Here is a 45612-nt window from a genome sequence, read left to right on the forward strand (position 1 = left end):
CCGCGTGCGCCGTGGTGAGCTGCACACCCAGGCCGGCCGAGCTGATACGCCGCCCGCTCGACCGTGTGCGGGATGTCGTGCAGTTTCAGGTCGAGAAAAATCTCGACGGGATGGGCCTGCCGAACGGCCTTGATGGCTGCCGGCCCTGCGGCATAAAAGAGTTCCATGCCAATTTTGACAGTCAGCGGTTCACCGCCTTCGAAGCGTTTCAAGAAGCCGGTGGTGTCTTCAAGGGTGGGAAAATCCAGTGCAATGATGGGTGCCATGTTTCCTCCTACAAAGGTTTGGTCGTGAAAGCGCGGGATTCCAGCACTTGCACGATGGCGCGGGCCGTATCAAGGCTGGTCATCAGCGGCACGCCATGCATGATTGCCGCCTGCCGGATCCGGTAGCCGTCACTGGTGGTGGCCTTGTCCTGACTGGTGGTGTTGATCACCAGCTGGAGTTTGCGGTCTGAGATGGCATCCAGAATTGCGTCCTCACCGCTTTCGCCGAGCTTGGCGATCACGTTGGTCCGCACCCCGGCTGCGCGCAGCGCCTGCGCGGTGCCGACAGTCGCGTCGATTTGGTAACCAACTTCGCGGAAACGCTTGGCCAGTGCCACGGCCTCGGGCTTGTCTGGGTCAGCCACCGTGAACAGCGCAATGCCATGGTCCGGCAGGTGCGTGTGGCTGGCTTCAAAGGCCTTGTACAGCGCTTTTTCCAGTGTGCTGTCCGAGCCCATGACCTCACCGGTCGACTTCATTTCCGGCCCCAGCGTGCTGTCCACGTTATTGAGCTTGGAGAAGCTGAACACAGGCGCCTTGACGTGCACGCCCGACCGCAGCGGCTGTAGGCCGTTCTTGAAGCCCAGCGTGGCCAGCTTGGTGCCCAAAATGGCCTGAGTGGCCAGCTGCGCCATGGAAATGTCGGTGACCTTGCTCAAAAATGGCACGGTGCGGCTCGCGCGCGGATTGACTTCAATCACGTAAACCTGGCCTTCGTGCACAATGAACTGAATGTTCATAATGCCGATGCAGTGCAGCTCGTGAGCCAGATCAATGGTGTAGCGCTCGATCTCGCCCTGAATCTCCTGGCTGAAGTCCTGCGGCGGGTAAACCGCCATGGAGTCGCCGCTGTGGACGCCGGCGCGCTCAATGTGTTCCATGATGCCTGGAATGACGACTGTGTCGCCGTCGCAGATGGCATCGACTTCACACTCTTTGCCGACTAGGTACTGGTCGATGAGAACCGGGTGGTCGTTAGAAACCGACACCGCGCGGTCAATGTAATCTGCCAGTTCCGCAGACGAGTGCACGATTTCCATCGCCCGGCCGCCCAGCACGTAGCTTGGGCGGACCAGGACTGGGTAGCCAATTTTTTTCGCCAATGGCGAGAGCCCCGGTCTTGTCGGTGGCCGTGTCCCCCACTGGCTGAGGAATGTTCAGCTTGGTGATGATCTCGTCGAACCGATCGCGGTCCTCGGCGGCGTCGAGGTCGTCCAGACTGGTGCCAAGAATCTTGACGCCATGCGCTGCCAGCGGCGCGCCAAGTTGATGGCGGTTTGCCCGCCGAACTGCACGATGACGCCCATCGGCTGTTCCAAATCGATCACGTTCAGGACGTCCTCGATGGTCAGCGGTTCAAAGTACAGCTTGTCGGAAATCGAGAAGTCGGTGGAGACCGTTTCGGGGTTGGAGTTCATGATGATGGCCTCGTACCCGGCTTTTTGAATTGCCTTGACGGAGTGGACCGTCGCGTAATCGAACTCGACGCCCTGACCGATGCGAATCGGGCCGGACCCGAGCACGAGGACACTCTTGCGTCCACTCTTGCTGCTTTCGTTCTCGGTTTCATAGGTGCTGTAAAAGTACGGTGTGGTGGAGGCAAACTCGCCGGCGCAGGTGTCGACCATTTTGTACACCGGCGTCAGGTCATTGGCCCGCCGCAGGTCCCGGACCTCATCCATGGTCTGGCCCCAGAGCTTGGCAACCTCCTGATCGGCAAACCCATTGCGCTTGGCCACGCGCAGTGTTTCCAAGTCGCCGGGGTGCGCCTTCAGCGCGTCTTCAATTTCGATAATGTGCTTGATCTTATCCAAGAAGAAGACGTTGATGTGCGACAGCTCGGCCAGCTCTTCCAGCGTGAAGTGCCGGCGAAAGGCTTCGGCCAGGTAGAACAGCCGCATATCCGTCGGCGTGACGATGAGGTCCGTCAGCTCCTGATCCGTTAGCTTCTTGGCTGCCGCAAGCTCCAAGTGAGTGGCGCCGACTTCCAGCCCGCGCACTGCCTTGAGCAGCGACTCCTCGATATTGCGACCAATCGCCATCACCTCGCCGGTGGCCTTCATTTGCGTCCCCAGGGTGCGGTCCCCGTGTTCAAACTTGTCAAACGGGAACCGCGGGATCTTGGCGACGACGTAATCCAGCATCGGCTCGAACTCGGCGTAAGTGGCGTCTGTAATAGGATTCTTGATTTCATCCAAGTGCAGGCCGACCGCGATCTTGGCGGCCATTTTGGCAATTGGGTAGCCAGTGGCTTTGGAAGCCAGCGCCGACGAACGCGACACCCGCGGATTGACTTCGATCACATAATATTTGAAGGAGTTCGGATCAAGCGCGAGCTGCACGTTGCAGCCGCCTTCGATCTTCAGCGCCCGGATGATTTTCAGCGACGCGTCACGCAGCATCTGCACTTCCTTGTCCGTCAGGGTCTGGACCGGGGCAAAGACGACCGAATCGCCTGTGTGCACGCCGACCGGGTCGAAGTTCTCCATGTTGCAGACGACAATTGCGTTGTCCGCGGCATCGCGCATGACTTCAAATTCGATTTCCTTGAAGCCGGCGATCGACCGCTCGACCAGCACCTGGGTCACTGGGCTGAGGTTGAGCCATTTTCCGTGATGGTACGCAGCTCGTCCTCGGTTTTGGCAATGCCGCCACCGGTACCGCCCATGGTGAAGGCCGGCCGGATGATGACCGGATAGCCGATTTTTTTTCGGCGAACGCCTTCGCCTCGTCAAAGTTGTGCGCAATGGCAGATTCGGGGATCGGCTGGTGCAGTTTTTGCATCAGATTCTTGAACAGCTCGCGGTCCTCGGCCTGATCGATAGCGCTGAGTTTCGTGCCCAGGAGTTCGATGTGCAGCTCATCCAGAATGCCTGAATTGGCGAGCTCCATGGCCAGGTTGAGGCCGATTTGCCCGCCGATGGTCGGCAGAATGGCGTCCGGCAGTTCCTTGCGCAGGATTTGGCTGACGAACTCGGTGGTCAGCGGCTCAATGTAAACTTTGTCGGCGATTTCCTTGTCGGTCATGATTGTCGCCGGGTTGGAATTGACCAGCACGACTTCGTAACCTTCCTCGCGCAGCGCCAGACATGCCTGGGTGCCCGAGTAATCGAATTCGGCAGCCTGGCCGATGATGATCGGGCCCGACCCGATGACTAGAATTTTGTGAATATCAGTACGTTTAGGCATGGCTCGCTCCTTTGTTGGCCGAAAAGGCGTCCATCATTTCCATGAATTCGTCGAATAAGTGGTCCGCGTCATGCGGACCAGGTGCGGCGTCCGGGTGAAATTGCACCGAAAAGGCTGGATACAGCCGGTGGCGCAGGCCTTCGACGGTGTGATCGTTGATTTCCTCATGCGTGATCAGCAGCTGATCCGGATCGATAGAATCCCGCGCGACCGCGTAGCCGTGGTTCTGGCTCGTGAAATCGATCCGGCCGGTGGCAATTTCGCGTACCGGGTGGTTGAAGCCGCGGTGGCCGTACTTCATCTTGAAGGTGTCGGCGCCGTTCGCCAAGGCGAAGAGCTGGTGACCCAGGCAGATGCCAAACATCGGAATGTGCCCTTCCACGCCGCGAATCATGTCCAAGGCGCCAGGCACGTCCTTGGGATCGCCAGGGCCGTTGGTCAGCATGACGCCGTCCGGGTTCAGCTCCAGAATCTCACCAGCAGTGATGGTCGGCGGCACCACAGTGACGTTGCACTCACGCTTGGACAGCTCCCGCAGGATGCTGTGTTTAAGGCCAAAATCCACTACCACAATGTTCTTGCCGGTGCCTGGCGCCGGGTAGGCCTGAGTCGTGGCGACCTGGCTGACCTGGTTCTTCGGCAGCACCAGTGCCCGCAGCTGATCGAATGCGTGCTCATCAGCTGCGTCGACGATGCTGGCCTTCATGGTCCCAGCTTCGCGCAGGCGCTTGGTCAAGGCTCGCGTGTCAATGCCGGAGATGCCGGGGATGTGCTTGCGGCGGAGGAATTCATCCAGCGTCATTTGCGCCCGCCAGTTTCCGGTCACCCGCGCGGTCTCGTGCACGACGACGCCCTTAGCGGTCGGTTGATGCTTTCGTAATCGTCTCGGTTAATGCCGGCGTTGCCGATCAGCGGGTACGTGAACGTGATGATCTGCCCGTTATAACTTTGGTCGGTGATGGTTTCCTGATAGCCGCTCATGCCTGTGTTAAACACGATTTCGCCGGTAGTGACGGTTTCGGCCCCAAACCCCTCACCGGGGAAAACCGAGCCGTCTTCAAGGATCAAATAGCGTTTCACTTGTTCTCCTCCTCGTATGCGATCTGCCCATCGGCCAGCGTGTAAAGGACCTGTCCAGACACTTCGCGGCCGATGAACGGACTGTTCTTCCCCTTCGACAGCCACGTGTTCGCATCGATCTTGTACTGCTTGTTCAAATCGATGATGGTCAGGTCGCCGGTTGGCCAATGCCAATGGTACCGGCCGGCAGGCCAAACGCTTTGGCCGGGTTGGTGCTCATCCACTGAATCAGCTGATCCAGCGTGAAGCGGCCGCTTTTGACCAGACTGGTGTAAAGCAGGGCAAAGGCAGTCTCGCTGCCAACGATACCAAACGCGGCAGTGCTGAAGTCTCCCGCCTTGTCCTCAGCCGTGTGCGGTGCGTGGTCGGTGGCAATCATGTCGATGGTGCCGTCTTCCAGCCCATCGAGCAGCGCCAGCCGGTCCATTTCCGCCCGCAGCGGCGGGTTCATTTTGTAATTCGGATCGTTTGCTGGGATGTGTTCGTAGTCCAGCAGCAGGTGGTGCGGCGTGGCCTCAGCGGTGACGTTGACGCCGCGGGCCTTGGCGTCGCGGATCAGCTCAACGCTTTGCTTGGTCGAGACGTGGCAGGCGTGGTAGTGCACACCGGTCGCTTCGGCCAGGGTCAGGTCGCGGGCCAACTGCGCGGATTCGCTGACGTGGTTAATGCCCGGCAGCCCAAAGGCTTGGGCCTTAGTGCCGGTGCTGATCACGCCGCCGGCCATCAGCCCGTCGTCCTGAATGTGGGCAACTATCGGCGCGTCAACGCGGGCGGCCGCCTGCATGGCCTGGTACATCGTGGCAGCGTCCTGAATACCGACCCCGTCGTTGGAAAAGCCCAGCGCGCCAGCGTCCTTTAGCGCCTGGTAGTCCGCGACGTCATTGGAGTGTAACCCCTTCGTGATGGCGGCAAACTGTTCAACGTGAATTTTCGCGTCGCTGTGATTTTTCTTGATCAGCTGGCGCAGGTCAATGACGTTGTCCGGCACCGGGTCCAGGTTGGGCATGGCCACCACGGTGGTGAAGCCGCCGTGTGCCGCCGCGGCAGCCCCAGTCTTGATGGTTTCCTTTTGATCGAAGCCAGGTTCGCGAAAATGCACGTGCACATCGACCAGGCCGGGCAGCACCGCGTTGTTTTTGGCGTCGATGATCGTGGCGTCGGCGGGCGCAAAAAGGTGCCGCCCAAGTGCGCTGATTTTGCCGTCTGCGATCAGGATGTCCCCGGTGAAGGACTGTGGGCCCATCACCTTGGCGTTTTTAATCAGTGTATGCATAATGCCCTCCTACTTGCCGCAAACCAGTTCCAGCATTGCCATCCGCATGAAGACGCCGTTGTGCATCTGCTTAAAGATCCGCGAGCGGTCAGCCAGGACCAAGTCGGAAGCCAGCTCAACACCGCGGTTGACCGGCGCCGGGTGCATGATAATGGCGCCCGGCTTCATGCGGTCGTAACGCGCCTGATTGATGCCGAAGCGTTCATGGTAAGACTCGGCGGAAAATTCGGTCTTCTCCGCCGCCGTCAGCCGCTCCAGCTGGACCCGCAGCAGCATCAAGACGTCGACCTGGGGGATCAGGTCGTCCAGCGGCACGTAGTCACCATACTGCTGGAAGTCCTTGGTGTACCAGCTCTTGGGCCCGGAAAAGCTGACCGTGGCGCCCAGCTGAGTGAGCATGGCCATATCGGAGCGTGCCACCCGCGAGTGCACCAGGTCACCGACGATGCGACGTGCAGGCCCTTGAAGTGCCCGAACTCCTCGCGAATCGTCATGAGGTCCAGCATCATTTGGCTGGGATGCTGCCCCGCGCCGTCGCCGGCGTTGACAATGTGCAGCGGCACATTGGCCTCGATCAGCGGCTGATAGTAGTTATCCTGAGAGTGGCGGATCACGGCGACCTGAATGCCGATCGCGGCCAGCGCCCGCAGCGTGTCCTCCAGGCTTTCGCCCTTGGTGACGGAGCTGTGAACCGGATCAAACGGGATCACGGTCATGCCCAGTTTGCGCTCGGCCATTTCAAAGCTGGTGTGCGTGCGCGTGCTGTTTTCAAAGAATAGATTGGCCGCATAGTACGGGGTCGCGACTTCCGGCTTGGCGCCTTGCTTGAAGGCCTCGGCCCGATCGATCAGGTCTTCGGCAATTTCGGGCGTCACTTGGGTTTCTGAGACAAAGTGCTCAAAGTTTTTTTTAGCATCGACTGGCTCCTCCTCGTTGGCTGCTTGTTGCGGCAGAATGAAATTTAACAAAATGCCGATCACGGTGGCGATAGCCAGGCCCGAGAAGGTGTAGCCGGCGAATTGCAGGCTGCGTTGCCGATCCCGATGACCAGGATAGTCGAGCCGATCATGAGGTTGCGTTTCTTATTAAAATCGACCTTGTTGTCGATCAGGACCTTGAGCCCGTTGCTGGCGATGACGCCGAACAGCAGGAAGGAGATCCCGCCGATAACCGGGCTGGGAATTGTGCGGATCAAGGCGCTCAGCTTGCCGATGAAGGCGAAGAGTACCGCGAACATCCCGGCGCCGGCCAGCACGTAGACACTGTGGACTTTGGTCATGGCCATAACCCCGATGTTTTCACCGTACGAGGTGACAGGCGGGCCGCCAACAAAACCGGCGATGATCGACGCCGTGCCGTCCCCGGCCAGCGTGTGGTTCAGGCCGGGATCCTTGAAGAAATTGCGGTGGGTCATTTCGTCCAGCACCATGATGTGCCCCATGTGCTCGGTCATCGTGACGAAGGCGATTGGCGCCATGGAGAGCACCGCGCCCCAGTAAAATTTCGGCTGGTAGTTGACAAACGGAATCTGGAACGCCGGCAGTGAGAACCACTTGGCCTGCATGACCGGCGTGAAGTCGACGATGCCGAACATCAGCGCAATGATGTAGCCCGTAATCAGGCCCAAGAGGATCGGCAGCAGGCTGATGAACTTTTTCAAGTACATGTTGTAGATGATCGTGAAGGCCAAAGTCAGCATGGCCACCGCAAAGTAGCGGATGTCGTACACACTCTTGGTAGCAGACACGGCGCGCATGGTCGCATCAGTGGCAGCGGTGCCGGCCAGACTCAGGCCGATGACCATGACGATTGGGCCAACCACGATCGGCGGCAGTGCCTTGTCGATCCACGCCGAGCCCGCGAAGTTGACGATCAACGCGACAATCAGGTACACGCACCCGACGGCGATGGTCCCTTGCGCGATGCCCGGATAGCCGGTGGTCTTCATCAGCGACTCCATCACGACGATAAAGGAAAAACTGGAACCCATGTAGGCCGGAATCTTGCCGCGCGTGATCAGGATGTAGATCAGCGTCCCGACCCCGCTGGAAAACAGCGCAATGCTGGGATCAAGGCCGACCAGGATCGGCACCAGCACGGTGGAGCCGAACATGGCGAATAAGTGCTGGATGGAAAGGCCCACCCACTGACCGAAGCCAGGTTTATCGTGAATGTCTAAAACCGCGTCATCATCATGAAATTCCTTCATGCTACGCCTCCAGCTGGGCGATGCTGATGCCATCTTGCCCGTCAATTTCCTTCACCTGCACGTTAATTTCCTCGTGCCGGGAAGTCGGAATGTTTTTACCGACAAAATCGGGCCGGATCGGCAGCTCGCGGTGGCCGCGATCGACTAGGACCGCCAGGCTGATCTGACGCGGCCGGCCCTGATCCATCAAGGCGTCCAGGGCAGCGCGAATCGTGCGGCCGGTGAAAATGACGTCGTCGACCAGGATGACGTGCTTGTTGGTGATCGAAACCGGCAGGTCTGAGCCCTTCACGTCGGGCTGCATCCGGTAGTCGGCGGTGTGCACATCATCGCGGTACAGGCGAATGTCGAGATCGCCGACCGGCACATCCAAGTTCTCCAGTTGATTCAGGCGCGCGGCGATCCGGTTCGCCAAGTACACGCCGCGGGTCTTGATCCCCACAATCACCAGGTCGGACAGATCCTTGTTCTGCTCAATGATCTCGTATGAGATACGCGTCAGTGCGCGCTGCATGGTCACTGCATCCACTACTTGTTTTGCCATAATGATCTCCTTTTCTGCACGAAAAAGCCGCCTGCCATATCCAGTTCGGGTATAGAAGGCGGCTTTCAGCCGAAAATTTCGTTTGCCGCAGCAAACACGTGCCCTTCCAAGCCTCTCTGGACTTAGTTAAAGGTGCTTTATCAAGTTGTTCTTAGTCTAGCGAACGCGTCTTGTCTTGTCAATGCCAGCCCGCAGATCCGCCAAAGTTTTTTTTGAAACAGCACCGGCGGCTCAACGGAAAATTCCATGAATTTGCCGGTCGTCGGATGGACGAAGCCCAGCGTGCGCGCGTGCAGGAACTGGCCCGCGCCAGGCAGTGTGACCCGCGGCCCGTACAGCGGATCGCCGGCCAGCGGGTGGTGGATCGAGGCCATGTGGACCCGGATCTGATGAGTGCGCCCGGTTTCGAGCACGCACTTAATCAGCGCGTAGTGGGGAAACTGCTCCAGCACCTGGTAATGGGTCACCGCGTGGCGGCCGCCTGGGACAATCGCCTGGCGCTTGCGGTCCTTGGGGTCGCGAGCCAGCGGCGCATCGATGGTGCCGCTGGTCTGGCGAAAGGCTCCATGTACGATGGCCCAGTACTCGCGTTTGGTGGTTTTGGCCTTTAGCTGTGCGGACAGGCTGACTTGCGCCTGGGCGGTTTTGGCGACCATCAAAAGGCCGCTAGTGTCCTTGTCGATGCGGTGCACGATCCCCGGCCGCAGTACGTCGTTAATGCCGGGAAAACTGGTGTGGTAAAGCAGGCCGTTGACCAGTGTGCCATCCGGATGGCCCGGTGCGGGGTGCACGACCATTCCCTGCGGCTTGTTGACGACTATGACCTGGTCATCTTCGTAGATGATGTCAAGGGGGATGTCCTGCGGCACAGCTTCCAGCGGCTTGGGCTTGGGCGGATCAAGCCGGATCACGTCCCTGGTGCGACCTTTTCCTTGCCTTTCACTGCCTTGCCGCCCAGGGTCACCAGCCCAGCAGCCAGCCATTTTTGGGCTTGCGACCGGGAGATATCCGGAAAATGATCGGCGATCACTTTGTCCAACCGCCCGGTTTCCGTCGTGATGGTCAATTCTAGCGTGATTGTTCCCCTTTTCCATCCATGAACAGCAGGTAGATGACGACCATGATGACCCCAACGGTCAGGCACGCATCGGCCACGTTGAAAATGGCGAAGTTCATGAACGTCGTCTCAAACATGTCCGTGACGGACCCAAACCGCACGCGGTCGATGAAGTTGCCAATGGTGCCAGCGAGGATCAGCGCCAGCGAAAGTTTGTAGAACCGGCTGGTGCCGGCGTCTCGCCACAGCCAGTAAACCACGATCAGCGACACCACCGTGATCAGGTAAAAGAACCACTGCTGACCGCGCAGGATCGAAAACGCGGCACCGTCATTTTGCAGGTGAGTCAGCGCAAGCCCTGGCAGAAACGCCACGGTTTCCCCCACAGCGATGTGGGCAACCACCCACGCCTTGACCAGTTGATCGACCACGACCAACCCGGCCGCCAGCAATAAATATAAACCCATATTTTCTCCTTGTTAGAACAATCCTGTGATCACGCCGTCGTCTGAGACGTCCATGTTGAGCGCCGCCGGCTGTTTCGGCAGTCCCGGCATGGTCAGCACGGTTCCGGTCATGACGACCAGGAACCCGGCGCCGAGCCGCGGGGTCACGTCGCGGACGTTGATGGTGAAGCCAGATGGCGCGCCCAGCGCCTTGGCGTTATCGGAAAAACTGTACTGGGTCTTGGCCATGCAGATCGGCAGGTCAGCCCAGCCGTTTTTGGCGATGGTCCGCAGCGCCAACTCCGCCTTGTGATCATAGTCGACACTGGCGCCGCCGTATATTTGGGTGACAATCGTGTTGATCTTATCTTTGACTGCATCGGTATTGGCGTAAAGCGGCTGGAAGTTAGCCGGCTGCTTGAGGGCCTCCAGCAGCGCATCGGCCAGCGCCAGGCCGCCCTGGCCGCCTTTGCCCCAAACGTCGGCCGGAATGGCAGTGGTGCCTTCCTGCTCACAAAGCTCGACCAGGAGTTTGATCTCGGCCGGCGTGTCAGACGTGAATTCATTGATGCCGACAATCACCGGCACCCCGTAGCGCTTCATGTTGTGAATGTGGCGCTTCAGATTGGCAAAACCGCTTTCCAGCGCGGCGAGATTTTCCGCCTTCAGGTCAGCAAGTTTCTGCCCGCCGTTGTACTTAAGGGCGCGGACGGTGGCAACGATGACGACCGCATCCGGGGTTTTGCCCAACGCCGGGGCGGTGATGTCCATAAACTTTTCACCGCCCAGTCTGCGCCAAAGCCGGCCTCGGTCAGTGCAATGTCGCCCATTTCAAGCGCCGCGCGGGTCGCGATGATCGAATTGCAACCGTGCGCGATGTTGGCAAACGGGCCGCCGTGAATCAGCGCCGGCGTGTGCGCCAGCGTTTGCACAAGGTTGGGCTTGACGGCGTCTTTCAGCAGCATGGCGATGGCGCCGGTCACGCCCAAGTCCGCCACGGTGACCGGCTTGCGGTCGTAGGTGTAGCCGATAACAATTTTCGCGATGCGGCGCTTCAAATCGCCCAGACTGTCCGCCAGACAAAGAATCGCCATCAGTTCGCTGGCCACGGTGATGTCAAACTCGGTTTCCCGCGGACCCCGGACGTGGTGCCGCCCAGCCCGATGGTGACGTGACGAAGCGCGCGGTCGTTGATGTCAAGCACCCGCCGCCACTGAATGCGGCGGGGGTCCAAGTTCAGCTGGTTGCCCTGCTGCAGGTGGTTGTCGATCAGTGCCGCCAGCGTGTCGACGGCGGTCGTCAGCGCGTGCATGTCCCCTGTGAAGTGCAAGTTGATGTCTTCCATCGGGACCACTTGGGAGTAGCCGCCGCCTGTCGCCCCGCCTTTCATGCCCATGACGGGGCCCAGCGATGGCTCACGCAGGGCGATCACCGCGTTTTGCTTGCGCAGCCGCAGCGCGTCCCCCAGACCGATGGTCACCGTCGACTTGCCTTCACCAGCCGGCGTGGGATTGATCGACGTCACAAGGACCAGCTTACCCAGCGGTTTGCTTTTGAGCCGCTTAATGGCCGCAAGCGTGAGTTTCGCCTTGCTGCGGCCGTATGGTTCCAGCTCGTCCGGCGAGAGCCCGACCATTGACCCGATTTCCTGAATCGGCTTCATTTCGCTTTGTTCGTTTGCCTGCGCAATATCGATATCTGACACGGCTAACCCCTTTCTGGCAGCACTGCTGCCAACGCCTGTTTGAGTGCACCACTCTTGCCAAGGTGAATAAACGTAATTTTACCGTAAGACCGGGTCGTCAGCGTGCAAGCGCGCTTGGTCCACGCCACATGGGTCACGTCTGCTGGTGAAATTTCCAGCGAGTTGCCGGGAATCAGGCGGCGCAGCGTGATGCGGCCCGATGAAATCGTCAAACGTGACCGCCGCACTTGCACGACCGCCAGTGCCAAAACAAGCACTAACAGCAGCGTGGCGGGCAGACTGACCGGTCCATAGCCGATGAGTTCCATTTGTAAAATCACCGCCAAGCTCACGCCAATCATAATGAACGCCCAAAACATGGTAAAATCGAGCCAGTCCGGTTGAACGTAAAATCGGTTTTTCACACACACACTTCCTTAAGGAGAACGATGAATAAACTATACACAGATGCAGCGACAAAAGGCAATATCGGTCTCGGCGGAATCGGGATCTTGATCATCGCGGAAGGCCATCAGGACCAGACCCACCTGCCACTTGCCGAAATGAGCAACCACCAGGCCGAGTTCGAGGCCGCCATTGCCGGCTTCAAGCGCCTGCTGGCTCTCGGGCTGACCGGCCCGGTGACTTTTTACAGCGATTCCAAGCTGGTGATCGAGGCGCTGGATAAGTCCTACGCCAAGCACTACGGTGATTATGTCACAGAATTGGTCACTTTGACCAAGCAATTCCCGCTGGTCTTGTGGCAGTGGCTTCCTGACCATAAAAACCGCGGCGCCCACATGCTGGCGCAGCAGGGCCTGCACGAGGCAGAGGCGGCAGCGCAATAAGCGTGCCGGCTGGGCGCTTTGACTGTGGCTTCTATATAATGAAACTAGGTGCCTTGTGCTAAGCCTCGGCGCGTGGCAAAATGCCTAGTGATAGCCGCCCCGGGATTATTGACGTGATTTGCCAGCGCTCTACGTTGTTACACCGGTCCAGCGACAAAAATTCGATGACAGGCGGTGTCTTATGTCTTTACTCACGATCATTATTTTACTGGTACTCCTACTCAACACCATTGCGGCGATTTTTACGGTGCTCCGGTCGGTGCGCGATATTTCCACGACCTGGGCCTGGCTGTTGGTGCTGATTTTTCTGCCGGTGATCGGGTTTGGGATATACCTGTTTGCCGGCCGCGGCCTGTCGACCAAAAAAAAGTGCACGCGATTCAAACCGAGTACCGGCGTGGGACCAAGGCGTTTGTCGCGATGCAAAAGCACGCGAACACCCATGGCCGCCTGCTGCCTGCTGCAGTGTCCTCCACGGCGGCCAAGGAGTTGACCACGCTGTTTCTCAACACGGCCAGCGCCCCGGTCCTCGGCGATAACTCGGTCGACCTGTTTTTCGACGGCCAAAAAAAATTCGCCCAGTTGTTTAAAGACATTGAGGCCGCCAAGGACCACGTGTTTGTCGAGTACTACACCTTCTATAACGACGAGCTGGGCAACCAGTTTCGAGATCTGCTGATCAAAAAGGCCAAGCAAGGCGTGGCGGTCAAGGTGCTGTACGACGCCTGGGGCTCGATTGGGGCGAACAAGAAATTTTGGGCGCCGCTTTTAGCCACCGGGGCCAAAGTTGAGGCCTACTTCTCCTCGCAGCACCTGATCACCGATTTTCGTCTGAACTATCGGCTGCACCGCAAAATCGTCGTGATCGACGATGCCATCGGCTACATCGGTGGGTTCAACGTCGGTGACCAGTACGTGTCGCGCAAGAAGAAGTTCGGGTTCTGGCGCGATACCCACCTGCGCATTCGCGGCAACACGGTTTACGCCCTGAAGGTCCAGTTCCTGATGGACTGGAACGCCACTGTCCCGGATGACCAGGCTGAGCCTTACGCCATCGATGTGGCCCCGCTATCGCCTGAGAACCTGGCCACGCGCCACATTCACCTGGGAGAAGCCCCCATGCAGATCGTGGCCAGCGGGCCGGATTCTTCGGCGCAGCAGATCAAGTACGGCTACGTGAAAATGATTGCCAGCGCGACCAAGTCGATCCGGCTGCAGACGCCTTACCTCATTCCGGACGATACCGCGATGGACGCTTTGATCACGGCAGCGCTAGCAGGCATCGACGTGCAGGTCATGGTCCCGGACATGCCGGATCACCCTTCATTTTCCGTGCCACGCAGTACTACGCCAATTACCTGAGCCGCTACGGGATCAAGATTTACCACTACCAAAACGGGTTCCTGCACGCCAAGACCTTGGTGATCGATGATGCGATCGCCAGTGTGGGCTCGGCCAACTTCGATATTCGGTCGTTCAAGCTGAATTTTGAAGTGAATGCGTTCATTTACGACGCCAAGATCGCCCAGCAACTGACGGCGGCGTTTGACGAGGATGTGACGCACAGTCAACTGCTGACGCCGGCACTGATCAAAGAGCAAGGGCACTGGCTGCGGTTCAAGCAGTACTTCTCGCGGCTGTTGTCGCCAATTCTATGAGTTAAAAAAAACAGTCCGCCGGATGCGAACTGTTTTTATTTGACCCATTTATCAAAGCTTTCGGGATGCTTGCGCAGGGTTTCCAAGGCTGCTTTGACCATGTCGTCATGGCGCGCCTTGAGCTCGTCGCCTTCCAGGTGATAACGATCGACCAAGTAGCCGGTGGCGAGGTCCTCAACGCTTTGCCGCTCCAGACCGCCATCCTTGAACAAGGCATCGACGCCGTCCAATCCGTTTTGCGTGGCGTCGATCAACGTCTTGGCCAAGTCGTCGCTTTTGACCCCGTGCTTGCTGGCGTAATCAATGAGGCCGTCGATCATGTCGACCGCCGCCGCTTGGTCCGCCTTCTTATCATCATTCATGTTTTCACCTCCGATGCCTTCATCTTCATTATAGGTCATTGGCTGAGCCTGAGGAAACTTACAAAAAAAAGCAGTGTCCAAGTATTGTTTTTACGTGGACAGCCGGGGTATACTAGACGTACAAAACCTTTAGCACCACACCTTGAGCCAACGATCGTCGTCGGCCACAAGATGTGGTGTTTTTGCTTGACCCCACCCCCAACATTGAGTATGATAGTCCCATAAGATAACAAGAAAGAGTGATCAGCATGAGTAACATTACTTTGTTTACCAAGAACGGCTGCCCGCAGTGCCGCATGACGAAAAATTACCTGCGGAGCCACAACATTCAGTTCACTGAACACAACATCAACGAAGAGCCCCAATACATCAGCTACTTGAAGGACCAAGGCTTCCAGGCAGTGCCGGTACTTGAGGCCGACGGCGTGAAATCCTTCTACGGCTTTCGGCCGGAAGCACTGAAGCAGCTGGCTGGCTAATCGGCCAGCTTTTTTCATCTCCCTAACTTTGTGAAAGTGGTGACATTATGGCATTAAGCACATTAAAACCAGAGGACGTTTCCTACTACGCCTTGAATAACGAGATCAACATTCCAGTTGACGGTCAGATCCCGTTGGCCAAGGACAAGCAGGCGCTCGCGGCATTTTTAAAAGAAAACGTTGACCCCAACACCAAGCACTTTGACTCGCTTCAGGCGCGGTTGGATTACCTCGTCAAGCACAACTATTACGAAAAGGCGATGCTCGATAAATACAGTCCCGCTTTCTTGGAAAAACTCAACACTTTTCTGAGCCACGCCGGGTTCCACTTCAAGTCTTTTATGGCGGCCTATAAGTTCTACGCGCAGTATGCGCTGAAGACTGACGACAACCAGTACTACCTGGAAGACTTCAAGGACCGGGTCTTTTCTAATGCCTTGTATTTCGCGGACGGCAACGAGGCCCTCGCCATGGCGATCGCCGACGAAATGATCCACCAGCGCTACCAGCCGGCGACGCCATCGTTTCTCAATGCCGGCCGTCAGCGCCGCGGTGAGCTGGTTTCCTGTTTTCTGCTTCAGATCAGCGATGACATGAACTCGATCGGTCGCGCCGTCAACTCCGCCTTGGAGCTGTCTCGCATCGGCGGCGGGGTCGGCTTGACGCTGTCGAACCTGCGTGAAGCCGGGGCCCGATCAAGGGCATCGAAGGCGCCGCCAGCGGCGTGTTGCCAGTCATGAAGCTGCTGGAAGACAGTTTTTCCTACTCCAACCAACTGGGCCAGCGCCAAGGGGCCGGGGTCGTTTACCTGAACGTCTTCCATCCGGACATCATCAGCTTCCTGGGCGCCAAGAAGGAAAATGCGGACGAAAAGTATCGCGTTAAGACCCTGAGCCTCGGCGTGATTGTGCCGGACAAGTACTACGAACTGGTCGCCGCGGATGCCGACATGTACCTGTTTTCCCCTTACTCTGTCGAGCGCGAGTACGGTCAGCCGTTCTCCTATGTCGACATCAGCAAGGAGTACGACAACATGGTCGCCAATCCCAAGATCAAGAAGTACAAGATCAAGGCGCGCGACCTTGAAAACGAAATCTCCAAGTTGCAGCAGGAATCCGGTTACCCGTACATTGTGAACATCGACACGGCGAACGATGCCAGCCCGATCGCCGGTAAAATCATCATGTCCAACCTGTGCTCCGAGATCATGCAGGTCCAAACCCCGAGCGTGATTAACAACAAGCAGGAATACGACGTGATGGGCACGGATGTTTCCTGCAACCTGGGCTCGACCAACATTCCCAACCTGATGAAGAGCAAGGACTTCGGCAAGAGCGTTGAGGCGATGGTGCGGGCGTTGACCTACGTCACCGACAGCAGCAACATCGATGTCGTGCCGTCGGTTCAGCACGGCAACCACTTGGCCCACTCCATCGGTCTGGGCGCGATGGGCCTGCACACTTACTTTGCCCTGAACCACATGCAGTACGGGGATGAGGAGTCGCTGGACTTCACCAACATTTACTTCCTGCTGCTCAACTACTACACCCTGAAGGCCTCAAACAAGATTGCCGCCGAGCGCGGCGAGACGTTCCACAACTTCAAGGCCAGCAAGTACGCCGATGGCTCCTACTTCGACAAATACATCGACCAGACCTGGGCCCCGAAAACCGAGAAGGTGCAGGCACTGTTTAAGGACGTCAAGATCCCGACTCAGCAGGATTGGGCTGATCTGAAAGCCGCAGTGATGAAGGACGGCTTGTACCACCAGAACCGCCTCGCCGTGGCCCCGAACGGCTCGATTTCTTACATCAACGACACCAGCGCCTCCCTGCAGCCGATCGTTAACCGCATTGAGGACCGCCAGGAAAAGAAGATCGGGACGATTTACTACCCGGCCCCCGGCCTCTCGAACGACACGATGCCCTACTACAAGAGCGCTTATGACATCGACATGCGCAAGGAAATCGATGTTTACGCCGAGGCTCAGCAGCACGTTGACCAAAGCATGTCCCTCACCCTGTTCATGCGCTCCACGATTCCAGAAGGCATGTACCCGTGGAAGAAAGGTCGCACCAACAAGATGACCACCCGCGACCTGAACATCCTGCGCAACTATGCGCACCACAAGGGGATTAAATCGATTTACTACATCCGCACTTACACGGATGACCAGGAAGAAATCGGCTCAAACGCTTGCGAATCTTGCTCGATCTAAACTGCAGCGGGCAGGGCTTGGCCCTGCCTTTTGCGGGTCTTGCGGCAAACAATTTTAAGGAGTGGCAAAATGGCTGAAAAGCAGTACATTGCGATCAATTGGAACGACATTGAAGACCAGATCGACAAGGCGACCTGGGAGAAGCTGACTGAACAGTTTTGGCTGGACACCCGGATTCCGGTTTCAAACGACTTGGATGATTGGCGCACGCTGGGTCATGACGAACAGTGGGTCGTCGGGCACGTCTTCGGCGGGCTGACCCTGCTGGACACCCTGCAGAGCCAGGACGGCATGCGCAGCCTGATGGATAACATCCGCACCCAGCAGGAACGGGCCGTGCTGAACAACATTCAGTTCATGGAGTCCGTGCACGCGAAGTCCTACTCGACGATTTTCTCCACGCTGAACACGCCGGCGGAAATTGACGAGATTTTTGAGTGGACCAACTCCAATAAGCACTTGCAGTACAAGGCGAACAAGATCAACGACATTTACCACAACGGTTCGCCGCTGGAGAAAAAAAGTGGCGTCGGTGTTCCTAGAAACCTTCCTGTTCTACTCCGGCTTCTTCACCCCGCTATACTACTTGGGCAACAACAAGTTGACCAACGTCGCCGAGATCATCAAGCTGATCATTCGCGATGAGTCCGTTCACGGGACCTACATCGGCTACAAGTTCCAGCTCGGCTTCAACGAGCTCTCAGAAGACGAGCAAGGCAAGATGAAGGATTGGATGTACGATTTGCTGTACGACCTTTACGCCAATGAGGAAGGTTACACGAACGACCTGTACGCCAAGACCGACTGGACTGACGAAGTCCTCACCTTCCTGCGCTACAACGCCAACAAGGCGCTGATGAACCTCGGTCAGGACCCCTTGTTCCCGGATACTGCTGAAGACGTCAACCCGATCGTCATGAACGGGATCTCAACGTCGACCTCAAACCACGACTTCTTCTCTCAGGTCGGCAACGGCTACCGGCTGGGCCAAGTGGAAGCCATGAGCGACGACGATTACAAGTTCTAGGCCAAACAAATAGCGCTGATCGCTTCGCGGCGATCAGCGCTATTTTTATGGGCTAAGCCAGACCAGGCGTCATGCTGGCTTGGTAAATGGCGGTGACTGCCGCTTCGTCCAGTGGCAGATAAGCATTACCCAACCGCTTGGCCGCGGCCTGAGCCATTGGAGCGAAGTTCTTGTCATCGGGGATGCCGACTTCTGGGAGCGTCATGCCAAAGCCCAGGCTGGTGATCCAGGCCAGCGTTTTGGCAATGGCGTGCCCTGCCAGGTCTTCGTCTTCGGCATCGGTCAGGTGCCAGACGTTGCGGCCGAACCGCGCAAACAGCGCGGTGGTCGTGGGATCGGTCGTCAGGACATAATGCATCCAGCGCGGCGTCAAAATGCCCAGCCCGACGCCGTGCGTGATGTCGTAGTAGGCGGAAAGCTCGTGCTCCATCGGGTGGCACGACCAGCCGTTGCGGTTGCCGGCGCCCATTTCCCCGTTCAGCGCGGCGGTCGCGGTCCACATCAGGTTCTGACGAGCGGGCAATGAATCGGGGTGCTTGATGGCGACCGGCGCCCACTTGATCACGCTGCGCAGCAGGCCTTCGATCATGCCTTTGGTGGCATCATTATCGGGCTCGCGGTCAAAGTACTGCTCGCACAGGTGCTGAAAATATCCATGGCGCCCGCCGCCGTTTGCCGCGCCGGAACCGTGAAGGTCAGGGTCGGATCCATGAAGGAAACGGCCGGCGTGCGACTGCTGCGAGCGCCCAGCTTCTGTTTGGTCTCAGGGTTTGAGATCACTGCGTTGATGTTCATTTCAGTGCCGGTCGCGGCCAGGGTCACGACATCGACAATCGGCAGCTGCGGGGTGTTTTTGCCCAACTCACTGTCGCGCACGATGTCCCACGGGTCACCGTCGTAGTTCGCAGCCTCGCCGATTACTTTGGACGCGTCAATGACCGAGCCGCCACCGACGGCCAGAATCACCTGAATATTGTTGGCCTTCGCCAGCTTCTGGCCGGCGCGCACGGAATCGATCTTAGGATTAGGTGCGATGCCTGGCAGTTCCGTCACGTGCAGGCCGGAGAGCGCCTTGATGACGCGGTCGTAGAGCCCGCTGGCCTTAATTGAATGGCCACCGTAAACGAAGAGCACACGGTCGCCGAACTGACTGACGGCCGCTTTCAGGTCCGCTTCCTTGAGCGGTCCAAAACGCAGATCTGTTTGATTATTTAAGCGAAAAGCTTGCATGATTGACCTCCAATACTTTCTTTGGCAGGCGAAGCTGTCATTTCTACTGTGAGCCAAGTGGCTGGAATTGGCAAGCCGTTATCGGTAGCGCACCCACCAGGTCTCCGCATCTTGGTGTGCGGAAAAGACCAGCCAGGCTAAGTGCAGCCCTAACCGCCGTGCGACACTGGCAGACTGCTGATTGGACTCATCGCAGCCGATCAGGACGGATTGCGCCTCGAGCGGGCCGAACGCCAGCTGCATCACGCGCGGGCCGCCTCAGTCGCAACCCCCTGCCCCCAGTACTTGGGCAGCAGCAAGTAGCCAATTTCCACCGCCTCGATATCTTGATGCAGGTGACACTCGACCGCACCCAGGAACACGCCGTCTTGTTCGATCACCCACTTGCCCGCCGGTTGGCCCAACCAGTAGCGGCGAATGTTGGCCTCGGCGGCGCTCAGGTCGGCGAACCGCAACGACCACTGATTGGCGCGTGGATCGCGACCATTCTCCAGCAGGGCCTCGGCATCAGACAGCAAAAACGGCCGCAGCGTCAGCCGGACCGTTTCCAGACGCGAATATTGCGCCAATATCTTTTCGGTTACCAAATGTGGACCCGCTTTTCCGGTGCGGTGTACATCCCGTCGCCTGGTTTAACATCGAAGGTCGTGTAAAATTCGTCGAGGTTTTGCGGTTGCACATTGGCGCGCAACTTGTTTGGGGCGTGCACATCAATCGACAGGATAAACTTGGCGTACTCCGGCCGAGACTTCTGACGCCAGACCCGGGCCCAGTTGGTGAAGAAGGCCTTGAGGTCAGCGTCCGGCTGATTCTGCGCGGTTTCCAGTGCGGCGGCCAAGCCACCCGCATCGGCGATGTTTTCGGAGACAATCTGCTTGCCGTTGACCTTGCCGGCCGGCGTTTCGATTCCATCGAACTCGTCGATCATCTGCTGGGTCAGTTCCTTGAAGTGCGCGTAGTCGGCTTCCTGCCACCAGTTCGTCATGTTGCCGTACTCGTCAAACTGGGCCCCGTTGTTATCAAACCCGTGTGAGATCTCGTGGGCGATGACCGCGCCGATCCCCCCGTAATTTTCGCTGGCGGTCTGCTTCAGGGAGTAGAACGGCGCCTGCAGGATCGCTGCCGGGAACGTGATGTCATTGCGCGACGGATCGTAACTGGCGTTGACCAGGTGGCCTGGCATGTTCCAGACGTTGCGGTCGACCGGCTTGGTCAGCTGCTCAACGTTGAAGGCATGCCGGGCCTCGGCAAGCTGGATCACGTTTTCCAGCAGGCCTTGGTCTTCCTGCACGTGCATGCGGTCGTACACTTCGTTCGGGCGCTCCGGGTAGCCCATTTTCAGGACCATTTTGTCGAGCTTGACGATGGCCTTGTCCTTGGTGGACTGACTGAGCCAGTCGGAGTGCGCCAGGCGGCGCTTGTAAGTCGCGATCATGTTTTTGACCAGCTGGGTCACGTCCTGCTTGGCTGCTTCGCCGAAGTACGTGCGGCCGTAGTAGATACCGACCGGTTCCGAGAAGACCCGGTTGGCCAGTCGGTAGGCGTGCTTGATTTGCTTAGGCGCTTCGGGATTGCCTGACAAAGCGCGGCCAAACTTACCCCCGAGCTGGCGCAGGTCTTCGCTCAGGTACCCGGTGTTGGAAACCAAGTCGGAGACATAGGCCCAGTGCTTGTAACGCTCAAAAGTCGCGGCGGAGAACAGCTGCGTGAACTCCTTCAAAAAGCGCGGATCGCCAACAATAATGGTTTCCGGCACTGCCGGCCACGCGTCCTTGGCAAAGCGCGCCAAATCAAAGTCTCCTAGCTGATCGGCCACTTCCTGGAAGGATTGCGGGTTGTAAGCTTTCGGGTAGTCCGCCCATTCCTCGCGCGTCTTGACGTGCTTGGCGAGTTCGCGGTCAAACGCCAACGCATCGTTCAGGTAAGTCTCTTGGTCGCCGGCAGAAAGGTCCGTTTGCGCCAAAATTTCCTTGACCATGTCGGCCCAGACCTTGAGCAGCGCCTGGCCCTGCTGGTTATCTTCAGCGTAGTAAGGCACGTCAGGCAAAATGGTCGAAGGACCAGTCAGCGTGATCTTATTCACGCTGGTATCCTTCAGGTCGGGTTCCGCATCCGTTTCAAACGGCATTGGGAACAACGACGCTGACAGGTCAGCGGCTTTGGCGTTGAACGCCGCAATATCAGAGGTGTCATTCAGTGGTACTAGGCGGTCCAGAGCCGGCTTAATCCCCGCCTTGTCGCGCGCAGTGAAGTCCTTCGCCTTGTCGTAAAGCTTAACGGCCTCCGCAAAGTAGGCATCCGGCGCCTTTTTACTGCCGTCACTGACCGCCGCAAAATCGGCCATTAACTTGGCCTCAACGTCGTCTGCGAGGTCATTAAAGCCCCCAGTCGCCGTTTTGTCTGGCGCGATTTCCGCCGTTTTTTCCCATTCGCCATTGACTGACTCGTACAAGTCGTCTTGGTATCGTGCTTCTGCCATGTTCCTGTCGCTCCCTTCGCTGGCTCTCACCAGCGTTTAATGTAATGCTAATTATAGCGCAAGCCGCAAGGGTTTTCACCCATACATTCCCCTTACCACCGTTCTGCACCAATAAGGCAAAAAAAAGGCACGACATTGAACGTCGTGCCGCAGGGCTCAGGCCCAGGCGATCTTGGTGATCGCGTATTCCTGTAGCCGTTTCGCCCCTTTGGTGGTTTCGATGATCACCGTGCTGCGTTCCTGATACGGCTTCACCGTGGCGGGGTGAATCTCCGAGATGATCCCCTTCAAGACCTTTTTGTCGATGGTGTGAATCGACACCTTGCGTTTGGTCAGTAATGCGTCCTCCAGTAAGCTAATAATCTCAGTGGTGCGTTGCGCCATGAGCAAGAACCTCCTTTTGGGTGCTTTTGATAACGCTTTCAGTATACGCGTTATCCGGTCAAAAATCAGTAGCCAGCGGTCAAGTCAACGCGATTTTTGACAATCTGACCCGTGGCGGCTAAGGCCTCGAGGTTCGGTTTAAAAATTTGGTAAACCGCCTCGCGCAAGTGCGGGACGGTGCCCGAAATATGTGGCGTGATCAGCACGCACGGCTCCTGCCAGAGCGAATCGGTGCCCGGTAGCGGCTCTTGCTCGAAGACGTCCAGCGCCGCCCCTGAGAGGCGGCCGGCGTGGAGCGCATTGCGCAGCGCCACGGTGTCCACAGTCTGACCGCGCCCGACGTTAACAAACAGCGGGGCCTGCTTGAGGCCGTTGAAGAAACCAGCGTTGAAAAAGTGCTGTGTGGCGCCAGTCAGCGGCATGACGTTGATCAGCACATCCGCATTTTCCGCAAACGAAGCAGCCTGCTCATCGGTACCGACCTTCGCGAACCCTTCGGCGGCGTTGCCGTGGCGGCTAATTCCCCAGACAGTCATTCCCTGCTGGTTGAGCCGGCGGGCGATGGCCCGGCCGATGTGGCCCGTGCCAAAAATCACCGCCGTTTTGCCGGCTGGTAGCCACATCGAAGGCCGCCTTGCTTCATTGTCCCACTGCCGCGCAGCAGGCACTAGTCCGCGCGCAAAGGCAAGAATCATCGCCAGCGTTGACTCGGCAATGGGCTCAGCATGAATGCCGCTGGTGTTGGCCAGCTGAATGCCTTGCTGCTGGAACTGCGTCAGTGGCAGGTAATCGACGCCAGCTGACATGGCCTGAACGAATTTAACGTGATTCGGCCCGGCAATCAGCTCAGCGCCGACCGCGTCCCAGCCCAGGATCACATCGATGCTTTCGGCCTGAGCAGAGGTAAAAGCAGCCTTGGAAATGACATGCCAGTCCGGGTGCTCAGCAAAGTCATCAGCCGCACTATCCGGCAGGCCGTACAAAGTTAAAATGTTCATGCTACCACTCCTTAGTGGCGCCGCTGCGCCCAGAACTGGAAGTAATCCGTGCGAATTGTCCCGTTGTATAGCTTGCGCCGCTTTGTGGCCTTGTGCCCGAACGCTTTTTCAAATTCGAGGTCCGCGGTCAGAATGTAGCGGCTCCAGTTAGTCAGGTCGCCGTAAACTTGCCCCATCTCGCGGTAAAGCGTGCGGGCGGCGTCAAGCTCACCCAGTCGTTTCCCATATGGCGGATTCGAGACCAGCACCCCGTGTTGGTCGTTGTCCAGCCGATTGTCTTTGACGGCGAGCTGCTTGAATCGAATTGTCTGGCCCAGCCCGGCTTGCTTGGCATTTTCCTGCGCGATCTCGATCATTTTCGGGTCCAAATCAAAGCCCTGAATGTCGAGCTCGCGGTCAAAGTCGGCTGCATCCAGCGCCTCGTCCTTCACATCCTGAAGCACCTGCGGAGCCATGAAGGCAAAATTCTCGAACGCAAAATGCCGCTGCAGCCCAGGGGCAATGTTTAAGCCCCACAGCGCGGTTTCAATCGGAATTGTGCCAGAACCAGTGGTCGGGTCAACAAAGGGCATGTCCGGGTGCCAATTCGTCAGCATCACCAGCGCGGCCGCGAAGTTCTCTTTTAGCGGCGCCTCCCCTTTGGCGATCCGGTAGCCGCGTTTGAACAAGCTGGGGCCGGTGGTGTCGATGGTCAGCGTCGCGACGTCACGGAGAATCGAGACCTCAAGCGGATACGTTTTGCCGGTTTCCGCCAGCCGTCCGCGCCGGTGATACACCGTGGCCAGCTTATCGACAATGGCCTTTTTCGTGATTGCCTGCACGTCAGGCTCGGAGTGCAACTTCGAGCGCACACTGCGGCCTTCGACTGGGAAGGCCGCGTCCAGTGGCAGGTACTGATCCCAAGGCAGTGCCTTGACGCCTTCGAACAACTCGTCAAAGGTCGTGGCCGTGAATTGGCCGACAATGATCTTCACGCGGTCGGCGGTACGCAGCCACACGTTGGCCTTCGCAATGGCTTTTTCGTCGCCTTGAAAATACACCTTGCCGTTGTCAGTCTGCTCGTCAAAGCCCAAGTCGCGAATCTCGCGGGCGGTCAATGCTTCCAGTCCGGAAGCCATGGTGGCCAGTAATTTATATTGCATAATAGTCTCCTTTTCTGTCGCTTCAATGTTACCCCAGAAAAGGGGCTGTGTCACCGGAAACGAACACGGCAATGCCTTGATCGTCTGGTCATCGGGCTAAACGGCGCCAGGCCTTCGCACCATTAATCGGGCTTCGGGTTCTCAACGATGGAGCATCCAGCCTAGCTAAGCGCGCGAACCCTTCGCACCATACAAAAAACAGCCCGGGGAAACCCCGAGCCGCGCCTGTTTGCAGTCCTCTATAAGCCATGTTTTGTTCCAGCACCAAGTCAGGCCAAGGTGCCTTCAGTAATCATCTATCTCAGCTTTCGCTGTTAGGGCCATCGGTTCAATTTCCTAGGCCTTGCGCCCCTACCAAAGTTTGGGTTACTCGCTCGCGGGGTTTACCCGTTCCAAGCTGACGGTTTCCCGTCAGCATCGTCTCTGTGGCACTTTTCAGACCGACTCACGCATAGCCGAAGCCTTAGCGCTTTGGGTCGCCGTTACCGTAAAACGGTACTCAGGCTTATTGGGCCTGACGCGAACACTCCAAGCATCGCAGCTTGGGCGGGCATGGACTTTCCTCACCAGACATCAGCCTGGCGCGATTACTCGAGAACTGCAAATGAATTCACAAATTTAGTACTGATCGATTCCAGATTGGTCGTCGTGGGTGCTTTGGCCGCCATCAGACAACTTGCTGCCAAAGACGTGACGCTCCAGGTTGGATAGCCGCTTCAAAATGTCGTAGTTCGTCGCAGTGGCATTCGGCTGCTGCGGGGTGGCCGCGGCCACGTTCTTCGAAACGGATAACTGCTTGGTCAGCTCGTCAACGCGACTGCGCAAACGGGCATTTTCCTCACTTTGGCGATCCAGCTCGGCGTTATAATTCTCGTAATCCTTGATGATTTGATCGAGAAATTCATCGACCTCGTCGGGATCGTCACCGCGCATGACCTTTTTAAAATTCTTATCCAAAATGGCCTTGGGGTCAAGTTGAACATTGAATGTTGTTTCCTTGCTATCCATATCCAGCACCTCATTCGAAGACTTACTGAAACTATTGTATCATACCACTAATCGCTTTAAAACTGCTCATTTGCATGGTTTTCGCCCCAATCGCGGGCGGCCTCTTCCAAATCCTCCATCGTGATCAGTGTCAGCGGATACGCACGGCGATTACTTTCCGCCTGCGCGCCTTGGTACGCAAAGCGCGGCTTGCCCTCAAAGTCCGGGTCGTAAACCAGCAGCGCCCCGTCTGTGTGGTGCAGCATGAACTGCGTGTAGCCCGAAAGTTGGCGTGGGTTTTGGTATGGGGCGCTAGAAGTGGGCTGGCTAAAATCCACCTGACTGATCAACGTCTGCAGGCGATTTTGATTATCTTCGTTCCACTGGTGACCGAAGTCCGCAAATGGCAGCATGACCGCCACTTTTAAATCCGGGTAATCAGGCTTCAAACTCATCGCAACTTGAGCACCCCACTGCTCGATGCCGAGCTCCCCGCCTGTGATCACCCACTTGAGGCCATCATCCAGAAGTGGAATCAAGGCATTTTTTTAAACTATACTTAATCACCGTGATTTTAGGGTCGTCTTCCCCGTGAGTGCTCAGTTCCCACGAGCGATACCCGGTCAGCCAAAGGCGTGTCAGCATAACGGTTCCCTTCTCATTAGGTCACAACCGGCCAAGATTGATATAATGGCGCTAGGAGCGTGGACATATGGCAATTCATTACCCCAATGGTAAAGCATACGAGAGCGGCAAGCAAACTGCCGAAGACGCCGTCAACTACGGCGGCCGGGGCATGACGCTGGAAGCCGAGCTCAATGCGAGTAATCAGTATTACCGGGCGGCCAAACGCGCGGTGATTTATAAAAAAACCGACCCCGATCCAGATCGTCAAGGTCGACTACCCTCAGCGCAGTCAGGCGGTCATTAAAGAGGCTTATTTCAAAACCCCTTCGACGACCGACTATAATGGCGTCTACCAGGGTTATTATGTTGACTTTGACGCCAAAGAGACCAAAAACAGGCAAAGCTTCCCGCTCAAGAACTTTCATCCGCATCAGGTCAGGCACCTGAACGCTTGTCTCGAACAAGGCGGGATCTGTTTTGCGTTGATTCGCTTTGTGACGTTGAATCGGCTGTTTGTGTACCCGGTCAGTGACTTGAACCGCTGGTGGGCCGAGAGCTTGAAAAACGGCCGCAAGTCGATTCCCCTTAAAGCAATTGAAACAGCCGGGTTCGAACTCCACCCCAAGCTGCAGCCACTGATTCCTTACCTGGACGGCGTGGACTGGTTAATCAAAACAAAGAGAGGCACTGAAAATGGCTAATACCCCATCACGAATGGCGCGTAAGCAAGCGCGGCACCCGAAGAAAAAGCGGCGGTGGCTCACCGTTCTAAAAACCTTGCTGGTTGTTTTTGTGGTCGCTGTGGTCGCCGGCATCGGACTGTTTGCGTATTACGCATCCAGTGCTCCCAAAGTGACCGAGGCCGCACTGAAATCAGGCGGCAGCTCCACGATTTACGATCGCTCAGGGAACGCTATCACGACCTTGGGCGTTGAAAGTCGTACCTACGTCGAGGCCGATCAGATCCCCCAGACGCTTAAGGACGCTGTGGTCTCAATCGAAGACCGCCGCTTTTATCAAGAGCGCTGGGGCATCGACCCCATTCGAATCGCCAGTGCGGCGATGAATAACGTCGTCGGCCGCGTGACCGGCCGCGGGTCAGGCCTGCAAGGCGGCTCGACGCTAACGCAGCAGCTGATCAAGCTGTCGGTCTTTTCGACCAAGGCTTCTGACCAGACCCTCAAGCGCAAGGCGCAAGAGGCTTGGCTGGCAATTAAACTGGAACAGCAGTACAGCAAGGAACAGATCCTGGAATTTTACATTAACAAGGTCTACATGGATAACGCCCAGCGCGGCATGGGCACTGCAGCCAAGTACTACTTCAACAAGGACCTAAAGCAGCTTGACCTTTCGCAGACCGCACTGCTGGCCGGGATGCCGCAGTCCCCTGCCGGGTATGACCCTTATGAGCACCCGCAGGCCGCCACGACGCGTCGCAACGAAGTCTTGCAGGCAATGGTGACGAACAAGAAGATCAGCCAAGCGCAAGCGGATGCCGCCAAGGCCAAACCGGTGACTGACGGTCTGGTCACGAAAAAGGCGCAGACCACGAACTCAGGCACGGACAAGGTCATCGATTCCTACCTCACTTCCGTCATCAAGGAAGTCAAGGCCAAAACCGGGGTCGATCCTTACAGCGAAAATCTCAAGATTTACACCAACATCGACATGAAGGCGCAGCAACGCCTGTACGATATTGTGAACACCGACCAGTATGTTCAGTTCCCCAACAATTCGCTGCAGACGGCGGTGACCATCACCAACCCGAACAACGGTCGTGTGATCGCCCAAATTGGCGGCCGCAAGACTGGTGATGTGCGCCTGGCGTACAACCGGGCCACTCAAAACGATCGCAGCAACGGGTCGACCATGAAGCCGCTGCTGGACTACGGCCCGGCAATCGAGTACCTCAACTACTCCACCTACCAGCAAATGGATGACGCGCCGTATACCTGGCCGAACAGCACCGCGACCCTTAACAACATTGACCATAATTACCTGGGCCGAATCTCTATTCGCGAGGCCTTAGTCAAATCACGCAACACCGTCGCTGCCCGGACACTGGAAGCGGTTGGCCTTTCCAGGGGGCTGAATTTCCTCAAGGGGCTTGGCATCACCCTGCCCAAAGACCAGCAGGTTTATCCGAGCGCGATTGGCGCTTCGGTGACCACAGAACAGGAAGCTGCCGCCTATTCCGCCTTTGCCAATGGCGGCACGTACTACAAGCCGACTTATGTCCGGAAAGTTGTTGACATGGAAGGCCGCACCACCAACTTCACCAGCAATGGCACCCGGGCAATGAAGGCCAGCACTGCTTACATGATCACAGACATGCTCAAGGGCGTTCTCACCGGCGGGACCGGCGTTTACGCTCGGATTCCCGGGCTACACGAAGCCGGCAAAACCGGGACTTCCGATTACGGTGATCCGGAACTTAAATCGAATCCCGCTCTCTCCGGGTTGGCCAAGGATATTTGGTTCACGGGTTACACGACCCAGCGCACAATGTCGATTTGGACGGGCTACGACAAGCCGCTGCAAAACGGCTTGGGCAATGACTCGAACTTGATTGCCCAGCAAATCTACAAGGCAATGATGAGTTACCTTGTCGAAAGTGAAAACCTGCCAAACAAGGATTGGCACAAGCCTAGCTCAGTCCTAGTCGAGCACATCCTCAAGGGGTCGAACCCGGGCACTGCCGTGACGGGCAATATGGCCAACACCACACGCGAGCTGTACGTCCGCGGCCATGGGCCATCCACCAAGACCGCTGTTGCCGACACGCCGACCAGCAGCTCAAGTACCAGTTCTTCGGTCAGCTCGACGTCGAGCAGTGAAACATCCTCGTCTTCGTCGTCAAGTTCAAGCGTGTCGAGTACTTCAAGCAGCGCAGTCAGCTCCAGTGAGCCGGCCACCAGCTCCTCCTCGGCGGAAAGCTCGTCCTCAGAGACCAGCGAGACATCGTCCTCGCATCAGCAATGATCCCCCACCAGAGATTTTGAACACAAAATCAAAGGCCTTGCCGTTTAATGAAAACGGCAAGGCCTTTTTCGTCATTTCGCTGTCACCGTGACTTGGGTCGTTTCAATGTGATGGTCCCGGAAAAGGTGGACCGCGTACGGGTCGTTATGGTAGTCATGCGCATAGTAGACACGCTTGACCCCGGCCTGGATCAAGGCTTTGGTGCAGTTTAGGCACGGATAATACGTCACGTACACAGCAGCGCCGCGCGTTGAGACCCCATTTTCGGCACACTGTAAGATCGCGTTCATCTCGGCGTGCAGCGTGCGAATGCAGTGCCCATCACGCATCAGATGGCCGGCGTCATCGCAGTGCGGATCGCCGGAAATACTGCCATTGTAGCCGGTGGCAATAATGCGATGATCGACGACCAGCAGCGCCCCCACCGTCGCGCGCTCGCAGGTCGAGCGCTGGGCGACAACGGTTGCGAGCTGCATGAAGTAGTGATCCCAGGATTCGCGGTGCTGATGCCGGGTCGAAGACACAATTTGATCTGTCATTTTGATTGACCTTCTTTCAGTGGCTTGTACTCATTCTTGAACGCCTGCCACGCAGGGTCAGGCGGCAGCTGCGGGTGCCGGGCGGTCAGCCATTCGCGGCCCAGGCGGATCAACCCCCGGTGCAGGCGGATCCACGTCTCCGGTTGCATAAGGTGTTCAAGCCGCGCTTGAATCTGGTCGGGCGTGGCTTTTTGCGGCGCAATGCCAAACCCCTTGATGATGCGGCTGACGTGCGTATCGACCGCGATGCCTGGGATGCCAAACGCATCGGTGCGCACCACGGTCGCGGTTTTGCGGCCGACGCCTGGCAGGCTTGTCAGGGCTGCGTAGGTTTGCGGGACCTGACCGTTAAAATGGTCAACTAAGGCTGCGGAAAGCGCCTTGAGGTATTTTGCCTTGTTGTGATAAAGTCCCAGCCGGTCAATTTTGGCCTCGATTTCGGCCAGCGGTGCGGCGGCCATGACCGCCGGGGTTGGATACGCGGCAAACAACGCCGGCGTGCAGGCATTGACTGCCACATCGGTGGTTTGTGCCGACAACATCACCGCGACAAGGATCTGATACGGACTGGTCGCATTCAGCGTCGGCTGCGGATCCGGGTAAAGGTCAAGCACGAGCCGCAGCAACTGCTGCGCCCGTGCATTCGTCATTTTGCTCATAGGCCCAAGTGCCTTTCCTGCTCGGCTTGGACCTGAGCCGGGGTCGTCAGGTGCTTTTTCTCCCAGTTGAGCAAGATCCGGTCCATGTACCGCAGCGAGTACGCCTGGTTCAAAACGGCCTCGCGCAGGGCCAGGTTGATCATGTCCGGTGCGTAGTGGTCAATGGTCAGCCAGTCGGTAATAGTCTGCTGCTCGATGGGCGACAGCGGCCGGCCAAACTCAGCCTCGATTTGGCTGAACACCTGCTGATTCGGCGCCTGCGCAGGTGAGACGGCTTGGCCTCCCGCGGGTTTAAGCACCTGGTCCAGCAGTGGTGTCACGTCGTACTGATCCAGCGTGCGGCCGCCTTTGCCAGGCCGCTGCACCAGCTGGATCGCCTTTTTTTGAATCAGTGTTTCGATCACGGTGTATAAATCCTGCTTTTTGAGCTTGGTCGCGGCGGCCAGGGCCCCCAGCTCCGGGGCCTCAGTGTGGTGCTGCCCCCAGTTCGCGAGAAACAGGTAAACGATAAATTCGCGGTGCGTCAACGTCGTCTCACTGAAATGCGCAAACAACGCCTGCGACAAACTGGTTTGGCCGGCGGCGAGGTAACTGCTTAGCTCTGCCATGACGGCACCCCCTTTCTTGACAAAAAAAGCCGGGCCTAAGCCCAGCCCTGATATCACGGCTTTAAACGGTTGATCATCCGTGGGAACGGAATCGATTCGCGCAGGTGGTCCAGGTGGCAGATCCACGTGATGGCGCGCTCGAAGCCCAGGCCAAAGCCCGAGTGTGGCACGCTGCCGTACTTGCGCAGATCCAAGTACCATTCGTACTCGGAAAGATCCAAGCCCTTGGCCTCAATGGCGGCCTTCAGCTTGTCATAGTCAGTCTCCCGCTCGGAGCCACCAATGATTTCGCCGTAGCCTTCCGGTGCCAGCAGGTCGGCGCAGACGTAAGTATCGTCGCGACCTTCTTCCGGCAGCATGTAAAATGGCTTGATTGCCTTCGGGTAGTTCAGGACGAAGACCGGCTGTTCAAACTGTTCGGACAAATAGGTTTCCTCAGGTGACCCGAGGTCGTCGCCCCACTTGGTGTCAAACCCGCCTTCCTGCAGCATCTCGATGGCTTTGTCATAGCGGATCTGAGGATACGGGGTCTTGGTGTAGCGCTTGAGGATCTCCGGATCGCGGTCGATCAGCTTCAGCTCGTACGCACAGTTATCAAGGACGGACTGGACCAGAAAGGCGATGTAGTTTTCCTGAACCTTCAGGCTCTCGGCCTGATGCGTGAACGCCATCTCGGGTTCGATCATCCAAAATTCGGTGAGGTGACGGCGCGTCTTGCTTTTTTCGGCGCGGAAGACCGGGCCGAACGTGAAGACCTTGCCGTACGCCATCGCCCCGGCCTCGGCGTACAACTGGCCGGACTGGCTCAGGTAGGCCTTTTGGTCAAAGTAGTCGGTTTCAAACAGCTCCGTCGTCCCTTCTGGCGCACTGCCAGTCAGAATCGGCGGGTCCATTTTGATGAAGCCTTCCTTGTTGAAGAATTCATAAGTGGCCCGCACCATTTCGTTGCGGATCTGCTGGATCGCGAACTGGCGCTTGCTGCGCAGCCACAGGTGCCGGTGGTCGAGTAAGAACTCGATGCCGTGTTCCTTGGGCGTGATTGGGTAGTCTTCGCTTTCTCCGACCACTTCGATGTCGTGGACTTCGATCTCGTAGCCAAAGTGGCTGCGTGAATCTTCATGAATTTCGCCGGTCAGCCACATGCTGGTTTCCTGCCGCATTTCCTTGGCCGTCTGGAAAACTTCCTCGCTGACCTTATTTTTCAGCACGACCCCTTGGAAAAAGGCCGAACCGTCGCGCAACTGCAGAAAAGCGATTTTCCCGCTTGAGCGCTTGTCGGTCAGCCAGGCCCCGATACGAACTTCTTCATTTACGTGATCCTTTGCGTCTTTGATGCGGATCTCTTGCGTCATTGGTTATTTCCCCTTACTAGTTATTTCCAACAAAATTTTCGATGCGGCCCACTGCATCAAGCAGCGATGCCTTGTCTGTGGCGTAACTCAGGCGGGCATAGTCCGGCATGCCGAACGCCCGGCCGGGCACCAGGCCACGCCGGTTTCCTGCAGCAGCGCAGCCACGAAGTCGTCGACACTGGTGTAGTGCGTGAGCGCGGCGGCGCGCTTGACCTGCGGAAACAGGTAAAACGCCCCTTGCGGCTTTTCAGGCAGGTCGAAGCCCGGCAGCTTTTGCACCAGCGGAAAAATCGTATTCAGCCGGTCCTCAAACGCCTGACGCATGGTTTCCACCGCTGTGCCGTCGCTGGTAAAGGCGGCCACCGCCGCGTACTGACTGGCCGCAGTCGGATTGCCAGTCGCGTGGCCCAACAACTTACCCAAGGCGTCAATCAGCTTCTCGGGTCCGGCCGCAAAGCCGATGCGCCAGCCGGTCATCGCGTATGATTTCGACACCCCGGAGATCAGCACCGTATTGGCAGTGATAGCCGGATCAATCTCGATCATCGAGGTGTAACTCGCCCCGTTGTAAATAAGGTCGCGATAAATGTCGTCGGCCACGACTAAAATCCCGTGCTGCAGTGCCCAGTTGCCGATCAGGGTCAGCTCTTGGCGGGCGTATACCGCGCCGCTAGGATTTTGCGGTGAATTGATGATCACGGCGCGGGTCTTCCGCGTCCGCTGGGCCTCCAGCTCATCCACAGTCACCTTGAAGTGGGCAGCCGCCACGACTGCGCGTGGCACCCCACCAGCCAGGCGAATCTGTTCAACATAGGACACCCAGCCCGGCGTCGGGACAAGGACCTCATCACCGGGGTCGAGCAGCACCTGAAACAGCCCGTACAGGGCCAGCTTGGCACCGGTCGTCACGGCAATTTGCGATTTGGCGTAAGTCACGCCTGTTTGCTTGGCCACGTGAGCGGCGATGGCGTCCTTCAGCTCTGCGATCCCGGTCGCCGGCGTGTAGAAGCTGGCCTGGCCGGAATTGATGGCAGCAGTTGCCGCGGCGTCGATGAACTGAGGCGTCGTGAAGTCGGGCTGGCCGATCGACAGGTCGATCACGTCCTGCCCCTTTGCTTTCATTTGCTTGGTGAGGGTACTGATCGCCAGTGTGGCCGATGGGGAAACACTGTTGATACGCTTAGACAGATGCATCTAATTCCTCCTCGAAGACGGTCACAAGTTGTTAATCGCGTTGACCTGTGAGCCGGTCTTGAAATCGTATGTCACGTATCCCAGTTTACCAGACTTTGTGATATAGCCAACATCCCAGACGAATTTCTTTGCCCGCCAGCGCATCCCCACGTTCAGGATCTTGCGCGGAGCAAATTTGGCCTGAGCCTGGGCAACGGCAGTGCTGCGACTGATGCCGCTGCGCTGAGGCGTCACCCGGACCTTACCGGTTTTCTGGCGAATGAGGACATACACCGGCTGGTTCTTACTGGTGGTGCCCTGCACTGTCAGGTAGGCGTTATCCTCTTTGTCCCAGTAGAAATTAGAAACCTGATCCACGTCAGCCGTTTTGCGGGCAATCGCGATTGCCTGACGACGAACTGAGTGGAGCGGGCTTAAGGCGCGAACATAAGCGCCAATGATGATGGCCAAAATCACGAGGCCGATGGCGGGGCCGATCAGGTTCCGCCACTGCATTCGATTACTGCGCATCGTGCGCCTCCTTGTTAATGATTGTGTGATCAAGCCAGGCCGCCGCCAAGGGGACCAATTCCGCAAGCGGCAAACTCATCGGCTTCAGGTTGGGCAGGCTTTTGGCCATCTGCCGGCCGTAAGCCGTGGTGCCCAGGCGCGGATCCAAAACGACGAAGACGCCGCGGTCGCGCTCGGTGCGGATCAGCCGGCCAAAGCTCTGCCGAAAGCGCAGGATCGCGCGCGGCAGCATGTCGGCCGCAAACGGGTCCTCTCCGCGTGCGGTCAGCGCCTGTTCACGCGCCTTGACCTCGGGGCGCTCCGGGTTATCGAACGGCAGCCGAGTGAGGATCACCTGCTCGAGCTGCTTATCCGGATAATCGACGCCTTCAAAGAAGCTGGCCGCGCCCAGCAGCAGTGTCTGGTCCCCCACCGCAAAGCGCTTGGCGATCCGCGAGGCCGTGCCGGTGACCCCTTGGGCCAGCAGTTCCTTGCGGCCGGCAATGGGCATCGCCGAAAGCCGCGCGAAGACCTTTTCGATCATCTTCAGTGAGGTAAACAGGACCAGCGTTTGGTGCCGGTTATCGGCCAGTTGGGCGATTGCGCGGGCGAGGTAGTCCGCGTAGACGTCAGTGGGCAAATCCTGCGCATTCGGCGCGTCACTTGCCAGAAACGCCTGGGCCTGCTGCTTATAGTGGAACGGGCTGCGCAAGCGCAGGGTTTGCGCTTCTGGGAAGTCCTGGTAGCCCAGCTGGGCGGCCAGAAAGTCAAATTTGCGGCCCACGGTCAAAGTCGCGCCGACAAACACCGGCGCGGTGAACCTAGAGAGTTCATCTTGAATGATAGCACCCGCAGCGAAACGCGTCCAAGTCACGGCCAAACTCAGTCGGTCATTTTGGTTGGCCAGCGTCAAACTGACGACCACCTGGGCCTTGGCCAAGGCAGAAATGTCCAATTGACCCAAGCGGTCGCTTTGCCGCTGCAGCGCGCTGAGCAGACCGGCTAGGCCTTCAAGCACAGGGGCGGTCCCAAAGTGACTGTGCTGAGTTTGGACGGTCTGCGCAACTGCCGTGACCGTTGTCAGCAGCGCAGGGAGCTGCCGCCTGAACGCCGTAAGCGGGCCTGCCAGCTCCTCATTCAGCCAGGCGATTCCCGCTGGGTCGAGAGTCTGACTGACCCGGCCGCTGGGGTGCGCAGTTGGCGCAAACGTGTGCCGGTAGAGCCGGTCTTGCAGGTGCTCAATTTGCCCCTGCAGTGCTTCGCTCGCAGTGATGGCGCGTGAGAGTTGATACGTCAGGTTCGATGAGTCGCCGACCAACTGACTCAGCCCTTCCCCGTGCTGCCCTTCAATGAAGGTCAACAACTGGCCCAACCGACGCCTCAGTTTGCCGAGGTCCAGGGTGCGGGAAAAAGCCTCCGCAGTGGTATCAGCAAAGTGTTGCGCCTCATCGACGACCAGGTAGTGGCAGGACTCAGGAAGCGCCTGAAAATGCCGGGCTAAGTACGCGTGGTTGGTGACGATGATCGCCGCTTGGCGCATTTTGGCTTTCAGCCGCACCAGAAAATCGGCATCGGCATAAGGGCCGCGCACCGCTAACCGCTCGTCGCCGGTCGCTTGAATGCGGGCAAACAGCGGGGCGTGATAATTCGTCAGCTGCAGCTCGTCCAAGTCGCCGGTTTCGGTTTGCGTCAGCCACACGATGATTTTCAGTTGCAACAGGCGCGTCTGCCGGTTAGGCCGCGGCAGCTGCAAACTGGCGGCAAATTTGGCTAGGTCCAAGTAATGCCGCGGGCTTTTCAGCAGCACCGCCGGCAGGGTCAAGCCCGTCAGCTCACGCACACTTTGAAGCTCCTTGGCAACCAGTTGCGTCTGCAGCACCGTGGTGTGGGTGGTGACCACCAGCTGGTGTTTGGGGTCGGCCAGATAAGCGTACGGCAGCAGATACCCCAGACTCTTTCCGGCCCCGGTCCCCGCCTCAATCATCAGCGGCTTTTGGGGACCAACCGCATTGTCGTGAATCAGATCCATCATGCGCGCCTGGACCTGCCGGAACCGAAAACGCGGTCTGAGCAGCGCCTTTTTGGCCGTCGCATCAGCGGGATAAACGGCCTGGCCTGCCTCGGGTTCTGCCGGTCGCGGCCGCCGGATCACCAACTCCCCCACTTGTTCGAGCTGATCGGGCAGCGGGCGGTCAGAGGTCACGGCATCACTCAAAAAGTGCCCCGTGTCGCGCAGCAAAAAAAGCACCATGGCGACTTAAGCTTCTCTGAGTCGCACTGGGCAGCGCCTGAAACACGGCGCGCAGCCGCCACAGGAGCTTGGCAGTGCTGATGGCGTCACTGTCGGCCCGGTGCGGATGGTCATGCGTGATGCCCAGCGCCGCGGTCAAGTCACTGAGGCGGTAACTCGCCTGCGTGGGCAGCAGGAGCTGTGCCAGCTCCACCGTGTCCACTGCGGGATTGGTCAGCGGCTGCTGCCCAGCCAGCGTCAAGGCGTGCGACAAGAACGGATAATCAAAATTGACATTGTGGGCGACAATCACTGTATCCGCGATCAAATCGCGGATTTTGGCGGCCACATCCGCGAAGTACGGAGCCGCGGTCAAATCGGCCGGGTGAATCCCGGTCAGCTGCTGGATCGCCGCAGGTACCGGGCGGTCCGGGTTGATCATCTGCGACATCGTCGAGATGATGTGCCCGCCTTGCATGACCGCGCACCCAAACTGGATGATGCGGTCCGAGTCGCGCTCGGTCCCGGTGGTTTCAAGATCGATCACCGCGTACACTGTGTCGCCCTGCATGTGCATTCTTCCTTCCGTTCTCCAAAATCACCGCTGCGCGTGCTTGGCCGCAGCCACCTCATGAACATCGCCGGTTTCCAGCAGGACCAGGTAACGGTGCCGCACCGGTTTTCCGCTCATCAGGGTCAGCGCCTCGGCGTAGACTTCCAGCTGGCCTTGGTAGCGTTCGATCACATCGTGCAGGTGGTCGCCGATGTGATCGGTCTTGTAGTCGAACAAAGTGATACCATCCGGCTCCTCAATAAACCCGTCAATCACCCCGTGGACCAGCACGTCGCCTTCCAACTCGCCGGATTGAGGCTGCTCCCCTGCCGCCTGCGGAAAGTCTGCCGCCGGCCACAGCAGCGAAAAGGCCTGCTCGCGGTGGACGTTGGCCGGCTCTGCCACCAGCCGTTTTCCCAACGCCGTCTGGAAAAATGCCGCGACCCGGTCAAGGCGCATAGCGCGCCGCACCGCCGGCGTGATCAGTTGTTGACTCGCCAATGAGTCCGCTAACTGAGCCAGGGTTGCCTCATCATGCGGGCCGGTCAGCGGGACCTGCTGAAGCAGCAAGTGCGTGGCAGTGCCCACTGCGGCGGCGCCGGCGCCATTTTTCTGCTGAAGAAAGGCCGGTTGGGCAAAGTCGCCAGTCATCCGGCGTCCTCGCCGACTGGGCGAGCTGTCCTGCGCATCCACAACGTCAGGATCTTCAAACATCCTCTTGAGCTCCGTAACACTTTGAAACCCGGTCATCGTCGCCGCGCGTTGGTCCGCGTAAGTGAAGTCCAACCAGTCCGTCAGCGCCTGGTCAAAGTGCGCCGGCAGGGCCTGGGCCGGTTCCTGCAGGCCGGTACTTTCCGCCTCATCACGCGCCGGTTTGACTTGATAGTCGAACTTAATTGCCGCTTTTTCGGCGTCTTGCGCCAAGGAGGCCTTGGCGGCGCCGCCTTGCGTGAGCACGCCGGCCCTAGCCATGGCCATCCCCAGCCAGTCCAGCAGGGACTGCGCAGACAATCGGGTCGCTGCCGGCAACACATCGCCTGCTGCGCCTTCGGCCTTGCTCAGCCAACTAGTTTCCAACTGCTCTTGGGTGAGCAACTTGCCTTGTGGCGTCTTGGCCGTACCGACAATGAACAGCTGTTGCTCCGCCCGGGTCAGCGCCACGTACAGCAGACGCATTTCCTCGGTCCATAGCTGTTTCTTTTTCTGATCTTTCGCCAGTTGCCACTGAGGCAGCTGGTACTCCACAAAGGTTTGCGGGTCGCGCCATTTCAACCCGACCAGCTCGCGCTTGGGGCCCCCTGCTTGTTCTGCCGGTGCCTGGGCAAGAATTGCCGCCCCGCTCAAGTCACTCGTGTTGAAGGCCTTTTGGGTATCCAGCAAAAAGACAATCGGGAACTGAAGGCCCTTGCTATTGTGAATCGTCATCAGCTGGACCGCGTTGACATTGGCGGCCAATGAAACCGGCTGGCTGAGGTCCTTATCCTGCTTTTGCATCGTTTCAATGAACTGAACAAAGGCGAACAGGCCCTTGAACCCCCCTTTTTCATAGTCCGCAGCCCGCTTGGCCAAAGCGCGTAAATTCGCCTGGCGTTGTCTGCCGCCGGCCTGACTGCGACAATGTCCAAAAAGCCGGTTTCCTCGTAGATGTGCCAGATCAGCGCCGATAGCTCGTGCGTCCGGGCAAAAACGCGGAGCTCGTCCAGCAGCGCCGTAAAACTTGCCAACTTCGTCTGAAGCCGGTTTTCATCCGGGTCGGCACTGGCCGGCCGTTGGGCGTAACCAAAGACGGCCTCATCGTACGGGCCCTTTGCGAGATCCGAATGCGGGCCAGGTCATTGGCGTCCAGCCCCACGATCGGCGAGCGCAGCACGGCTGTGAGTGGGATCTCCTGCTTGGGATTGTCAATAATGCGCAGCAGGCTGAGCATCACCATCAGCTCAGTGGTTTTGAAGAAGTTCTGAGTCTTGGTGATCACCACCGGAATGTCGGCCTCCGCAAAGACCTGCTGCAGGGTCAAATTATTGGTCCGGCTGCGCGTCAGCAGCGTAATGTCGGAATACTGCACCCGCCGCTCATGACTGGCACGGTCGCCGTGCTCCGCTTTGGTGTAAAGGCGGGCGTCACTATCCGGGGCGGTCAGGGCCTTGATTTTCGCCGCCACCATGCGGGCCTGGCTGACGCTGAGGTCATCGCCAGACTCATCTGTATCGTCAGTCGCGGCGGCTTCAGCAGAGGACTGGTCATCAGGCGCCGCTTGAACCTCAAGCAAAAATTCCGTGTTCAGGCGGTACGCTTTGGTTTGACCTGCTGCGGTCTGATAGTCGTAACCTTGGTTTTCGTGCAGCCGCTCGGCCTCGGTGTAATCAATGTCGCCCAGCGCTTGATCCATGATCTGCGTGAACACCAAATTGGTGAAGGCCAACACATTGTCCGTCGAGCGAAAATTCTGGTTCAGCGTCACCAGCTGACCGTCCGCGCCGGTCTGAGAGTACTGGTGATAACGGGCAAGGAATTTTTGCGGGTCGGCAAGCCGAAACCCGTAAATACTCTGCTTCATGTCGCCGACCATGAACCGGTTTCCCGGAGCGGGCTTGCTGACCGCATCTAATAAGGCGTCCTGAAGCGGATTAATGTCCTGGTATTCATCGACCAGCACTTCTTGGAACTGGTCTTGGTAGTGGTCGCCAACTGTGTGGCCGCCACCATCTTCAAGCGGTGAGTTCAAGATTCGCAACGCGTTTTGGGCGATGTCACCAAACGTCTGGACCCGGCGCGCCGTTTTTTTCTGCCTGCATCGCTCGATCATACTCCAGCATGGTGTCCTGCAGTGTTTGGGCCATCGCCATGGCTTGGGGCATTGCCGCCTCAAGGTCAGCCGGTGCGATCTCAAACCAGCCGCTTAAATCATCCAAAGCGGCCTTGGCCTGATCACGCAACGCTTTGGCCTCGGCAATGGTCGCCTTCACGTCGGCAAACTTCTTGGCGGTGCTGACCTTCCAGCCTGGGTAAGTCAGCGCGTGATACGCGTCATAGGCAGTGCGGTAGCTGGGCTGAGCCAGGGCCAGCAGCGCTTGAACGCACGCCGTCGTCTGGGCCAGGCTATCGTGCCAAGGCGCCATCAGCGCGTCGCCTTGGACCAGCTTGGCCGCCTCTTCCAGCAGCCGGGCATTTTGCGCAATGATTGGTTTGGCGGCAGCCCAGACGTCTGTCATCCAGGCTTCGTCGCGGTCGCCGTATGCCGCAGCAATGTTACCAAGGTAGCCGGCCGGGTCCTTGGTGGTCATGGCGTAGTCATATAGCGCAAACACCACGTCCTGAAGCCCGTCGCGGGTGGCCTTGGTCGTGAAATTCGCGGCCAGGGTCGCAAACGCGGTGCGCCGGTCCGGTTGGCTCATGATATTCGCGCGCAAGTCTTCCCAGACTCGCGTTTTGAACAGGAGCACTTCAGACTCGTCGGTCATCATCCGGTAGCCCGGATCCAGGTCGATCACGTAGTAGTAGTGGTCGACCACCTGCTTGGAAAAAGCATCCAGCGTCATAATGTTCGCCGCGCTGACTTGAGCCACTTCTTTGGCCAGGTGCTGACGCTGCGCGGTCGTTAACGCTCCTGCTTCCGCCAACTGGTCGCGCAGTTTGTCTTCAATCTTGAGCTTCATTTCCGCTGTGGCGGCGTTGGTGAAGGTCACAATCAGCATTTTGCTCAGGGAGGCAGTCGGATCGTTGATCAGCCGGTGAATAATGCGATCGACCAGGACCTTGGTTTTCCCAGAACCCGCGCTGGCTGAGACCAACAAATCGCTGCCGCTTAAGGTCACGGCTTTTTCCTGATCAGGGGTGCGTTTAACAGCGTCACTCATTGTTCTTGTCCTCCTGTTCTGCCAAAATCTTGGCCAGCACCTCTTCAGGCGAAAGCGGCGCCACGTGGTGATACTGGTCGCCGCCTGTCGCCGGGTCAAAGCGCATAATCGCCTGATAATCGCTGCGGGTGATGATGTCTGACTCGTGCTTGAACTGCAGCGGCGCCAAGCTGATCACGCCGTTCAAAATGGCGGTGGCGGCGTTGATGATCAGACGCTGATTGTGCGCCAGAAGCGCGGTCAGCTGCGACTGCTGCAGCAACTTCTTCTCAGATTTTGCCGTCAGGGCGCCGCCTTTCTTCACCGCCAGCTCCACAATGGCCGATTGCTGACCTTATCCTTTGCCAGCTCTGGGGTCAGACTCTGGTCAAACGCGGTGATGAGCTGCTGCCGGTGAGCGGCATCCGCATCATCAGGCAGCACGATCAGGCCCTTGAGCCGGTAATTTTGCAACAGTGCCTCGGGCTTTTTCGGGTCGATGTAATCCGCGTAGGCGATCCGCGGCAGGTTGAAGACAAAGTACTCGGCCCCGGCCGGCGTCATTCCGGCAAACGGACCCGTGGTCTCATCGATGGCGTCAATGTAGGTCAGCAGCTGCATGGATTTGCCGTAGTAAGCATTTTGCATGCTGAACTCGTGCGGACTGGATTTGTAGTCAAGCACCATGAAGTAGCGCTGATCATCGATCACCGTCTCGTCCAGCCGGTCGATCCGCCCTGCTACCGTGACGCTGCGCCCGCCGTCAAGTGGCAGCTCCAGTCCTTTCATGCCCTTCCCGCGGCCGAATTTCAACTCGAACTGCTTGGGGCGAAAGCGCGTGTTTTGCTGCTGACGGGCGATCATCTTGGCACTTTGCGTCAGCATCGCGCTGATTTGGCGGGCGACAAAGCGCCAGTAATCATCGGCCTCCAAAATCTCAATGCCGAACGCCTGCACATTTTCCTTCACCAGTGCCGCGACGGTTTGCGCCAGCGTGCCGTCCTGCACTAACTGGTTCAAGTTACCATGCTGGCGGAGCAGTAACTCCATCACCTTGTGGTAAAGCGTGCCCGAGTCCAGCGGCGAAAGTTCGAACTCAGGGCGCTTGCGCAGGCCCAGTCCGTACATCAAAAAGTACTCGAACGGATTGGCGTAAAAACGCTCGAGCTGAGAAATGGAAATGCTCATGTGCGGCGAGTACAGCTGCTCGGCCAGCGCGGCTGAAGGGTGCCGATCGGATTTTGCGTGCCGGCACTGGCCGCCAAGCGACTGGCCAAACCGCCCAAGGCGCCACCAGCGGCCTGCAGCGTGGTCATGATTTTGGCCCAGGCCGCCGGGATCGCAGTGTGGTCAGCTTTGGCCTGCTCGAAAACGCGCATGTAGTCTGCGAGCATCCCCCGCGGGCTGCTGAAGTCCTGCGGGACGTTGAGGGTCAGCGCGACCTCTGGCCATGGCTGGGTTGGGACATCAAAATAGGCCGCCATCTGGGTCAAATAACTGGACGCATGATTTTCATCATCGGCGTATTCCGGGTAGCTCAACGTCAGGTCAGTTCTTCCGGCCATCATGGCCAAATAATTGAGAAACGCGTCTCCCAGCGCACTTTCCGCCCCGGCTTCAGGCAAAAACGCCCCTTCCTCTAGCAACGGCTGCAGCGCCTCCCGGTCGGCCGCCGTGATGATGGGATGATCGGTCGGCGTGTCTGGCATGACCGAACTGGTTGCCCCGATCACAAACACATGCTTAAATTTTGCCAGCCGGCTCAGTCCGGTTTCGGAAACCGTGACCTGATCCAAGGTCGATGGGATCTGCGTGTAGCTGGCCCCGGCAAAGCCGGCGTCCAGCAGGTCGGCAAACCCCTGCAGGTCGAATTGACCGGTGGCATCCCCATCAGCGGTCCCACCGAGAATAGTCGCGTAGTCATCCAGCAGGGTGACCAGCTGCTGCCAGGCCTGCTCGCCGGCGGTCGAAGCCGTTAAGTCCCCGGCATCGATCGCGGTCTGGCGCCACTGGCCGAGCACCTTCGTGACTCCGACCTGGTCCAGCCACTGGTAAAGCGCGGTGGCGCCTTCAACACCGCTGCTGGCCTTGGCCCACTTGGCAAACAGCGGCGGCAGACTTGCGGCCACAAAATCACGCACCAAGTTGATTTGGGCGGTTTTGGCCTGATCGAGCACCACCTGATCATCGCCGGCGCCGCCACTGGTCGGGCGGTGCTCGATGTGGTCAATGTACTGCCACTTGGGCCCCTTGACCCAGGCATCGCCTTGCTTACCAGTTTTTAGCAGAAAGTTGTCCGTGACGTCCAGCGCGTCACGAAAAGCTTTGGCACTCACGCCAGTTGGGACCAGCAGCTCGGTTTTCAGCAGTTTCATCATGTCTTCGTACTGATAATGGTACCGCTGCACCGCAAATAGACTCTGAATGAGCGCCACCAAGGGATGATTCTCCATCGGCCGCTCCCGGTCGATGAAAACCGGCAGGCCCTGTTCGTCAAAGACCGGTTGCAGGTACGACTCGTATGGCGCCAGGTGCCGAGCGACAATGAGAAAATCGCGGTACCGCAGCGTGGGATCGGCATGCAGCGCCTGCACGATTTGACGGGCCACGGCCCGCAGCTCGACGTATGGCTCGCTGGCCTTGTACAGCGTTAAGTGGCCTTGCACTGCCGCCTTCGCCGCTGCTGTCAGCGAGACGGCCGGGCTGGCTTCGCCGCCGTACTGCGACCGCCAAAACGCGTCCAGCCCGCCGAGAAACGACTCTGGGCCGTGATTCACGCGGCACATAAAGGTTTGCGGCTGCCAAGTCCGACCGGGTATATCAGCCACCGACTGGCTCAGCTGATAGTAGAGTTTGGCCGCCGGCAGAAACAATCCCGGGCCCTGGGGCTGAGCTTCTGGCGCCTGGTCGAGCGTCAGGGCAACGGTCAGGTCGCGCCGGTGTGGAGCATGGTATGGACCAGGTGGAATTCACTGGCCGACAGATTATTGAAGTGGTCAAGGAAAAAGGCCGCGTTTTGCAACCGGTCCGCGTGGGCAGCCACCCAGCGGGTCAACTCCTCGAGCAGCGCTGCGCTGGTCGCAAACCTTTGCACCTGGTTTTCGTAGGCGGCCGCCACGATTTGCAGCTCCTTGAGTTTTTCGGCGTCCTGGAGCTGACTTGCCCCGCGCGTCACGGCGTCCGCCAGCATGGCGGACGTCACCCGGCCGGTTTGCAGCTCGGCCAGCTGATCCGCAAGCTCGGCAAAAAAGCCGGCGTTGTGGACCGAGCCGGCAAACAGGTGGAGTTGCTGCTTCGTTGCGTCATCGTTCAGCAGGTCGCTGAAAACCTTGCTCACCAGCATGGTATTGCTGGCGCGATCGAGCTGCGGCCGCTGGTACGCTTCAGTGTTCTTCAAAAAATACCAGCCCAGCCGACTGAAGGAAAGCACCTGGAGGCGGCTGACGGCAAACTGGGCCTGGCCCGTCCCATTCAGATCCCGCAGTCCCTGCAGCAGGCTGACTTCGGCTTCAAATTTCACGTGATTCGGTACCAGGTAGAAAACCTCTTTGCCTGCTTTCAGCGCCTTGGCGACGGCCTCGACCATTGCCTCGCGGTGGTCACTGGCCGCAGTGCCCAGATAAAATTGCAACGTCATGTGCGCTCCTCCGTTCCCGTTTTTGCTGCTCTAAGTTTAGCATAAGCGACTAGTCGAGGCAGCGGCGATGGGGTATCATTTATAGGAATTAAAAGGAGCGATTTCATGCATCAAGCAAAAGGCGCCAGCTGCGCCAAAATCATTCTCATTGGGGAGCACGCGGTCGTGTACGGTCAGCCGGCGATTGCCCTGCCCATCAAGTCGATCAAGCTGACGGCAACCGTCACCCCCACTGCCGGTCCCCAAGTGATCCACTCGACCTTTTACAGCGGAAGGCTCGCCGCGGCCCAGCCGCCGTTTACCGGTCTAACGAAGCTGATCAAGCAGCTGTTGACGTTTTTCAGCGCCGCGCAGCAGGGCTTTGACCTCATGATTGACAGCGCCTTACCTGCCGAGCGCGGCATGGGCTCGTCTGCGGCCTGCGCGATCGCCATCATCCGGGCCTTTTACGGCGCGTTTGACACGCCACTGGACCGGCCGACCCTGCTGAACTGGGCCGCCGTTTCCGAAAAGGCGATCCACGGCAATCCCAGCGGCCTGGACGCGGCCACCACGTCTGCGGAAAGGCCGCAGTGGTTTATTCGCGGTGAGGCCCCCAAGCCGATTCACTTCCCGACCCGGGGCTTTCTGGTGATTGCCGACACTGGTGAAATAGGGCAAACCGGCGCCGCAGTCGGCCATGTGGCGGACTTGCTGCGCCGTGATCACACCAAGTTCCAACCCGTGATCGAGCACATCGGCAGCGCCAGTCGCAAGGCCGCGGTCGCACTCGCCCAAGACGACCTGAAGGCGCTGGGAACTCAGCTCACTGTCGCCCAGACGGCGCTTGCCCAAATGGGTGTTAGTGCCGCTTCGCTCGACCGGCTGATCGAAGCAGCGATTCAGGCCGGCGCGCTGGGCGCCAAGTTGACCGGCAGCGGCCAGGGCGGGTGCATGATCGCATTGGCAGCGGATCATGCGACGGCGCATGCCGTGGTGCAGGCGCTGACTGTTGCCGGCGCTGCCGCAACCTGGACCTACGACTTTGCTGAAAGCGAGGCGCTTTGATGACAACGACAGCCCGGGCGCACACGAATATTGCCTTGATCAAGTACTGGGGCAAAAGAGACGAAAAGTTGATCCTGCCTTACACCAGCAGCGTATCCTTGACGCTGGATGATTTTTACACCGACACCACCGTGCAGTTTGACCCGCACCTGATGGCAGACCAGTTCACGCTGAACGGCCGGCCGCAATCGCCTGACAAAATCAGCGCGTTTTTGGACATTGTGCGCGCCCAGGCGCACTCGGCGCAGTTTGCGCATGTTGCGTCCGTGAACCACGTGCCGACCGCTGCCGGTTTGGCC

Annotated in this window: 27 protein-coding genes, 1 other RNA gene and 17 pseudogenes; 9 read left to right on the plus strand and 36 right to left on the minus strand. The window is 58.3% G+C overall.

The genetic code is table 11. From position 1 onward, the window contains the following. The 11 genes and pseudogenes from JCM13995_RS03535 to JCM13995_RS03585 all read right to left on the minus strand — a co-directional run. Positions 1-266: pseudogene (locus JCM13995_RS03535) on the minus strand (orotidine 5'-phosphate decarboxylase / HUMPS family protein); the annotation flags it as partial. 8 nt (positions 267-274) lie between these two features. Continuing rightward, positions 275-3455: pseudogene (carB, locus tag JCM13995_RS03540) on the minus strand (carbamoyl-phosphate synthase large subunit). Then, a pseudogene (locus JCM13995_RS03545) lies at positions 3448-4535 on the minus strand (carbamoyl phosphate synthase small subunit). The pseudogenes carB and JCM13995_RS03545 overlap by 8 nt, the downstream one beginning before the upstream one ends. Continuing rightward, a pseudogene (gene pyrC / locus JCM13995_RS03550) lies at positions 4532-5808 on the minus strand (dihydroorotase). Before pyrC ends, JCM13995_RS03545 begins: the two co-directional pseudogenes overlap by 4 nt. 9 nt (positions 5809-5817) lie before the next feature. Further along, positions 5818-6683: pseudogene (locus tag JCM13995_RS14855) on the minus strand (aspartate carbamoyltransferase catalytic subunit). A gap of 27 nt (positions 6684-6710) precedes the next feature. Then, positions 6711-8017 (minus strand): annotated as a pseudogene (locus JCM13995_RS14860) (uracil-xanthine permease family protein); the annotation flags it as partial. Between the two features lies 1 nt (position 8018). Further along, positions 8019-8567 (minus strand): bifunctional pyr operon transcriptional regulator/uracil phosphoribosyltransferase PyrR, encoded by a 549-nt coding sequence (gene pyrR, locus JCM13995_RS03565; protein WP_156314304.1) that lies wholly within the window; start codon positions 8565-8567, stop codon positions 8019-8021. A 150-nt stretch (positions 8568-8717) separates the two neighbouring features. Further along, positions 8718-9639: pseudogene (locus JCM13995_RS03570) on the minus strand (RluA family pseudouridine synthase). Next, positions 9630-10085 (minus strand): signal peptidase II, encoded by a 456-nt coding sequence (lspA, locus tag JCM13995_RS03575; RefSeq protein WP_054662544.1) that lies wholly within the window; start codon positions 10083-10085, stop codon positions 9630-9632. Before lspA ends, JCM13995_RS03570 begins: the two are co-directional and overlap by 10 nt. A gap of 12 nt (positions 10086-10097) precedes the next feature. After that, positions 10098-11769, minus strand: a pseudogene (locus tag JCM13995_RS03580) (formate--tetrahydrofolate ligase). Between the two features lie 2 nt (positions 11770-11771). Next, positions 11772-12173, minus strand: coding sequence for an EbsA family protein (locus JCM13995_RS03585; protein ID WP_054662547.1), 402 nt, complete (start codon positions 12171-12173; stop codon positions 11772-11774). 24 nt (positions 12174-12197) lie between these two features. On the opposite strand from JCM13995_RS03585, the gene JCM13995_RS03590 reads away from it, so the two are divergent. Together JCM13995_RS03590 and cls are read left to right on the plus strand one after the other, a co-directional pair. After that, positions 12198-12596 (plus strand): reverse transcriptase-like protein, encoded by a 399-nt coding sequence (locus JCM13995_RS03590; RefSeq protein WP_054662550.1) that lies wholly within the window; start codon positions 12198-12200, stop codon positions 12594-12596. A gap of 181 nt (positions 12597-12777) precedes the next feature. Next, positions 12778-14254, plus strand: a pseudogene (cls, locus tag JCM13995_RS03595) (cardiolipin synthase). Positions 14255-14289: 35 nt separating this feature from the next. On the opposite strand, the gene JCM13995_RS03600 reads toward cls, so the two are convergent. Next, positions 14290-14616 carry a hypothetical protein gene (locus JCM13995_RS03600; RefSeq protein WP_054662553.1) on the minus strand — a complete coding sequence of 109 codons (327 nt, stop codon included), beginning with the start codon at positions 14614-14616 and terminating at the stop codon, positions 14290-14292. Between the two features lie 248 nt (positions 14617-14864). Here JCM13995_RS03600 and nrdH point away from each other — a divergent pair, with 248 nt between their 5' ends. From nrdH to nrdF, 3 genes and pseudogenes are all read left to right on the plus strand, one after another. Next, positions 14865-15095, plus strand: coding sequence for a glutaredoxin-like protein NrdH (gene nrdH, locus JCM13995_RS03605; protein WP_054662556.1), 231 nt, complete (start codon positions 14865-14867; stop codon positions 15093-15095). 47 nt (positions 15096-15142) lie between these two features. Beyond that, positions 15143-17313: pseudogene (gene nrdE / locus JCM13995_RS03610) on the plus strand (class 1b ribonucleoside-diphosphate reductase subunit alpha). Between the two features lie 69 nt (positions 17314-17382). Continuing rightward, positions 17383-18340: pseudogene (nrdF, locus tag JCM13995_RS03615) on the plus strand (class 1b ribonucleoside-diphosphate reductase subunit beta). A 52-nt stretch (positions 18341-18392) separates the two neighbouring features. On the opposite strand, the pseudogene JCM13995_RS03620 reads toward nrdF, so the two are convergent. The 10 genes and pseudogenes from JCM13995_RS03620 to JCM13995_RS03655 form a co-directional block, all read right to left on the minus strand. After that, a pseudogene (locus JCM13995_RS03620) lies at positions 18393-19570 on the minus strand (iron-containing alcohol dehydrogenase). Positions 19571-19648: 78 nt separating this feature from the next. Then, entirely contained in the window at positions 19649-19816 is a 168-nt protein-coding gene (locus tag JCM13995_RS14280) for a hypothetical protein (RefSeq protein ID WP_156314305.1), read from the minus strand. After that, positions 19813-20139: a GNAT family N-acetyltransferase gene (locus tag JCM13995_RS03625; protein WP_162230899.1), complete on the minus strand. Its 327-nt coding sequence runs from the start codon at positions 20137-20139 to the stop codon at positions 19813-19815. The genes JCM13995_RS14280 and JCM13995_RS03625 overlap by 4 nt, the downstream gene beginning before the upstream one ends. Before the next feature lie 11 nt (positions 20140-20150). After that, positions 20151-22049, minus strand: coding sequence for a M13 family metallopeptidase (locus tag JCM13995_RS03630; RefSeq protein WP_054662562.1), 1899 nt, complete (start codon positions 22047-22049; stop codon positions 20151-20153). Positions 22050-22205: 156 nt separating this feature from the next. Next, entirely contained in the window at positions 22206-22433 is a 228-nt protein-coding gene (locus tag JCM13995_RS03635; protein WP_054662565.1) for a hypothetical protein, read from the minus strand. Between the two features lie 65 nt (positions 22434-22498). Beyond that, complete coding sequence (locus JCM13995_RS03640; protein ID WP_082397700.1) at positions 22499-23431, minus strand: NAD(P)-dependent oxidoreductase; 933 nt, start codon at positions 23429-23431, stop codon at positions 22499-22501. A gap of 11 nt (positions 23432-23442) precedes the next feature. Then, entirely contained in the window at positions 23443-24573 is a 1131-nt protein-coding gene (locus tag JCM13995_RS03645) for a THUMP domain-containing class I SAM-dependent RNA methyltransferase (RefSeq protein ID WP_054662568.1), read from the minus strand. Between the two features lie 237 nt (positions 24574-24810). After that, positions 24811-25172: RNase P RNA component class B (gene rnpB / locus JCM13995_RS13625), an RNA gene on the minus strand. A 19-nt stretch (positions 25173-25191) separates the two neighbouring features. Continuing rightward, positions 25192-25581 (minus strand): cell division regulator GpsB, encoded by a 390-nt coding sequence (gpsB, locus tag JCM13995_RS03650; protein WP_054662572.1) that lies wholly within the window; start codon positions 25579-25581, stop codon positions 25192-25194. A 56-nt stretch (positions 25582-25637) separates the two neighbouring features. Next, positions 25638-26202 (minus strand): annotated as a pseudogene (locus JCM13995_RS03655) (SLOG family protein). 70 nt (positions 26203-26272) lie between these two features. Between JCM13995_RS03655 and recU the strand changes: the two are divergent. Further along, positions 26273-26888: pseudogene (gene recU / locus JCM13995_RS03660) on the plus strand (Holliday junction resolvase RecU). Further along, positions 26881-29169, plus strand: a complete 2289-nt coding sequence (locus JCM13995_RS03665; RefSeq protein WP_054662575.1) for a transglycosylase domain-containing protein — start codon at positions 26881-26883, stop codon at positions 29167-29169. Before recU ends, JCM13995_RS03665 begins: the two are co-directional and overlap by 8 nt. A 71-nt stretch (positions 29170-29240) precedes the next feature. On the opposite strand, the gene JCM13995_RS03670 is transcribed toward JCM13995_RS03665, so the two are convergent. From JCM13995_RS03670 to JCM13995_RS03735, 14 genes and pseudogenes are all read right to left on the minus strand, one after another. Then, complete coding sequence (locus JCM13995_RS03670) at positions 29241-29708, minus strand: deoxycytidylate deaminase (RefSeq protein WP_054662578.1); 468 nt, start codon at positions 29706-29708, stop codon at positions 29241-29243. Then, positions 29705-30358, minus strand: coding sequence for an endonuclease III domain-containing protein (locus JCM13995_RS03675; RefSeq protein ID WP_054662619.1), 654 nt, complete (start codon positions 30356-30358; stop codon positions 29705-29707). Before JCM13995_RS03675 ends, JCM13995_RS03670 begins: the two co-directional genes overlap by 4 nt. Positions 30359-30363: 5 nt before the next feature. Further along, entirely contained in the window at positions 30364-30975 is a 612-nt protein-coding gene (locus tag JCM13995_RS03680) for a DnaD domain-containing protein (RefSeq protein WP_054662581.1), read from the minus strand. A 53-nt stretch (positions 30976-31028) separates the two neighbouring features. Continuing rightward, entirely contained in the window at positions 31029-32327 is a 1299-nt protein-coding gene (asnS, locus tag JCM13995_RS03685) for an asparagine--tRNA ligase (protein WP_054662584.1), read from the minus strand. 16 nt (positions 32328-32343) lie between these two features. Continuing rightward, a pseudogene (locus JCM13995_RS03690) lies at positions 32344-33521 on the minus strand (pyridoxal phosphate-dependent aminotransferase). A 21-nt stretch (positions 33522-33542) separates the two neighbouring features. Then, positions 33543-34031 carry a cell wall elongation regulator TseB-like domain-containing protein gene (locus tag JCM13995_RS03695; RefSeq protein ID WP_054662587.1) on the minus strand — a complete coding sequence of 163 codons (489 nt, stop codon included), beginning with the start codon at positions 34029-34031 and terminating at the stop codon, positions 33543-33545. Further along, a pseudogene (locus JCM13995_RS03700) lies at positions 34021-36811 on the minus strand (helicase C-terminal domain-containing protein). The gene JCM13995_RS03695 and the pseudogene JCM13995_RS03700 overlap by 11 nt, the downstream one beginning before the upstream one ends. Positions 36812-36838: 27 nt before the next feature. Continuing rightward, the gene (locus JCM13995_RS03705) at positions 36839-38458 is read right to left on the minus strand and encodes a 3'-5' exonuclease (RefSeq protein WP_369385598.1); all 1620 of its coding nucleotides are present in this window, start codon (positions 38456-38458) and stop codon (positions 36839-36841) included. Beyond that, positions 38448-39599, minus strand: coding sequence for a UvrD-helicase domain-containing protein (locus tag JCM13995_RS03710; protein WP_054662593.1), 1152 nt, complete (start codon positions 39597-39599; stop codon positions 38448-38450). Before JCM13995_RS03710 ends, JCM13995_RS03705 begins: the two co-directional genes overlap by 11 nt. Continuing rightward, positions 39544-40650 (minus strand): UvrD-helicase domain-containing protein, encoded by a 1107-nt coding sequence (locus tag JCM13995_RS03715; RefSeq protein ID WP_054662596.1) that lies wholly within the window; start codon positions 40648-40650, stop codon positions 39544-39546. The genes JCM13995_RS03710 and JCM13995_RS03715 overlap by 56 nt, the downstream gene beginning before the upstream one ends. Next, positions 40643-40954: a hypothetical protein gene (locus JCM13995_RS03720; protein WP_054662599.1), complete on the minus strand. Its 312-nt coding sequence runs from the start codon at positions 40952-40954 to the stop codon at positions 40643-40645. Before JCM13995_RS03720 ends, JCM13995_RS03715 begins: the two co-directional genes overlap by 8 nt. Further along, positions 40951-41817 carry a PD-(D/E)XK nuclease family protein gene (locus JCM13995_RS03725; protein ID WP_054662602.1) on the minus strand — a complete coding sequence of 289 codons (867 nt, stop codon included), beginning with the start codon at positions 41815-41817 and terminating at the stop codon, positions 40951-40953. The genes JCM13995_RS03720 and JCM13995_RS03725 overlap by 4 nt, the downstream gene beginning before the upstream one ends. After that, positions 41814-43502 (minus strand): PD-(D/E)XK nuclease family protein, encoded by a 1689-nt coding sequence (locus JCM13995_RS03730; protein WP_054662605.1) that lies wholly within the window; start codon positions 43500-43502, stop codon positions 41814-41816. The genes JCM13995_RS03725 and JCM13995_RS03730 overlap by 4 nt, the downstream gene beginning before the upstream one ends. A gap of 53 nt (positions 43503-43555) precedes the next feature. Continuing rightward, positions 43556-44266, minus strand: coding sequence for a helicase-exonuclease subunit AddB family protein (locus JCM13995_RS03735; protein WP_054662607.1), 711 nt, complete (start codon positions 44264-44266; stop codon positions 43556-43558). A 105-nt stretch (positions 44267-44371) separates the two neighbouring features. Here JCM13995_RS03735 and mvk point away from each other — a divergent pair, with 105 nt between their 5' ends. Further along, a complete protein-coding gene (gene mvk, locus JCM13995_RS03740) occupies positions 44372-45313 on the plus strand; it encodes a mevalonate kinase (protein ID WP_054662610.1) in 942 nt (313 codons plus the stop codon). Then, a pseudogene (locus JCM13995_RS03745) lies at positions 45313-45612 on the plus strand (diphosphomevalonate decarboxylase); the annotation flags it as partial. The gene mvk and the pseudogene JCM13995_RS03745, both read left to right, overlap by 1 nt.

This window comes from Lacticaseibacillus camelliae DSM 22697 = JCM 13995 (assembly GCF_001311195.1).
In the GTDB taxonomy this organism is placed as follows: Bacteria; Bacillota; Bacilli; order Lactobacillales; family Lactobacillaceae; genus Lacticaseibacillus; species Lacticaseibacillus camelliae.

What these genes read in the sequence shown, in the direction of transcription:
- lspA (WP_054662544.1), bottom strand. Translation starts at nt 10,085, where the DNA reads ATGGGTTTATATTTATTGCTGGCGGCCGGGTTGGTCGTGGTCGATCAA.
- JCM13995_RS03590 (WP_054662550.1), top strand. Translation starts at nt 12,198, where the DNA reads ATGAATAAACTATACACAGATGCAGCGACAAAAGGCAATATCGGTCTC.
- JCM13995_RS03600 (WP_054662553.1), bottom strand. Translation starts at nt 14,616, where the DNA reads ATGAATGATGATAAGAAGGCGGACCAAGCGGCGGCGGTCGACATGATC.
- nrdH (WP_054662556.1), top strand. Translation starts at nt 14,865, where the DNA reads ATGAGTAACATTACTTTGTTTACCAAGAACGGCTGCCCGCAGTGCCGC.
- JCM13995_RS03630 (WP_054662562.1), bottom strand. Translation starts at nt 22,049, where the DNA reads ATGGCAGAAGCACGATACCAAGACGACTTGTACGAGTCAGTCAATGGC.
- JCM13995_RS03635 (WP_054662565.1), bottom strand. Translation starts at nt 22,433, where the DNA reads ATGGCGCAACGCACCACTGAGATTATTAGCTTACTGGAGGACGCATTA.
- JCM13995_RS03640 (WP_082397700.1), bottom strand. Translation starts at nt 23,431, where the DNA reads ATGAACATTTTAACTTTGTACGGCCTGCCGGATAGTGCGGCTGATGAC.
- JCM13995_RS03645 (WP_054662568.1), bottom strand. Translation starts at nt 24,573, where the DNA reads ATGCAATATAAATTACTGGCCACCATGGCTTCCGGACTGGAAGCATTG.
- gpsB (WP_054662572.1), bottom strand. Translation starts at nt 25,581, where the DNA reads ATGGATAGCAAGGAAACAACATTCAATGTTCAACTTGACCCCAAGGCC.
- JCM13995_RS03665 (WP_054662575.1), top strand. Translation starts at nt 26,881, where the DNA reads ATGGCTAATACCCCATCACGAATGGCGCGTAAGCAAGCGCGGCACCCG.
- JCM13995_RS03670 (WP_054662578.1), bottom strand. Translation starts at nt 29,708, where the DNA reads ATGACAGATCAAATTGTGTCTTCGACCCGGCATCAGCACCGCGAATCC.
- JCM13995_RS03675 (WP_054662619.1), bottom strand. Translation starts at nt 30,358, where the DNA reads ATGACGAATGCACGGGCGCAGCAGTTGCTGCGGCTCGTGCTTGACCTT.
- JCM13995_RS03680 (WP_054662581.1), bottom strand. Translation starts at nt 30,975, where the DNA reads ATGGCAGAGCTAAGCAGTTACCTCGCCGCCGGCCAAACCAGTTTGTCG.
- asnS (WP_054662584.1), bottom strand. Translation starts at nt 32,327, where the DNA reads ATGACGCAAGAGATCCGCATCAAAGACGCAAAGGATCACGTAAATGAA.
- JCM13995_RS03695 (WP_054662587.1), bottom strand. Translation starts at nt 34,031, where the DNA reads ATGCGCAGTAATCGAATGCAGTGGCGGAACCTGATCGGCCCCGCCATC.
- JCM13995_RS03710 (WP_054662593.1), bottom strand. Translation starts at nt 39,599, where the DNA reads ATGATCGAGCGATGCAGGCAGAAAAAAACGGCGCGCCGGGTCCAGACG.
- JCM13995_RS03715 (WP_054662596.1), bottom strand. Translation starts at nt 40,650, where the DNA reads ATGAGTGACGCTGTTAAACGCACCCCTGATCAGGAAAAAGCCGTGACC.
- JCM13995_RS03725 (WP_054662602.1), bottom strand. Translation starts at nt 41,817, where the DNA reads ATGAGCATTTCCATTTCTCAGCTCGAGCGTTTTTACGCCAATCCGTTC.
- JCM13995_RS03735 (WP_054662607.1), bottom strand. Translation starts at nt 44,266, where the DNA reads ATGACGTTGCAATTTTATCTGGGCACTGCGGCCAGTGACCACCGCGAG.
- mvk (WP_054662610.1), top strand. Translation starts at nt 44,372, where the DNA reads ATGCATCAAGCAAAAGGCGCCAGCTGCGCCAAAATCATTCTCATTGGG.